The sequence below is a fragment of the Pseudomonas sp. SIMBA_068 genome, assembly GCF_046534705.1.
In the GTDB taxonomy this organism is placed as follows: Bacteria; Pseudomonadota; Gammaproteobacteria; order Pseudomonadales; family Pseudomonadaceae; genus Aquipseudomonas; species Aquipseudomonas putida.
This window is the reverse complement of the sequence record NZ_JAWRYI010000007.1, coordinates 115344-171811: the sequence shown is the minus strand read 5'-3', so window position 1 is coordinate 171811 and position 56468 is coordinate 115344. Positions and strand designations below refer to the sequence as shown.

The following is a 56468-nucleotide window of genomic DNA, read 5'->3' as shown; positions in this document are numbered from 1 at the left end:
AGCAACGCAGTCAGCCCAGCCAGCAGCAGGCGCTGCTGGCGTTGGCCGGCTGTGCTGCCACGGGCGAACCAGGGGCCCAGGCCATAGCCCAGGGCGATGACGCCGATCCATGGCAGCACCGGGTAAGACGTGCGCAGGCGCAGGTTTTCGGAGAATTCAAGCCAGCCACGGTCGTGCAGGATGGCCCATGGCACGTGCAGGGCGGACTCCACGCCAAAGTGCAGGCCGTCGAGCAGGTTGTGACCGGCAATGATGACTGCGCCCAGGGCGAGCAGGGCCGCACGTGGCAGCCATACCAGCAGCGACAGGGCGATCATGCTGACGCCGATGGCCCAGATGACTTGCAGGTAGATGACGCTGGGGGGCAGTTGGAAGGTCCAGGCGAAGTTGACCAAAGTGAATTCCAGCACCACCAGGAACAGCCCGCGCTTGAACAGAAACGCCGAGACATCGCCACGGCCCTGGTGTTTTTCGCCATACAGCCAGGCCGACAGGCCGGTCAGCAGGACGAACACTGGCGCGCACAGGTGGGCCAGGGTGCGGCTGAAGAACAGCGACGGCTCTGTGGCGTCGATGGTCATCGGGTCGCTGACCTGTCGGTGCAGGAAGAACGTTTCGCGGACATGGTCCAGAAGCATGAACAGAATCACCAGGCCGCGCAGGGCATCGATGCTCTGCAGGCGCTGGGTGATCAGGGAGGGCGTGGCGCTGGCGCTTGTCATGGAGGGTCGCTGATAGGAATGAATGTCATGTGAAACGTTATCTTATAACTAATTTATTAGAGGTTGGTAGAGTTTTTGTGTTGCCTGGGCCGGCCTCTTCGCAGCGCTAGGCTGCTCCTACCGGTCGGTGGTGACTTGTAGGAGCAGCCTTGTGCTGCGAAGAGACCGTTACAGGCAACTCAGTTCAGAAGGTGTAATCCACCGTCGCAAAGTACGACCGCGGCATCCCCATCAACCACTGCTGCCCACTGAAGGCCGACTGCACATACTCACGATCAAACAGGTTGTTCAACTGCAAGCCCAACTTCACATCCGGCAGCACCTGCCAGGCGATGTTGGCATCGACCACGGTGTACCCGGGGGCGCTCTGGGTATTGGCGGTATCGGCATAACGCTCATCTACGTAGCGCGCACCAATGCCGGCCTCTACCTGCTGGCCGAAGCCTTTGCTCAACCACAGGTTGGCGGTACGCCGTGGCACGTTGGCCGGCCGGTTGCCAGCACGGTCCTGCGCCACGCCGCCGACCATCTCGTCGAAGTCGTCATACCTGGCGCGCACCAGCGACGCGTTGGCCGACACCTGCCACTGATGCGCCAGGGCCAGTTCCAGGGTGGCCTCAAGTCCATCGGACGCCTGCTGCCCAGCCTGCTGCTTCTCGTGGGTGATCGGGTCGTCCACCAGCAGTTTCTTCTTGACGATGTGGTAGGCGGCAAGCGTCCATTCGCCACGGCCGTCCCAGAAGCGCTGCTTGAGGCCTACCTCGGTCTGCTTCGCCTCGGTCAGGTCATAGTGCATCTGGGTGGGGCTGAGGCTGATGAGGTTGTTGACCCCCTCCTGGCTAGTGGAGTACTGCCCGTACAGCGACAGGTCGTCGTTGATGGCGAACACGAGCCCGGCGCGCCAGTTGCCACCTTGCAGGCTGCGGTCGCTGCGGCTGTCGTTGGTCAGGTTGGTGCGGTCGATGTGGTTCTGGTCGCGGCGCACGCCGGTGACCAGCGACAGCCGGTCGCTCAGCTGCAGGCGGTTCTCGGCGAACAGGGCGAAGGTTTGGGTGCTGGACAAGGTTTGCGGGCGCAGCGGCGAGGCGCTGTGGAACCAGCCCGGTTCTGGTTGCCACGGGTCGATGTAGTCGCCGCCCACATCGTTGTAGGGCGCATTGCTGTCGACGTTGAAGCGGACCTTGTTGTATTCCGCGCCGATCACGGTCTTGCTGGCCAGGCCGAACACGCTGTGGTCAAAGGTGAAGGTCTGGCGGTCGCCGAACTGTTCCTGGTTGTGCTTGATTTCCAGGTAGCTGCCGCGCTGCAATTGCTGGCGCTCGGCGTCCCAGCCGTAGTCTTCGGCGTTGCGCCAGTGGCGGCGGCTCTTGATGTAGTACAGCTGGTTGCTCGCGCTGATGTGGTCGTTCAACGTCCAGTCGGTGGTCAGCCGGGTCCACTCATCGACGTAGTGCTGCACGTCGTTCTGCACGTTGTAGTTTTTCTTGCGCAGGCTGCTGCGGTAGTGCCCGTCGATCAGCGGGGTGCCATAGTAGTTGGCAGGCTTTGCATCGCCACGGTCGTGAGCAAGGGTGAAGCTGAGGTCGTCACTGGCATCGAAACGCAGCGCGGCACTCAGGGCCAGGCTGCGCGAAGTGGTGCGGTCGACCCAGCCGTTGCCGGCCTGCTGGTTGAGGGTGAGGCGATAGCTCAGGCGCTCGCTGAGGCTGCCGCCGCTGTCCAGGCCCAGCTGCTGGCGGTCCCACGAGCCGTAGCCCAGGCGCAGGTGGTTGCGCACCTCACCGGCAAACGGTTTTTTCGGGATCACGTTGATCACCGCGCCGGTGGCGCCTTCGCCATGCAGTACCGAAGCCGGGCCGCGAATCACATCGATGCGTTCGACCATCCACGGGTCGACAGGGAACGTCTGGGTGCCGGCACCGGTGTAGAGGCGGGCGCCGTCGAACAGGGTCATCACCGAGCTGTGGCCGGCAAAGCCGCGGGCGGACAGGCCGGTGCCGCCGTCGCCCGGTGAGCCGACGAAGGTGATGCCCGGCGACCGCGTTACCGCATCCTGCACGGTGAGGTTGTTGCGCTGCTGGATCTGCTCGGCGCTGATGCTGCTGGTGCTGGCCGGTGTTTCCAGGGCGCTGAGGCCAAGGCGCGAGCCTGCCGGGGTTGGCGTGGCCAGGTCGATCGCGCGGCTGTCGAGGGTGTCGGTGATGGCCGTGGAGGGCAAGGCCAGGGGCTGCGGGTCACGGTCATCGGCCAGGACCGGCAGGGCGACGGCCAGGCAGGCCGCCAGGGGGTGAAGCTTGAACATACGGGACATGTCGTTCCACTGCTGCAGGAATGAATGGATCCCGGTGGAAAACACGCAAAGGCGAACCATGCAGGCAGGCGCGCGCACGGATTCCGGCCTGCGCCCGCCCACCGCGGGTTGCCAAGTGACGCTCCAGGCCGGTCTCCGGGCTTGCGAGGGGCATGACACCTTCACCTTCCCATGCATGTGCACAGTGGTATCTCGAAGGGGTCGCTCGCTTACCGTTGCGGGGGCAGCGCCGGACTTGTCGTGGGTACCACGACGCACCGGCTTCCCGTTTCACCCTGCGCGCGGCGGCGAAGGGCACCTGAAACTGGCGCGCATATGACCACTGAAATGCTGGGGCGTCAAATGTTGGCGTGCCATGAATACTGCGATAAAACACGAGGTTGCGCGCTTTTAATGACTTTTTTTCGAACTTTTCAGCTGGCGTTTGTCTCGAACCGCACGTTCGTCTTTCGTTATCAAGTCATGGAGACTTTACGCATGCCTGCTCGTCATCTGTTGCGCCACACCTGCCTGCTCGCCCTGATCGCCGCACCGCTGGCCGCCACCGCCGCACCCAGCACTGACCCGCTGTTCACCATCGGGCTGCAGGGCGCCTACGACAAGTTCAAGTTCGAAGGTGGCAGTGAAAGCGACAAGGAACACATGGGCCAAGGCGGCGTGTTCGCCACCTTCGGCAACAAGCTGACAGCCGAATCCGGGTTCATCTACCAGCTCGGCGCCGAAGCCAAATTCGGCAAGAAGAACGACAACAAGCTCAAGGAGGCCCAGGCCGACCTTGACCTTGGCTGGCGTGCGGCGCTGGACGCTCGCAACTTTGTCGACGTGACCGTGGGCGGCGGTTACAGCTGGTCGCGCTTCGAGCCGGAAATCAACGACCTCGATACCAAGCTCACCGTGAAATCGCCCTTCGCCAAGGCGGCATTGGGCTACAACCATCAGTTCGACGCCTCGACCTTGCGCGTGGAAGTTGGGGCACGCCACACCCTGGACGGCCGCGCGCGGCTGAAGGTTGACGACTTTGGTAGCGACACGGTCGACCTGAAAGACCGCACCAACCCGTATGCCGAAGTGACGTTGCTGATGAACCAGCAGGGCGGTATGCCGGTGCAGGCGGGGGTTTATTACACCCGCACCGAATACAAGCTGGATGAAGACTCTCCAGCAGCAGACAACACCAAGCTCAAGCGTGACGAGTTTGGGGTGAAGGTGGGCCTGGCCTTCTGAAACTGAGCGTTTAGCATGCCCGACCTCTTCGCGGGTTCACCCGCGAAGAGGACTAACCTGCGAGAAAAGATCAGCGCCCGCGACGCCGTGACACCCGTGCCTCGATATTCTTGCGTCCGATCAGCAGTGGCGGCTTCTCCACCACCGGCTCATCCGCCAGCCACTTGTACATCACCAGGCAGTCCACCAGCCCCAGGCGGGCATGGCGATAAGCCTTGGGCAAGCGCCCGACCGTTTCGAAGCCCAGCTTGTGCCACAGTGCCACCGCGACTTCATTGCTGGCCACTACCGAGTTGAACTGCAAGGCCAGAAAGCCCTCTTGGCGTGCCAGCTTCTGCGAGTGCTCGCACATCAGGCGCGCCACGCCCCGGCCACGTGCCTGTTCGCACACCATGTAGCCGCAGTTGCCCACGTGCCCGCCAGGCCCGGCGGCATTGGCCTTCAGGTAATAAGAACCCAGCAGCTCGCCATCCTCTTCGGCCAGCAGCGTGTGCAATGGCAGCTCCAGCCACAGCTGGCGTGCCTGGTCGAAGCTCAGGGCTGGGTCGAATGCGTAGGTTTCACAGGCCTGGACGATGGCCTGGAAGGTGGGCCAGAAGCGCTCGAAGTCTTCGGCTGTCATGGGGCGAATGTGGATCATGCGGGTTCCTGCAAGGGCTGGGCCGCCAAGTCTGTGGGGCGCGGCGCCGTCGCGCAAGGGCGACGACGCCGTTTGTACCTAGCCGTTGGCTTTGCCCACCGCATCCATGGCCCGCGCCGAGTACACCAGCGCCGCACCGGCGTTCATCGCCACCGCCACGCCGAGGGCTTCGGCAATTTCCTCGCGGGTGGCACCGTGCTTGACCGCCTGCTGCGAATGCACGGCGATGCAGCCGTCGCAACGGGTGGTCACGGCCACGGCCAGTGAGATCAGCTCACGCGTCTTGGCGTCGAGGTGGTTGGTCTTGGCTCCCGCGCCACTGGCGGTCATGTACCCGGCCACGGTGTCGGGGGAGAGTTGCTTGAGATCGCCGATGCCGGCCATCAACTGCTTACGGTAGGCGTCCCAGTCCATCATGCTCATCGTCTTCACCTTGGGGTGGTTGCGAGTGGAGCTTTCAGGCTAGTCGAAGAGTGGCGAGAGCGAGGCTTGTACTTTGGTGGGTGTGCAGCAGTACTTGTGAGGGCAACTGTCTTGCACCATCACTCATGCTGCCGCAGCACCTTGTAGGAGCAGCCTTGCGCTGCGAAGAGGCCAGTAAGGCTAAAGATTTTCTTCAGCTGCAATGGCCTCTTCGCAGCGCAAGGCTGCTCCTACAGACGGGAGCGCGCTGAGCATTCAGATGTAGATGAACACCAGCACCAGCGCCGCAACCACTGCCCACTTTTCCAGGTAGTAGCGCATGCGGTTGCGCTTCTTCAGCGCCTTGCCGCGTTCACGAATCTTGTAGATGCGGGTGAACAAACGGTTGATACCGCCGGTCTTGTCGCCGTCACCGTTAGGCGCGGCGGCAGCGGCCATGACGTTGCGGCTGAACCAGCGGTTGAACGCAGTTGCCCAGCGGTACTTGAGCGGGCGCTCGACGTCACAGAACAGGATGATGCGGTTGTGCTCGGTGGTGTTTGCCGCATAGTGGATGTAGGTTTCGTCGAAGATCACACCCTCGCCATCGCGCCACGAATACTTCTCGCCATCCACGTCGATGTAACAACCGTCGTCGTTGGGCGTGTCCAGGCCCAGGTGATAGCGGTACGAGCCGGCATACGGGTCACGGTGGCGCACCAGCTTGGCGCCCGGTGGCAGGGTGGCGAACATGGCGGCCTTGACCGTGCCGATGCTTTGCAGCAGCTCGGTGGTGCGGGGGCACAGGGCCATCGCCGATGGGTGGCTTTCGCCATACCACTTCAGGTAGAAGCGCTTCCACCCGGTCTTGAAGAACGAATTGAAACCGACGTCATCGTAATTGTCGGACTTCTTGATTTCGCCCACGTGCAGCAACTGGCGGCCTTCCTCGCGGATTTCCTGCCAGTGGTCCTGCAGCGGCTTCAGTTCGGGGAAGGCTTCGACCGGCAAGTAAGGCTTGGCCGGGAGCTTGGAAAACAGGTACAGGAAACTGTTGACCGGGGCCAGGAAGCTGGAGTGGTCGCCCAGCTGGCGGGTCAACTTGTGGCGAACCCGACCGCGCAGGTGCACGTAGGCAATCGAGAGGGCGAAGATAAGTACGAGTGCAATTTTCATGGACGTTTACTTGTCGAAAAATGGCCATGCGCCATGGCATAAGCCCGCCAGCATAAACAATCATGGGGGTAGTTTGTACTTATTGTTACGAAACGCCGGGGCGACATTGGTGTAATGCCCTACAGTCTTGCGCAAACGTTTCACGTCATGGAGTTGGTATGGTTCAGGATATACGCCCCAGCGGTAGCCCGTTCAAACGGCTGTTTTTCGCCTTGCCGGTCAGCGATGCCCAGCGCCGGGCCTTGGCCCAGTGGCGGCGTGGGCTGGCCCTGCGCAGCGGCAAACCGGTGCCAGCGGCCAACTTCCACGTCACGCTGTTGTTCCTCGGCGATGTAGATACCGCGCAGGTGCCTGCGATCTGTGCGGCAATCGATCAACTGGCGCTGCCGGCCATGGCACCGCTGCTTTTGCTTGACCGCTTGCAGGTGTGGCAGCGGGCCGGCGCGCTGGTGCTGGAGCCACAGCAGACACCGCCAGCCCTGTTGCAACTGGTGTACGGCTTGCAGCAGGCACTGCTGCCGTTGGGGGTGGAGGTGGCCAACCGTGAGTATCGGCCACACTTGACCTTGTCCAGGGATTACCGCGGGCAACCACCCGAGGCCAGCTGCGCGCCGGAGTTCTACCTCGCGGCTCGCCATTTCACGCTCTACGAGTCGCGCAAGGGCGCTTACCGGCCCTTGGCGCAGTGGCCGCTGGCAGATTGACCCGCGGTCAGAGTTGCGGGGTGTACTTGACCGTCAGCATGAAGTTGCGTGGCTCGCCATAGTTGTTGCTGCCATTGAGCTGGTTGAAGCCTGCAACCCAGTACTTCTTGTCGAACAGGTTGTCGGCGTTGACGGCAAGGTTCAGGTCGGGGGTTAGCTGGTAGGCCAGGCGTGCGCTCCAGACGGTATAGCCAGGCACGGTGTAGGTACGCTCGTAGCCGAGGGTGTGGCTCTGGGTGGTGAAGCCCAGGCCGGTGCTCCAGCGCTGGCCGTCCAGTGGCAGGGTGTAATCGGCCCATGCACGCAGCATGTGCTTGGGTGTCCACTGGCTGAAGGTGCGGCCTTTGTCGTCAGGGTCATCGAGGAACTTGGTGGTGTTGTAGGTGTAGCCTGCGAACAGTTGCAGGCCACTCAGCACTTCGCCGCTGATTTCGGCTTCGACGCCTTGGCTGCGCACCTTGCCCGCTGCGGTGGAGCAGTACCAGTCATCGCAGGCGAAGCCGGATGCTACGTCGGTGACGGCGCGGTTTTCCTGGTCGTAGCGGAACAATGCGATCGAGGCGTTGACCCGGCCGTCGAGCAGTTCGCCCTTGAGTCCCGTTTCGTAGTTGCTGCCGATCACCGGTTTGAGCGGCGTATTGCCCACGGCGCGTTCGGTTTGCGGTACGAACACGTCGGTGTAGCTGGCGTACCATGCCCATTCGCGGGTCAAGTCGTAGATAAAGCCTGCATAAGGGGTGACTTGGCCCGTTTCGGTCATGCGGCTGGTCGGGTAGCGGGTACCGGGGTCGGTCAGGCTGTCGAAGTCGATCGAGTCCCAGCTGTAGTCGAACCAGCTAACGCGCGAGCCAAGGACCAACGTCAGGTCCTGGGTGGGTTTGACGCGCCAGGCGCCGTACAGGCCTTTCTGGCGGATGTCGTAGCTGGCCCTGTTGGCACGTGCCAGTTCGCCCTCGAAGACGCTGTCGCGGCTGGGTTCCGGGCGGTCATGGTCGATGTCGAAGATGTTGCCGCCGGCATCGAAATTGCGCCAGTAGGCGTCATCCGAAGTCAGCTTCGAGTAGTTGCCGCCCACGGTGATTTCATGGGCCAGTGGGCCGGTATCGAAGTGGCCCACCACGTTCATGTCCAGGCCCAGCTTGGTCGAGTGAAAATCGGTGAGCCAGTCGGCGTAGGTGATGCCGCTGCCGTCAGGCGCAACGCCCTGGCGGGTGCTCTGCACGCGCTGGTGGGTGGATGTGTTGGTTTCATCCATGCGCACGGCTGCGGCCTTGAAGGTCCAGTCATCGTTGAAGCGGTGTTCAAGGTCCAGGTAGTACGTGGTGACGTCGGTTTCTGCGCGGCTCCAGCGGGCGCCGGTGTAAGTCGAACGCGGCAGGTCGACCGGTTTGCCACTGGCGTAGCGTGGGAGGCCGCGCAGCATCGGCCGGGACTGCTGGCGGTTGTAGCTGATACCGCCGCCCACCGTGGTCGCGTCGTTCAGGTCGATGTCCAGGGCGCCATACAACGAATGGCTTTTGCTCCAGACATAGTCGATGAAGCTGTCGCTTTGGTCTTCGTCAGCGACAAGCCGCCCGCGCACACGGCCGTCGGTCGTCAGCGGGCCGCCGGCATCCAGCTGCAGGCCATAGTGGTCCCAGGAGCCAGCTTTGCCTGTCAGCGTAACGGTCGGCGCCGTTTGGCCACGCTTGCGCACCAGGTTGATTGCGCCACCTGGGCTGCCGGTGCCTTGCAACAGGCCTGAAGCACCGCGCAGCACTTCAACCCGGTCGAAGAACACCAGGTCCTGAGTGGCCCAGTTGCCCAGCGAATAGTTGTTTCGCGGGATGGGCACACCGTCGTATTGCCAGTCATCAATCTGAAAACCACGCGAGGTCACGACCACGCCAGGGCCAATGCCCTGCGCGCCGACAATGCCCGTGGTGTGGTTAAGCGCGTCCTGCAAGTCGGTGATGCCCTGGTCATCCAGTTGCTTGCGCGTGATGACGGTGACCGACTGGGGAATCTCCTTGAGGGTGTGCGTGCCTTTGCCCAGGGTCACCGCGCGGGCGGCATACGACCCGGTGCCTTCGCTGGTTGCGTCCACATAGTTGTCGGTGATGCTGGTGCTGCCCAGCTCCATGACGTCGCTGCCCAGGTTGCCGGGAGCCACACTGAAATGGCCCTCGGCGGAAACCCGCAACTGCAAGCCGCTACCGGCCAGCGCAGCTTGCATGGCCTGCTCGGCACTCATCTGGCCGACCACGGCAGGTGCCTGCTTGCCGCGCACCAGTGCTGGCTCCAGCGCGATGATGTGGCCGCTCTGGCTGGCGATGCGGTTGAGCGTGTGAGCCAGGCTGGCGGGTGGCAGGTCGAACACTTGGGTTTGCGTCTGGGCAAGCACGTTGAAGCTGGCCAGGGCAGCGACCAAGGGCAGGGCGCGGGGCAAGGGGTTGTACACGGATTACTCCCGAATGAAGTGGCTGTCAGGAGGTATGTGGGATGAGCAAAGAAAACTTGCCACGATTGCGAATGATTTTGATAAATATTTTTATCAAGCGGGTTTCAGGTCGATCAACATCAGCCACGGGCCATAGCGCTCCACGCTGATTGGCAGGGCCTCGGCCAACGCCTTGAACGCCTGCTGTGGCTGGTCCAGAGGAAATACGCCCTGCACCCGCAGGTCGCGTGCCGCGGGGGCGAGCCGGATGTAGCCGCGCTGGTAGGGGCGCAGCGCGTCGATCACCCCATGCAGTGGCGCGTCGAGGACTTCCAGGCGGCCCTCCAGCCATGCAGCGCGTTGCTGTTGCTCGCCTGTCAGCCGCTCGATGGTGTTGTTCCGTAGCAGGGCAGCCTGCCCTTGCTGCAGCTCCGCCCACTGCCCATCGGCGAGACTGGCGCGGACGCTGTGCTGCAGCACCACGACCCGTGTGGCGTCCTGCTCCTGGCTGACCAGAAACCGCGTCCCCAACGCCTGCACTTGCCCTTGCGCGGTGCGCACGCGCAAGGGGCGCAGCGGATCGCGCGCAACCTGGATCAGCAACTCGCCGTGACGCAGCACCAGAAGCCGCTGCCCGGCATCGAACTGCACGTCGACCGCACTGGCACTGTTCAGGCTCAGGCGGCTGCCGTCTGCCAAGGTAAAACTGCGCCGCTCGCCACTGCCCGTGTGCAAATCGGCCAGCCAGCCTTGGGTGGTGTCGCTACGCCATCCACCCCACAGCGCCGCGCCGAACAGCCCCAGACTGGCCATGGCGCCAAGTATGTCACGCCGTGAGCGAGTAGGCTGCATCAGCAATCGGCGTGCCTCTGCTGCTTGGCCAGGGGCACGTTGATCCAGGGCGAGCAGCGCGGCGAACGGATGGCCAAGGCGTTGCTCCAGGCGGTTCCAGGCTTGTTGGTGAGCGGGGTCTTGCTGCAGCCACAACCTGACTCGTTGCAGCAGCGCCGGGTCAGGCGTAGCGGCCCTGAGCTCGACCATCCAGTCGATGGCTTGCTCGCTGACCCGGTCCAGGGCAGGTCTGCTCATGCCTGCACCTCGCACAGGTAACATTGGCGCAGCGCCTGTTTCATGTAGCGGCTGACAGAGCGTTCGCTGATCTGCAGCTTTGCCGCGATGTCGGCGTAGTGCATGCCGTCGAGCTGGCTGTAGAGGAAGGTGGCTTTGACGACTGCCGGCAAGCCGTCCAGTGCCTCATCGATGCTCACCAGGGCCTCGATCAGCAGCAGTTGCTCCTCGGCCGATGGCGCTACGGCCTCAGGCAACCGCGCCAGGTGTTCCAGGTAGGCCTGCTCGAGCTGGCGACGGCGATGGCGGTCGAAGATCAGCCGACGGGCGATGACTGTGAGGTAGGCGCGAGGCTGCTGAATGCTGTCCGGGTCGACCCGTGCGCCGAGCATCTGGCAGAACGTTTCGGCGGCTGTGTCCTCTGCGTCGGCGTGGTTGCGCAGGCGTTTCTGGATGTGCTGGAGCAACCAGCGATGGTGGTCGCTGAAGAAAAAGCCCAGTTTACGGGTCGATGTGCTGTCCAACGCCTGGCTTCCGGTTGTTAGTGTGAATCGTTCTCAATGGTAGCCGGGTCGTCTGATTCCCTGCAATGGGCCGGTTACAGAACCGAGGTGCCGCTACTTGAATAGCGGCACTGCGCACAGTTCAGGCTGCGGCCTGGCAATCTGCAAACAGTTTTTGGCCCAAAGCGTGTGCGTGGTGCAAGTGGGGAAGCTGGTCAGGCCCTTCGCTGTCATCCAACAATGTGGAACTGAGTACTTCGGCGCCGCAATAGTCGAAGATGCCGTGCCCAATCTGCACGCGCATCGCCTCGCCATAGCCGTGCCGTTCGAAGGTGCCTGTATCGGCACCCGCGACGCCGATCAGGTGAACCTTCATGCCGCGCAGTTTCTTGATCGTGGTGCCTTCGTCATAGTCGAACGCCCAGCCGTTGCTGAATACCCGCTCGACCCAGCCCTTGAGCAAAGCCGGCAGTGACCACCAGTAGACCGGGTAGACCAGCACGAGGGCATCGGCGCGCTCGATGCGGGCCTGCTCCTTGAGTACATCGGCCGGCGGAGCTGCCTGCCGGCGGTGCACGGCATGGTCCGCAAGACCGAAGCGGGGGTCGAAACCCTCGCTGGCCAGGTCGGTGATCTCGCTGCTGTGGCCTTCGCTGGCCAGGCCGTCGGCAACCTGCCGGGCCAGCGCGTGGGTGAGGGATTGCGGGTCATGGTGACCTACGACGATCAGAGCGTGCATGGTGGCTCTCCATTCAACGATGCAGGGTAGCCTGAAGCGTTATATACTCCAGGTAAGTTACGTTTAGTAAGTTACTTTTGGTAGGTTATCAATGTCAAGCGATGATCAAGCACGTTCGCGCAAGCGCCTGAGCCGCGACGACCGACGCAGGCAGTTGCTGGATATGGCCTGGCAATTGGTGCGGGAGGAGGGTACCGATGCCTTGAGCCTGGGCCGCCTGGCTGAACAGGCGGGGGTGACCAAGCCGGTGGTCTATGACCATTTCGAGACCCGCAACGGGCTGCTGGTGGCGCTGTACCAGGAATACGATGCGCGACAGTCGCAGATGCTGTCGCAAGCCTTGGCCAGCTGTGAAGCCAGCCTGGCCAGCCGCGCCCGGGTGATTGCCGAGGCCTACGTGGACTGCGTGATGAGCCAGGGCCGGGAGATACCCGGGGTGTCGGCGGCGCTGGCCGGGTCGCCGGAAATGGAGGCGCTGAAGCGGGCGTACGAGCAGCCGTTCCTGGACAAGTGCCGCGAAGCCTTGGCCGGGTTCTCGCCCAGCGGCAATGTAGGGGTTGCCGGCATGCGCCTGCTGGTGGGGGCAGCGGATGCGCTGTCCCAGGCGGCTGCAGCGGGAGAGCTGGAAGCCGGGCAGGCCAAGGCTGAGCTCAAGGCCGCCATTATCGCCATGGTCGAACGGCAAACATGAAGCGCATGCGACCATTGTGGGAGCATGGCTTCGCTACACAGGCAAGCTCTGATAGGGCTGTTCATCCCCCGGGCTGCGCTCGAACTGGCGCTTGTACTCGCGGCTGAACTGCGAGGTGCTCTGGTAACCCACCCGGTGCGCGGCCTGCGCCACCCCCAGGCCTTCGCCGATCAGCATCTGCTGCGCCTTGAGCAGCCGCAAGCGCTTGAGGTACTGCATCGGTGCCATGTCGGTGCAGCGCTTGAAGTGTTCATGGAAGGTCGAAACGCTCATGTTGGCCCGCGCGGCCAGTGCCTCCACGCTCAGCGGCTCGGCGTAGTGCTGGCGCAGGTGGGCGAGGGCGGCGCCGATGCGCGCGAAGTGCCCCTGTTGCTCCACCAGTGCTCGCAAAACACCGGCCTGCGGGCCGCGCAGCGCGGTATACAGCACCTCGCGTACGCGCGCCGGGCCCAGTACCTTGGCGTCAAGCGGGTCCTGCAGGCAGTGCAGCAGCCGTTCCACACTTTCGCGCATTGGCGCATCCAGTGCTGCGGAGGTCATCGATTGCGGTGTTTGCGCCTGTACTGCAGCGTCCGGCACCAGGCCCATGCTCTGCACCAGTTCACCTAGCACGCCACGGTCGATGTCCACCGCCACGCCCAGCAATGGCGCGTCAGGGGTGGCGAAGGTTTCGCACATGAACGGCACCGACAACGCCTGCACCAGGTAATGCCCGGCGCCGTACTCCAGGGTGCGCGGCCCCAGGCGCGCCAGCTTGCTGCCCTGGGCCAGGATCATCAGGCTGGGTTCATAGATCTGCGGGCTGCTGGCCACATAGTGGTCCCAGCTCAGCACCTGCACCTGGGGCAGGTGCGTGGGCACAAAGCCTGGCCGCGTGGCGAGGCTGCGGATCAGTGCGCAAAGCGGCGCATTGGCGTCGACGTGACGGGTCAGTTGCATGGTGAACCAAGTGCAGAGAATCAGACAGCTTGATCATCGCAGATTGAAGGCGTGGCGCCAGGTGTTGGATGACACCTTCGGAGAATCAGGCATGCATGCCGGAGAATCAGCCGTGGGCGCGGCGAAGTTGGGCGCGCAGAATGTGCCGACTGAATCGTTTCACTTTACTGCGAGGCCCTGTATGTATACCGCCATCGGTTACGCCGCCCAAACTCCGACCAGCCCGCTGGCCCCCATGACCTTCGAGCGCCGCAGCCCGCGCCCGGATGACGTCGCCATCGAGATCCTGTACTGCGGCGTGTGCCACTCCGACATCCACCAGGCACGCAACGAATGGGGCATTGCCGTGTACCCGCTGATGCCTGGCCACGAGATCATCGGCCGTGTCACGGCAGTGGGCGCCAAGGTCACCGCGCACAAGGTCGGTGACCTGGTTGGCGTCGGCTGCATGGTCGACGCCTGCCGCCACTGTGAAGCCTGCGCCAAGGACCTGGAGCAATATTGCCTTGAAGGCCCGACCATGACCTACGCCACCCCGGATCGGGTCGACGGCAGCAACACCATGGGCGGTTACTCCAGCAGCATCGTGGTCAGCGAGCACTTCGTGCTGCGCATCCCGGCCGGCATGGACCTGCCCAGCGCCGCCCCTATCCTGTGCGCCGGCATTACCACCTATTCGCCGCTCAAGCACCACGGCGTGGGCCCGGGCCACAAGGTCGGCATCCTCGGCATGGGCGGCCTCGGCCACATGGGCATCAAGCTGGCCAAGGCCCTGGGCGCGGAAGTGACCCTGTTCACTCGCTCCCAGGCAAAGGCCGAGGAAGCCCGCCGCCAGGGCGCCGACCATGTGATCGTGTCCACCGATGCCGAGCAGATGCGCGCCGCTGCTGGCCGTTTCGATTTCCTGCTCGACACCATTCCGGTGCAGCACGACCTCAACCCCTACCTGGAAACGCTGACGTTCGATGGTGTGCACATCCTGGTCGGCCTGATCGAACCGATCGACCCGCCAGTGCATGCGGCCAACCTGGTGCTGAAGCGCCGGGTGCTGGCGGGGTCGTTGATCGGTGGCATCGCCGAGACCCAGGAAGTGCTGGACTTCTGCGCCGAGCACGACATCCGTTGCGATATCGAGATGCTGGATATCCGTAACATCAACCAGGCGTATGAGCGGATGATCGCAGGTGATGTGAAGTACCGGTTCGTGATCGACATGGCCACGTTGCAGGGCTGATTGATCGGCTGCCAGTACTGGCCTCATCGCGGGCAAGCCCGCGAAGGGGCCAGTACTGGCTGCAAAAAATCCTGGTTCTGTTACCAGCCCAATGCCTTGTCCCACCCCCGCCAGAACAACCACCGCCGCACCTCGCCATGTGCCCCGGTGCCGATCTGCCATTCAGGCCGCCCGCTATCCAGCGCAATCACCGACACCACCCCCGCGTGGCTAGCCGCCACCAGCGTTTGCCCGTCGGCGCTGATATCCATCGCACTGATGGTGGAGCCCAGGTAATGCTGCCAGTGCTCCGTACCGTCCTCGCCAAACGCCCGCAGGTAGCCATAGGCATCACCCACAATGTACTCGCCCTCGCGCGCCACCCCGGCGTATACCCGTGCGCCATCCTGCAGCAGTGGGGTACGTGGGTCCTGGCTGTAGTAGTCGGTCTCCAGCCCCGGCAAATCGGCGACGTTTACCCCCAGCGTGGCGCCGCTGTAGAAATGACAGGCATTGAGGGCCAGATGGTTACCGGTGCGGTTGAACAACGCAAAGTGCGGGTACTCGCTGCCAGGGCCGATGTCCGCCAGCGGCCTGAGTTGCGCGTCCAGTACCAGGTGCCGGCTGCCTTGCTCACCCACCACGATCAGCCGGCCATCCGCCGACACCGCGCCATGCTCCATGCTCAGCCCCAGGCTGATGTCGTCCGGGTCGGTGCCTTCGGCCAGCTCATCGAGCACGCGTGCCTGCTGCGGCAGCAGGCGAGTCGCACCCTGGGTGGACAGCACGAAGATACCTTCGGCACTCACCAGCAGCACGCGCTGGCCATCCGGGAAGGGGATCAGCGCGGTCGGGGTGGGCGGCAGGTCGAACGGCTCGAACGGGTAACCTGGCGGCAACCCCTCCAGCCCCGTGGGCCAGGCCAGGCGCTGAACGTGTGGGCCGCCCCAGCCATCGGTCACAGGCACGCCTTCGGCGTTGGCCAGGGCGAAGTAGCGACGGGCCGGGCAGCGGCCAAAGTGTTCGATACCGATGACCGGGGTTACCCCTTGGTGGCCGATACGCACCACCTGGCCCTTGTCGTACGGCATGCCGATGCGTGCCAGCAGGCTGCCATCCTCCAGCAGCAGGACATTGCTGATGCCTTGGCCGTGGTCTTCGAGCAACGGTACCAGAGGGTGGTGCGCAGGTGGCCAGGCCTCACGGAAGGCTCGACGCTGTTGTTCGTTGGCGCCAGGGTGATTGGCTGCCTGCAGGGCTGCCAGCCAGGCGTCCAGCAGGTGCCCGGTGGCGGGCGCCTGTGGCTCTTCAAGATTGTCCCAGCCTTGCGCACGGCCCTGCGCGACGTAGTCGTTGACGGCCTGGGCATAGGCAATGACTGCCTGCTGCCACTGCTGCTGGGGGTGCTGCTTGTCCATGAGCGGATCTGGCTCCTTGTTGCACGCGCGTTTCACACAAAGCGCGCATGGTACTCCTTCTGCCTGCCTTGCGGTTGTGAGGCCCCGGGTTGACGCGTACCATGCCGTGCATTCCTATCAATAACAGCGCGTACGTCGGCCCCCTGCAAGCGGGTGGCTGGCGTGCGAACTGTTGCCTTGTCTGCGGAGAAGCGTTTTCCACCCATGAACGGACCCATACCCACCCACACGCCGCCCACGGCGGGCAGCGGCAGTTGGCTGAGCGTCATTGCCCTGGCCCTGGCGGCCTTCATCTTCAACACCACCGAGTTTGTCCCGGTGGCGCTGCTCAGCGACATTGGCCGCAGCTTCGACATGAGCACCGCCCAGGTGGGGCTGATGCTGACCATCTATGCCTGGGTGGTGGCGCTGGCCTCGCTGCCGATGATGCTGCTGACCCGCAATATCGAACGGCGGCGCCTGCTGTTGTTCGTGTTCCTGGTGTTCATCGTCAGCCACGTGCTGTCGTGGCTGTCGCAGAGCTTTGCCATGTTGCTGGTCAGCCGTATCGGCATTGCGCTGTCGCATGCGGTGTTCTGGGCCATTACCGCCTCGCTGGCAGTGCGCGTGGCGCCACCTGGCCAGCAGGCCAAGGCGCTGGGCCTGCTGGCTACCGGCACCACCCTGGCAATGGTTTTGGGCATTCCGCTGGGGCGCGTGGTGGGTGAGGCGTTGGGTTGGCGCGTGACATTCCTCAGCATTGCCGGGGTCGCGCTGGCCACCATGCTGTGCCTGATGAAGTCGCTGCCGCTGCTGCCCAGCCAGAACTCGGGCTCGTTGCGCAGCCTGCCAATCCTGTTCAAGCGCCCGGCGCTGGTGATCACCTACCTGCTGGTGACGCTGGTGATAACCGCTCAGTTCACCGCCTATAGCTACATTGAACCTTTTGCACTGCACGTGGCGCAGATTGGCGGTGAGCGCACCACGCTGTTGTTGTTGCTGTTTGGCGGTGCCGGGGTATTCGGCTCGCTGCTGTTCAGCCGCTACAGCGACCGTTTCCCGCATGGTTTCCTGGTCGGCTCGATCGGCTTGCTCGCCGCGTGCCTGTTGCTGATGTTGCCGCTGTCGGGCAACTTCTATGCGTTTGCGGTGCTGAGCATGTTCTGGGGTGTGGCGATCCTCAGCTTCAGCCTGTCGCTGCAGTCCAAGACGTTGAAGCTGGCATCCGATGCCACCGATGTGGCCATGGCGCTGTTCTCGGGTATCTACAACATCGGGATTGGTGGCGGTGCACTGCTGGGCAGTATCGTCAGCAGCCAGATGGACGTGGCCGATATCGGCCTGGTGGGCGGTAGCGTGGCGTTGGTCGGGCTGGTACTGGCTGTTGCCAGCACGCGGCGCTTCCGCGAGGCGCTGACACACTGACCCAAGGCCGCTCCCCCCGTAGACGTGTGGGACACCTGCTTGGCGTTCAAGCCAGTACGGCAGCCCAGGCAGAAATCAACAGCACCGCCGCCAACACCTGGTTGAACAGCTGCAACCGGCGCGGTGCCTGCAACCAGCGGGCGCTGCCCACCCCCAGCACTGCCCACGCTGCCATGCACGGCAGGGCTATGAGTAAAAACACCAGTGCCAACTGCCACACCGGCAACGAAGGCGCGGCAAACACCCCGACCACCGCCACGGCCATCAACCATACCTTGGGGTTCACCACCTGCAACGCTGCGGCGCTCAAAGCACTGAACCCTTGCGCCGTGGCCGCTTGCAGCGGTGCGGCGGTACTGCGCAGCATCTTCCACGCCAGCCAGCTTAGCCACAACACTCCCGCCCAACTCATCACCTGTTGGGCCAAGGGGTGACGCAGCAGCAGTTCACCCAGCCCCAGACCCACCATCAACACGATCGCCGCCGCTGCGCCACAGGCCGCCACGATTGGCGCCAGGCTCGCGCGCAAACCCGCGCGCGCGCCATGGGCCAGGATCAACAGGTTGGTCGGCCCCGGGCTGATGCTGGACACCAGGGCGAACAGAATGAAGGGCAACAACGACTGCGACATGGTTCATGGCTCCGGAAATTCGAAGCACCATGCTCGCTGCCCGCAGGCGATCAGTCTGGAAGGTTTGAGCAGCGCCTGCGGTAGTCGGCAGGGGTCAGCCGGTAGGCCCGACGGAACCAGCGCCCCAGGTGGCTCTGGTCGGCGAAGCCCAAGGCTACGGCCACTTCGGCAGGCGTCTGGCCCAGGGCGAGCAGGCGCCGCGCCCGGGCCAGGCGCAGCTGGATCAGGTAGGCATGCGGTGCAATGCCGAATGCGGCCTTGAATGCACGGGTAAGGCGAAAGCGGTCGATGCCGCAGGCCTGGGCCAGGTCTTCCAGGCCGATGTCGCGCTCCAGGTTGGCGTGCAGGAAATCCCGTGCGCGCTGGGCGGTCAGCGGCAGGCGTGGGTCGGGGTTGATGCGTCGGCGCCAGTGCATGTGGCGGGTCAGGCAGGCAAGCAGGTCGTCCATGGCCGTTTGCCGGACGATGCGCAAGTCCTGGTCGTGCACGGACTGGAAGGCGAGGGCGGTGGCCCGGGCGAGGTGTTCGTCGTGGCACAGAGTGTCGGCGAAGCTGGGCAGGCTGTCGCCCGGTGCGTGCTCGAACAGCGCCCGCAGCTGTTGGTCGAGCCAATCGGGCGCCAGGTACAGCGTCGAATAGGTAAAGCCTTCTTCGGTGGGCGCCAGGCCATCGTGTATGTCGCCAGGTTCGAGCAAGAAAACTTGCCCCGGCGTGCTGCGGTGGCGCACCCGGCGGCAATTGAACTGCTGCACGCCCTGTTCGGTCACGCCGACCAGGAAGCTGTCGTGCCAGTGCGGGTCGTAGGCATGCCCGACAAAATGCGCACGGACCGACTCGATGCCGCTATCGGCGTCTTGCTTGAGGTCGATCCAGTTGCTCATGAACGTGTGCCGTTGGCTTAAATGGCTACCTTAGCGCAACCCCTCGGCTCAGTCTGGAACGATTGTGCAGCCGTTGGTCAGTGCCCGATCACGCAGGGCCTCGAAGCGCTCGCGCAGCCACAGGTGCAATTGCGAAACCGCAGGTGTGAGCTGCTTGCGATGCGGGCATACCAAGGTGACCGGGGTAGGTTCGCCGAGCAGTTCGGGCAGGACGATTTCCAGTTCACCGGCCGCAATGTTGGCGCTGACATCCAGCCACGACTTGTAGACGATGCCTTCGCCTTGAATGGCCAGGCGACGGATGACGTCGGCATCGTCACTGACCAGCGGCCCGCGCACCTGCACGGTACGGTTGCCCAGCTGCCACTTGTCGTATACCCGGTTGTGCTGCATGTACAGCAGGCAGGCATGTTGCTGAAGGGCGTCGGGGCTGAGCGGGCGGCCGTGGCGGGCCAGGTAGTCGGGCGATGCGACCAGCACTCTGCGGTTCCAGTCGGCCAATGGCAGAGCGATGTAGTTGGCATCCTGGTTCAGGCCATAGCGGATGGCCACATCCACCGGGTCGCGGTTGAGGTCGGCAATCTGGTCGGACAGGAAGAAGCGCAGTTGCAATGCCGGGTGCTCGCGGCGGAAGGCGCTGAGCCAGGGCAGCAACATGTTGCGGCCCATGTCGGAAGGTGCCGACACCTGCAGGGTGCCGCGCAGGGTATTGGGGTTGCCATGCAGGTCTTCATGGCCCTGGCGCAAGCTCTCCAGCACATTCAGCGCGGTGGGCAGGTAGCGCTCGCCCTCGGCGGTCAGGCGCAGGCTGCGAGTGGTGCGGGCGAACAGGCGTACATCCAGGTCGCGCTCCAGGCGCTTGATTGCTGCGGCCACCTGGCCCGGCAGCAGGCCGGCTTCATGGGCGGCGGCAGTGAAGCTGCCCAGCACGCTGCTGCGGGCAAACAGTTCGAGGTCGGCAATGCGCAGCATTTTCACTCCAGGGATGAAAGTGTTGCTGCATTGTGCCGGTTTTTCTTTTCTGCGGGAAAGATAAGATACGCGACAAATCCACTGTTCATTCACGGAGTCGTTGCATGGATACCGTCTCGCTGGCCAAGCGCCGCTACACCACCAAAGCCTACGATGCCTCGCGCCGCATTCCCCAGGCCACTGTCGATGCCCTGCTCGAACAATTGCGCCACAGCCCGTCTTCGGTCAACTCTCAGCCTTGGTACTTCATTGTCGCCGATACGGCCGAAGGCAAGGCCCGCCTGGCAAAAAGCACGACTGAGGGTTACGCCTACAACACGCCGAAGCTGCTCGATGCCTCGCACGTGATCGTGTTCTGCACCCGCACAGAAATGACCGAAGCGCACCTGAATGCGGTGCTTGATCAAGAGGCTGCCGATGGCCGTTTCCGTGACGAACAGGCGCGTGCCGGGCAGAACCAGAGCCGCCGTCACTACGTGAACCTGCATCGCTACGACCATAAAGACGCGCAGCACTGGATGGAAAAGCAGACTTACCTGGCGTTGGGCACGGCCTTGTTGGGGGCCGCGGCACATGGTCTGGATGCAACGCCGATCGAAGGCTTCGACAGCAAGATCCTCGATGCCGAGCTGGGCTTGCGTGAGCGTGGCTTTACCAGCGTGGTGATCCTCAGCCTGGGTTATCGCAGTGAATCGGACTTCAACGCCGGGCTGAACAAGTCACGGTTGCCGGCTTCGCAAGTGTTCACCTTCCTCTGAGATTGCCGGGGCCGCAAGCGGCCCCAATTTCGAAAGCCAGCCAGTCCGGCGATCAGTGAATGGCCACCGGGTTGATGTTCACCTGGGTCGAGCCCTTGTACAGCGGCTGCCCCAGCACGAACAGGAACTCGAACGCCTTGTCTTGCACCAGCGCGCGCGTGTCGATCAGTTCCAGGTTGTAGATACCCCGTTTGGCCAGCATGAACTGGTTGACCGGGAACTCTTCGCCGCTCGGGTTTGGGTACACCTCGGAAGCCCAGGTATCGCCACCAAAGGCGACGATGCCCTGGTCCGCCAGCCATTCGGCCGCCGGCAGGTCGATGCCTGGCTCGGTGGCGAGGAATTGCTGGTTGTCCTTGCCGATCAGCTCCAGCCAACCGGTATTGAACAGCACCACATCACCCTTGCGCAGGGTAATGCCTTGTTTCTTCAGCACGGCCTTGATGTCAGCGACGGTAAACGCAGTGCCGCCCGGGACGATGGCCTTGCCATAGTAGGCCGTCATGTCCAGCACCACACCACGAGTAACCATGGGCGGTACTTTCTCCACGCCCAGCTTGGTCACGCCTTCGACGGTGACGAAGTCGGCCGCCTTGTTGCCGTTGTAGTAGACGTTGTCGATGCCGATATGGCCGATGCCGTTGAGCTGGGTACCGACGCCGGTCCAGCCGTTGACCAGTTCATCGTTGAAGCTGAACTTGTTGCGGCCCAGGGTCTGGCCCGCCTGTTCGCCGGGCTGGATGTTGTAAAGGTGGAAGCTGCGGTGGCGGAATGCCGGCAAGTTCTTGCTCACGGGCACGGCCAGAGGGTAGGTCTTGCCGGTCTTGACCAGGCCGACAGCCTGCTTGACCACGTCCGGGGTGAGCAGGTTGGCCGCGCCGATTTCATCCTGTTTGCCGTAGGGCGAGGTCTGCCAGTCGGCGGCCAAAGTGGCCTGGGCAGTGGTCGCCAGGGCGACGGCCAGTAGCAAGGGCTTGAAGCATGTCATCGAGTGCTCCTGAAAGATGCGTTGTCAGGAGCGAATTCTGCGCAGGGCAGGCTTGGGGAAAAAGCGGCCCGCGGGACAATGACTTTTGCCTGCCGGTCAATAACTACCCTCGTGCAGCGCCAGGCTCTGGCGCAACTGTTCGAGCATGGCCACGCGCAGTGCCTGCGGGGCCTGGATGCGGATAGAACCTGCTTGGGACAGCAGCCAGCCCATCAGCGCCCGGTTATCGTCAACAGTGGCCACCAGCGTGGCGCCACCGCTCGCTTGCGGCGTCAGTTGCATGTCTGCTGACAGGGGGGATTGCTCCAGGCGCATGGCCAGCGCGTCATCAACCCAGGCATGCAGTTCAACCTGGGCCGGGGGCGTAAGCATGTCGGGTTGCAGCTGCTGCGCTTCGCCCAGGCTCAGGCCTGGTTGCCAGTACCAACCATACGGCATGCCTTTACTGTTGCACTGCAACGGGAACAACGCGGCGAGCTCGACCAGGTCGCGTTCGACGGTGCGTTTGCTGGTGGTATGGCCCACGATTGTCAGGGCGGCCTGCAACTGGGTAGAACTCATCCCGGGGTGGCGGCCGGGCAGCAACTTGAGCAGCTGCCACTGGCGGGCAATGGTGTGGCGGGTAGGGTGGCTGGGCAAAGGCTTCGTCCTTGAAGGCAGGCGTCAAACCTGCCTGGATAGTGGCGTATAGCTATTGCGCAGCATACCCTCTCATAGAATGGGATCCAAGTTTTCCCCGAATGCCTACAGTTGAATTCAGATAGCGAGGCTGTCGACCACGCCGCCGTCGACCCGCAGGGCTGAACCAAGAACGTAGGCTTGTTTACGTCCTATATATGGACCAAAATCTGGTCTTGATTCGAGGCGGAATAATGCAAAAAATCTTTGCAAGTGTGACCGTAAGCGTATCGGAACTGAAAAAGAACCCATCTGCTGTAATGGCCGGGGCCGCTGGCATGCCTGTTGCCGTGCTTAACCACAATCGTGTGATGGGTTACATGGTTCCGGCCAAACTGTACGAATCCATGATGAAGCGCCTGGAAGATCTCGAATTGAGTGAATTGGCCAAGACCAGGCTGGGTGAAAAAGGCGTACCGGTGTCTCTGGATGACCTATAAGCAAGCGCGAGCGCGCGAGGTCTATGGAGCCGCTCAGAAGCGCTAGGTTATGACACGCTGCAACGCCTCGATAAACACCTCTTCCGCCCGGCTGAACCGCTGTTCCCTGTTCCACAACAGGTGAATATCCACATCGGCAATCCCTTCCTGCGGCGGCAGCTTCCACAGCAACCCCGCTTCGACATCCGGTGCCACCACATGCTCCGGCAGGCAGCCGATGCCAAACCCGGCTATCACCAGCCGGCGTACCTCCTCAAGGCTTGGCGATGAGGCCACGATCCGCCCGGCAAACCCTTGCAGGTCACGGAAAATGGTCAGCGGCGACAACATGCCGCCAATCTGGTCGCTGGTGAAACTGACGAAATTCTCCCGTTGCAAGTCGCCTTCGGCCTGGCCGAACAGGGCATGGTGCTTGCCACAGAAAAACGCATAGCGCTGGCGCAGGAACAGCCGTTGCTCCAACCGTGGCTGTGCACGCCGGGTGAGGCTAAGGCCCGCCGTGGCGGTTTTTTCCTGCAGGGCGGCGACGATGTCGGAGCTGCGCATCACGTCGATTTCCAGTTCCACTCGCGGGCGCTGGCGGTGGAAGTCGGCGAGGAAGTTGTCGAAGCGTTCGCTGACGATGCGGCTGATCATCAGCAGGCGCACTTTGCCCACCACTTCGTCTGCCGGTTGCTCCAGCAATCCGCCGATCTGCGACATTTGCCCATACACCTCGCCGGCCAGCTGGAACAGCTGCTCGCCCATTTCTGTCAGCACGAAGCGCGGCCCACGGCGGGCAATGAGCTGGCGGCCGAGCTGCTCTTCAAGGCGCTTGAGCGCCTGGCTTACCGCCGGTTGAGTGAGGTGCAGGCGGGCGGCGGCGCGGCTGATGGACAGCTCCTGGCCGATGACCCGGAAGGTGCGCAGCAGGTTCCAGTCGAGGCGGTCGTTGAGCAGGCGGTCAGACATGGCGGGGACTCGATGATAAGCGTGGCTAATAGTTCGAATAATAAATAGAAAATTGACTAATCATAGCCCCGGGCCGATAAATCGCATGCATTGAAGCCTGGTGCGTCGGCGGCGGCTTCTTCGCGGGCTTGCCCCCTCCCACAGGTACTGCACTGTCGCAGACAGGGTGCGACCCCGCGAAGAAGCCAGCACCGAACCAGCAGGCCAAGCGCCATGAGAGCGCCACTGTGACCAGCAACTCCTGCCAGAACAACAAGCAAAGGAGCCCCCATGAACCCTACCGCTTCCGCCCAGCCGCGCCGTGCAGCCGCCGCCGCGTTCATCGGTACCATGATCGAGTGGTACGACTTCTACATCTACGCCACCGCCGCCGCCCTGGTGTTCGGTGCCTTGTTCTTCCCCTCTGACGACAGCCTGTTCAGCACCATGGCCGCGTTCGGCACCTTCGCCGTGGGCTTCTTCGCCCGGCCGCTGGGCGGCATCGTCTTCGGCCACGTGGGCGACCGAATCGGTCGCAAGAAGTCGCTGGTCATCACCCTGCTGATGATGGGTATCGTTACCGTGTGCATCGGCCTGCTGCCGACTTACGCGCAGATCGGCGCCACTGCGCCGGTGCTGTTGATCCTGCTGCGCATCGTTCAGGGCATTGCCGTGGGCGGCGAGTGGGGCGGGGCGGTATTGATGGCGGGTGAGCATGCGCCCAAGGGCCGGCGCAATTTTTTCGCCTCGTTCGCCCAGCTGGGCAGCCCGGCTGGCCTGATTCTGTCGCTGCTGGCCTTTGGCGCGGTTACCCGCCTGCCTGAAGACGAGCTGATGAGCTGGGGCTGGCGCGTGCCGTTCCTGGCCAGCGCGTTGTTGTTGCTGGTGGGCCTGGCGATTCGCCTGGGGGTGAATGAGTCGCCCGAGTTCATCGCCAGCCGCGAGCAGGCGCAAAAGGCCCGGCGCAAGGAGCAGGCGCCAGTGTTTGAAGTGCTGCGCACCGCCTGGCGCCCGCTGTTGCTGTGCATCGGCGCCAACACCCTGGGCATTGCCGGGGTCTATTTCACCAACACTTTCATGATCAGCTACACCACCCAGCAGTTGCACCTGGAGCGCTCGTTGATCCTTGAATGCCTGTTCTTTGTGGCGATCATCCAGCTCTGTGTGCAGCCGCTGGCAGCGTGGCTGTCGGAAAAGGTCGGCGCGACGCGCTTCCTGGCGCTGGTCGCGCTGCTGGCGATGGCCTCGCCCTACCCGATGTTCGTGCTGGTCAGCTCGGGCCAGGGCCCGTTGATCGTGTTAGGCATCGCACTGGCCGCAGCCTGCATGGCCTCCTTCTATGCGGTGATTGCCGGCTATGTCAGCGGCATGTTCGCAACCCGCGTGCGCTACACCGCCATTTCCCTGGCCTATCAGATCTGCGGCGCGATTGCTGGCGGCCTGACCCCGCTGATTGGCACCTGGCTGGCCCATACCTTCAGCGGCCAATGGTGGCCGATGGCAGCCTTCTACACCCTGATCGCCACCATTTCGCTGGTTTGCGTGCTCGCCTTGGCGCGCCAGTACGCCCGTAGCCAGCGCCTGGAACTGGCCTGATCGAACCCCAATTATCCTGGAGTACCCGCATATGTTGAAAAGCAATGGCGAACGCCTGTGGGCGAGCCTGATGGCCATGGCCGAAGTCGGCGCCACCGCCCGCGGCGGCAGCTGCCGACTGGCCCTCAGCGACGAGGACAAAGCCGGCCGTGAACTGTTCAGCCACTGGTGCCGCGAAGCGGGCCTTAGCCTGTCGGTAGATGCCATCGGCAACCTGTTCGCCCGCCGTGCCGGCAGTGATCCGCATGCCGCCCCGGTCATGATGGGCAGCCACCTCGACACCCAGCCCGAAGGGGGCCGTTTCGATGGCGTCTATGGCGTGCTGGCCGGCCTGGAGGTGGTGCGCCGCCTGAACGACCTGGACATCCACACCCGCAAGCCGCTGGAAATTGCCGTCTGGACCAACGAGGAGGGTGCGCGCTTCACCCCGGCCATGTTCGGCTCGGCGGTGTTCACCGGCAGCCTCCCACTGGCCGAGGCGCTGGCCATCCGCGATGCCGATGGCATCAGCGTCGCCGACGAACTGCACCGCACCGGGTACGCCGGCCAACGCCCGCTGGGCGGCGAGGTGGATGCCTATTTCGAGGCGCATATTGAACAAGGTCCGATCCTTGAAGACAACGCCAAGGCCATTGGCGTGGTCAGTGGTGGCCAGGCCATCCGCTGGCTGGACGTGACGGTAGAGGGCATGGCAGCACACGCCGGCACCACGCCGATGCCGCTGCGCAAGGATGCGCTGTATGGCACCGCGCGGATGATCCAGTCGGTCGAACAACTCGCAGCAGACTTTGCCCCCGAAGGCCTGACCACCGTAGGTGAGCTGTCTATTGCCAAGTCCTCGCGCAACACCATTCCCGGCCTGCTGCAGTTCACGGTCGACCTGCGCCACCCCCGCGACGACGCCATCGAAGCCATGGAGCGCGAGCTGACCCTGAAGCTGCAAGCCATCGCCAGCCAGCGCGGCCTGCAGGTCCGTATCGAGCGCCACTGGGTGAGCCCGGCGACCCCGTTCGATGCCGACTGCGTGGCTGCCGTGCAGCAAGCGGTGGACGGCCTTGGTTATGCGCAGCAATCGATTGTCAGCGGGGCGGGTCACGATGCCATCCTGTTGGCGCGATACTGCCCGACGGCGATGGTGTTCATCCCCTGCGTCGGTGGACTGAGCCACAACGAGGCTGAGGACGTGCTGCCTGATGATGCCCGACAGGGCGCTGATGTACTGCTGAACGCTGTGCTGGCACGGGCGGGGTGTCTCAAACAGGGAGATGACTGATGTGTGCAGCTTTAGGGGCGGCAGCTGTGGTGTAGCTGCCGCCCCTGAACTGCGGTTTTCGAGTTTTTGGTAGGGGCAATGAGCAAATGTATTTGTGAATAAGTCCGCAACGCTAGAATTCGACTTAGGCTGTCAACTTTGATTAAAAGTGTACTTATTCTCGAGCATGAATTTTGGTGCACTCCATTTTGGACCTTTCACATATCCGCCGGCTTTTTGTTCAATCAAGCCGTCGCTCGTCATTTTTCTGGTCAGTTCGATGAGGGCCATGCAGTCACCTAGGTGAATCCAATTGTTCTGGGTATAAAGCCTGTCTATGTGCGGGTGGGATATGCCAGTACCTCTGGTGAGAAATAAAATCACATCCGTAGGGGATTCGTTTTTAACTACGTCGTGGATCGTGTTCATGGATTTTCCCGCTCAAGTTGGATTGCATCTGCTTCTAGAGCTTCCGTTGTATACAATAGCGCGGCATCTGATCCAAGCTGATAGTCTTCTAAAGTGGCCGCGTGAGTATTGTTCCAAGCCTCGCCACGATCAGTTGGTAAAATTTTATCAGCAATGCCAAGGGCGCGGAAGCGCTCAAGCTCCCTTATTTCATGTGTGAAAAATCGCTTGTCGATGTCGGTTGTTTGTAGGGTGCCCTGTAGGATTTTCTCAAGTCTATCGATCATGACTTTGTTTGCATCCGAAGGTAGAAAGCGACTCACGTGTAGTTTGACTAACTCGACGCCGTCTGCTGTGATCCGGGCCTCTCTCCAATCCAGTCGTTCGATTGCTCCCCCGGCTTTTTCCGAGTTATAGGGACGTCCGCTGTAAATCCCTATGGTTGTAGCGCCGGGATAGGGTGAATTGAAAACTACGTACAGTGGCGGTAGGCCAGACTCTGGCGGGAAGCAGTAGATGCAGTCTTTGTAATTTGGTGGCTCATGGGCAGGGAGTGGTGTCGCTTCTGTCCATGCTCGTCTGAGATTAACACCTTCATAGGGATCAGAGGGTATCGGGATACTGGGGGTTGTAGTTGATGATCCACTTTCGGTGTGAATGGGAAAACTAAGCCTGATTGGGAAGTCACTCGATGGGATCGATGTGTAGCTATTGCTTTCTTTGTCCATTATCAGAGGGCGTACGGGTACCTCTTTTTCCGCATGGGTAGCATTTGCTTTATCCGTAAGTGTATACGTGTCGAGATTGGCATGAATCCGGAACGGGGATTCGAAAGTCCCATGTTTAAGCGCGATGTCATGAATGTTGTCAGGTAGCTCAGGAATGAGTAGTTCAGCAGGCATGCTCAGGGCTGATTCATGGTACAAATCTGCGTTGCCTAGTTCTGCTGAATAAAAAAATACCCCAATACCCAGTCTGAAAACTGGGGTGGCAGTAAGGCCAAGCCTTTTGAGGGTCTGTATTCCGCCCAGGAGGGCGCTTTGCAGGCTTTCGGTTGTTGATAGTGGGGTTAGTGTTGAGCTCAGTTGAATTGTGGTGTTAAGGCTTAAGGTGATGGATTTGCTGCTGGTGTCTCTGGAATGGTTTTCTCGTAATGTTTTTATTGCTTCAGGGTGGAACTCTTCGAATTCATTTCGGATTTTCTCAAGGCAGCGTCTTAGCACTATTTCAATTTGCGCGGCGGTAGCGGCACTCATTAAATAATACAGTTCTTCCTCAAGCCAATAGAAATTCTGTCCGTCCTCGACTAATTCGTTTGCAATGTTTTCAACATTCAGGGCTATGTCATCGATGCTTGTGGTATAGAGGTGTGTTGCCATATATCTATTGAGCGAGTGAGGTATTTTTTTGTCGATTCATTATAAAGAAAGAGGAGGAATTTCTTTTTGGCATAGTCATGGTTTGTCAGGTCTGGGTGTAAATGCTTTATGCTTAAATAGTTTTTGGTTAAATACGTTTCCAGTCCAGGGGTGTCGGCTGGGCGGGTGGCCTCGATTTCCTTTATTAGATTCATTGCAATGCGTGCTGCGTTGATACGAAGCGCTTCTGTCGATAGCGAGGCTATGTTGGGCGGTACTATAGGAAGTGTGCATGGGCTGTCCCATGAAAGGATATTTTCTAAGTCATAGCTGAAAGGTTCGGCTGAGTATATTTTTTGCAGTTCAGCGCTCGTTAACGTTTTTCGAGAGGTCACGTCTATTTCCAGTGAGGCGGATTTGAGACGGGAAGTATTGGAGAGCTTGTAGTAGAGGCTGCAGATGGAATTGATTCAGGGCTGCCGGGCGCGTTAGAGCCTGTAGCTACGAGGCGCAGGTACAGGAAAGTGACTGGGGCAAGAGCGGGTTTGAACTGTGTGATCAACAAAATTAAGAAGAAGTGTTATGCCAGAGCGCCAAGTGCCAGGGATACTTAGGCTCTGTACGAAATCCCGAGAAACCAAATCGTCGCTCCTCTAGCGCTGAGATTTTGTAGAGTCACGCGCCATTAACGGAAAGGAATTCTGTGATGGTAAGGCGCTACGAACTCACGGACGAGGCCTGGGATGTGGTCTCCGATCTCTTCATCGAAACCCATGGCCGAGGCCGGCCCCGACTGAGCGACCGGCTGATGCTCGATGGCGTGCTGTGGGTGCTCTGCTCAGGTGCTGCATGGCGAGATATGCCAGAGCGCTTCGGCCCATGGTCAACGGTGTATCAACGGTTTCGGGGCTGGCGAAACCAAGACTTTCGAGCAGATGCTCAAACGTCTGCACCTGCGACTGAATGAGCAGGGCTTGATCGATCTGCAAACCTGGATGATCGACTCAACCGCAGTACGCGCAACCCGAGCCTCATCTGGCGCCGGGAAAAAAGGGGGCCTGACGAGCCTGCCGATCATGCTCTAGGCCGCAGTCGCGGTGGTCTGACAACCAAAATCCACATGCTCTGCGACGCCAACGGAACACCGCTGCGCTTTCTCCTCTCCGGCGGTCAAGCCAGTGACATCAGCTACGCACAACCACTATTGGACAAGGTCAGCATTGCATCGAGCCAACGTGGCCGCCCGCGCAAGCGCTGCAAATGGCTGCTCGCCGACAAGGGCTACGACGCCGAAGCGCTACGCCGCTACTGCGACCAATATCGAATGCAACCCGTCATCCAGCTGCGCTCGATGAAGCGCAAGCCCAAGCCTGGCTTACCAAGACTGTTTGACCGGCCAAAATACCGACAGCGCAACATCATCGAGCGCATGTTCAGCTGGCTGAAAGAGAACCGCCGGATCGTGACCCGCTTCGACAAGCTCGCGAAAAGTTATGCCGCCATGGTCTCACTGGCTTGCTCCATGCGGTGTTTGCGGTACAGAGCCTAGGGGCGAGAGGAGCAAGCGTGAAGAGGGTGATGGAGCTTATAAGTGCATGCCACGACGTCTTCAGGGTCTGTGAGATCGAGCGCCGCGCGGGCGGCGCTCGATCTCACAGACCCTGAAAATGTCGTGGCGAACTACATCCCACCCCGTCGCACATGCTTGACGAACACCTTCTCCAGCAACTCCCACATCGCCGGGTCCGTGCTGAACGCCACATTGAAGCGCATCCACCCGGTCGCTTTGGCATCGACCATGAACAACTGCCCAGGCCCAAGCATGATGCCTTTCTCCAGCGCATCATCCAGCAACGCAGCGCTGTCCGGAATCGCCGGGTGGCGGGTCCAGATGTACATGCCTTCATCCGATTCGGTGAACAGCTCGAAGCCCAATCGATGCAGATGCCGGCCAACTTCCTGATGCGCTTCGGCCAGCCGCTGGCGCAGGCGCTTGAGGTGCTTGCGCCAGCGGCCGTCGATGATCGCGGCGTACACCACACGCTCCATCACCTGCGAGGTGGTCAGGCCTGAGCGCATTTTCAGGTGCAGCAGTTTCTGCATCAGCTCCGGGTTGGCCAGCATGTAGCCGACCCGCACATTGGGCGAGATGCTCTTGGAGTAGCTGCCCACGTACACCACCTGCTGCAGGTGGTCGAGGCTGGCCAGGCATGGCTGCGGCTCAGCGACCATGTCGGCGTACAGGTTGTTCTCCACCAGGCGGAAGCCGTGCTGGCTGGCCAGCTGCAGCAGGCGATGCAACTGCGGCAGCGGTGTGCGTGAGCAGGTGGGGCTGTGCAGGTGCGGCTGGGTGAAGAACGCCGTCGGGCGGTGGTGGGTGAGCAACTGTTCCAGCTGGTTCAGGTCGTAGCCGGCCGGGGTGCGTGGCACGCCGACCAGCGTCGCACCCTGGGTACGCAGGATGCTCATCAGGTTGGGGTAGCCGGGGTCGTCCACCAGCACCACATCGCCTGGGCGCACCAGGGTGCGTGCGGCCAGATCCAGGGCCTGGCTGGCGCCGTGGGTGAGCATCAGCTGCGCCGGGTTGGCGACGATGGAAAGCTCTTGCTGCAGATTCTGCGCAGTCAGCGAACGCAGCTCCATCAGGCCCATGGGGTCGCCGTAGCCCGACAGTTCCAGCGGGCTACCCGCCACCTGGCGCAGCCCCCGACGCAGGCCTTCTTCGTACATCCAGTCGTTAGGCAGCCAGCCGCACCCCGGTTTGTAGGGCAACTGGCGGATCTCGAAGATCTGCTGCAGGTACCACTCGGAGTTGAACGTTGGTCGACTGGCGTCGGCCTCGGTATTGTGCCGTTCCAGTAGTTCGCCCGCCGCACGGTTGACGAAGAACCCCGCATTGCCACGGCTCACCAGCAGCCCCTGGGCGACCAGGCGATCATAGGCCTCGACCACGGTGAAAGTACTCACCGAATAGCTCGCGGCAAAGGCGCGGATAGACGGCACCTTGGCGCCCGGCTTCAGGGTCTGGTTGTCGATCAACTCGCGCAACCCGTCGATGATCTGGTTGACCAGCGGGGTGGAGGAGTCTGGATGTAATTCGAACATTCGGGGCCTTCAGGGTGCGTATCGCCTGGCGTCTGCAGGGTGTACTGCAAGGGCGACCTGTACAGTGCAGTGCGAGATTCATGCCACTGTGCATGGCTCTCTGCGTCGGACATTTTTACATTAGGTGTCGGATATCGCCACATAAAGCATGTTCAGTTCGCTCCAGGCAGTCGTCCTGGGGCGCGTCAGCAGGCCGCCATGGAGGGCCTGCGTGTGTTCGTTCACACCATCCTGCCCGCATTAGCACTGATGTACAGGTGAAGCCGCCAGCCATCGGGGTTTCACGGTTTTCCTTGGATAAAAAGAAGCACGGGGTACACAACTGATGGACGCAACATCCACAACCACCACCGCGAAAAGCGGGCACGAGAGCAAGCTCAGTGCCTCGCTGAAGTCGCGCCACCTGACGATGATGTCGATCGCCGGGGTAATTGGCGGCGCCTTGTTCGTCGGTTCCGGCAGCGTGATCCACAGCGCAGGCCCAGCCGCTGTCCTGGCCTACCTGGCGGGCGGCATCCTGGTGGTGCTGATCATGCGCATGCTGGGTGAAATGGCGACTTCCTCGCCAGACACCGGCTCGTTCTCCACCTACGCCGACCGCGCCATTGGCCGCTGGGCCGGTTTCACCATCGGCTGGCTGTACTGGTGGTACTGGGTCATCCTCATGGCCTGGGAAGCCTATGTGGCGGGCAAGATCCTGCATGGCTTCTTCCCCGACGTTAGCGTCAATGTGTTCGTGCTGGCCACGACCCTGCTGCTGATCACCGTCAACTTCTTCAACGTCAAGCACTACGGTGAGTTCGAGTTCTGGTTCGCCTTGATCAAGGTGATCGCGATCGTCTGCTTCCTGATCGTGTGTACCGCTGCCGTGATGAACGTGTGGCAGTTCGGTGAAGTGCGTGGCATCAGCCACCTCACCGCCGAAGGCTTCATGCCCAATGGCATCACCACCGTGATCGGTGCGCTGCTAGGGGTGATGTTTGCCTTCCTGGGCGCCGAAATCGTCACCATCGCAGCTTCCGAAGCCAAAGACCCGGCCGCGCAGATCGTCAAGGCCACCAACTCGGTGGTATGGCGTGTGTGCCTGTTCTACGTCGGTTCGATCTTCCTGATCGTCTGCCTGGTACCGTGGAACGACCCGCACCTGGGCGTTTCCGGCTATGGCGCCTATCGCCGTACCCTGGAACTGCTGGGCGTGCCGTATGCCGAGCTGCTGATGAACTTCGTGGTGCTGACTTCGGTGAGCAGCTGCCTGATCTCGGGCCACTACACCGCTTCGCGCATGCTGTTCTCCCTGGCTCAGCGCGGCGATGCGCCGTCGTTCTTCAAGATCACCCGTGCCGGCACCGGAGTACCGGTGTACGCGATCATGGGCTCGTGCGCCGTGGCCGTGGTGTGTGCGCTGATCAACTTCAGCGAGACCCTGCGCCCGAAAGACGTGCTGGATACCTTGATGAACACCACGGGCATGATCGCCCTGCTGGTGTACCTGGTGATTGCCTTCTCGCAACTGCGCATGCGCCGCAAGCTGATTGCCGAAGGCAAGGAAGTGCGCCTGAAGATGTGGCTGTTCCCGTGGCTGACCTACCTGGTGATCGCGTTCATCGTGGCCGCCCTGGTAACCATGGCCTTCATGCCTGACTACCAGATCCTGGTGATCTCCACCGGTATCGCGGCGGCAGTCGTGGTGGCAATGGGTGTGGTGCATCAGATCCGCTCTGGCAGCAGCAAGCAGCACTAAGCGTCACTCGTGTCTGGAAACGGCCGGCTCCTTTGGGGACCCGGCCGTTTCGCGTTGTTGGGCCTGGGCTTTTTCTGCGGGCATGTGGAAGCGCTGGTTCATCCACGGCGAGCCGAGCAGGGCGGCGGCGGCGATCAAGGCCAGGATGGCGAGGGCGATGTAGGTCTTCATGGGCATGCGCATAAATGGACTGACTTCACGTATAGGTGGTCAGTTCCGGCGATGAGGCCATGGAGACAAACACAGGTTTATGCCCCTACAATGCGAAGCATTATCACTTGGCGCCGGCCCTCCATGTCTAACACACCGCCCAACCAGGAACTGCTCGACGCGCTGGCGTTGCACTATGACGACCTGGTTCGCTACATCCGCCAGCGCTTTCGCGACCGCCATTTTGCCCGCGACCTGGTGCACGACGTCTACCTGCAGATTCTCGACAAGCCACCCCGCCACCGCATTTCGCTGCCGCTGGCATTTCTGCGCAAGGTCACCTTCAACCGGGCCATCGACCGGGTGCGCGCCGAATCGCTGCGTGCGGCTCACCTGGCTGCCGCGAGCCATGACGAACCCGCCCTGGACAGCTGGGACGGTGCCCGCGAGCTGGATTTCGAGCAACAGCTGCATGCCCTGCTGGCGATTATCGAAGCCCTGCCGGCACGTCAGCGCCAGGTGTTCCTGCTGCACCGCATCCATGGCATGGCTCAGCGTGACATTGCCGCCGAGCTGGAGATTTCGGTCAACATGGTCACCCAGCACTTCAATCGTGCATTGCGTACCATCGCCAGCCGCTGGGAACCGGCCCGGCGCCTGCATGGCGAGGCGCGGGCATGAGCCAGGGCAAGCCTGAAAGCAAGGCCCAGGCCGACCCGTTGGAGGCGTTCAGCGAAGCCCTGCGTGAGCGGGTGGCGTCCCGCGAGGCGTTGCTCGCCGAAGGTAAAGCCATGACCGCACGCCGGCGCAAGGCCGGCAAGGCGGCCAAGGCCAGCCTGCTGTCGTTGCTGCTGGCGGGCAGCCTGTGGTGGCTAGACCCTGCCTGGCATACCGAGCAGGTGCGGGTGGCGGTGGGCGCGCAGCGCGAGCTGGTGCTGGCGGACGGCAGCCAGGTGCTGCTGGATTCGGGTAGCCGGCTGCAGATTGAACGGCACCTGCGCAGCCGGCAGCTGGAACTGTTCGAAGGGCTGGCGCGGTTTACCGTAGTGCATGCCGATGCGCCGTTCATTGTGCGCAGCCAGGGCGTGCGGGTGCGTGATATCGGTACGGTGTTCGACGTGCGCAGCGATGTGCGTGGCGTGCGGGTAGGGGTGCTCGAGGGGGCGGTCGAGGTCGGCATTGGGCACGGCGCTGTGCAGCCACTGCGGGCCGGGCAGCAACTGTTTGCTGCTGCTGGCGAGTTGGGCGAGGTGCAGGCCGTGGCGTCAGGTGCGATGGAGGCCTGGCGCAGCTCGGTGTTGCGTTTTGACGGCACACCGTTGCGCGATGCGATTGTGGATTTGCAGCGCTACAGCGAGGTGCCATTGCGGCTGGCGGATGAACGTACCGGTGGTTTGCGCTTGTCGGGTGAGTTCGACAGCCGGCAGGTGCGGGCACTGCTGGAGCAGTTGCCAGCGGTGTTGCCTGTGACGGTGGTGCGCGCGGCTGATGGGGGCTTGGTCATTGGCCGGGTTGATTGATCGCCTGCACCGGCGTTTTCGCGGGCAAGCCCGCGAAAGGGCCATAACAGGCAACCAATAATTATTTTCATTGGCACATCAACATTCACCCAGGGCCAGCCGCCATCCCCATGAAGTCACTTGAATCGTATGGGGAACACATGGGTTACCACCTTTCACCGCTGACGCTGCTGGCTGCCAGCCTGCTGACCTGCGCCACCGTCCAGGCGCAGGATGCCACCTTCAGCCTGGACATCCCGGCCCAACGCCTGGACCGCTCGCTAAACGCCCTGGCCCAGCAGACCGGCACCCGCATCCTGTTTTCCACGGATGCTGCCGAGGGCCGTCAGGCGGCGGCCGTGCAAGGGCGCATGAGCGTTGCCCAGGCCTTGCAACAGCTGCTCGCCGGCTCTGGTCTGCAGCTGCAGCGGGCGGGGGAGGGTTACCTGATCGGCGCGCCGGCCAGCGGCATGGCGCTGGAACTGGGCGCTATCACCATCGACAGCCAGCGTTATGGCAACACCACCGACGGCACCGGTGCCTACACCTTGGGCACTACGCGCGCCGGTACAGGGCTTGACCTGTCGCCACGGGAAACGCCGCAGTCGATCAGCGTGGTCACCCGCCAGCGCATGGACGACCAGGGCCTGAATGACCTCACCGAAGTGCTGCAGCAAACCCCGGGCCTGTCGGTCCAAAGCCTGGGCAGTGAGCGGTTCAACATCTACTCGCGTGGCTATTCGGTAGACAACTACCAGTTCGACGGCATTCCCACCACCCTCGATATCGTCAGCCAGGTGTCGGCGCAAAGCCTCGCCGACATGGCCATCTATGACCATGTGGAGGTGCTGCGCGGTGCCACCGGCCTGCTGACTGGCGCAGGTGACCCTTCTGCCACCATCAACCTGGTGCGCAAGCGGCCAACTGCCGAGTTCAAGGGGCATGTCAGCGCTGGGTTGGGGTCGTGGAACAAGTACCGCACCGAGGTCGACCTGTCCGGGCCGTTGACCCCCACCGGCAATGTGCGCGGGCGCATGGTTGCCGCCTACCAGCAGAACGACAGCTTCGTCGACCACTACCACCAGGAAAAGCAGGTGTTGTACGGCATCCTTGAGGCCGACCTGAGCGACACCACCTTGCTCACCGTGGGCGCCGACTATCAGCGCAACCGGCCAGAGGGCTCGTCCTCGGTGGCGTTCCCGCTGTTCTACAGCAATGGAGAGCAAACCGACTTTTCCCGCTCCACCAATAGCGCCGCGCGCTGGAGCAGCAACCCCCAGGACGCACTGAACACGTTCGCCAGCCTCGAACAGAAACTGGGCCACGACTGGAGCCTACGGCTGGCAGTGAACCAGATGTACATCAACCGCGACGACTACCGCCTGGCCACCGCCAGCTGGGGCTTCCCCGACAAGCAGACCGGCGAAGGCGTGCGCCTGTACGGCGGCGCCGGCAGTACATGGCAGAAGCAGGTGGGTGTGGATGCGCAGCTCAAGGGGCCATTCGAGGCATTCGGCCGCCAGCATGACCTGGTGCTGGGCTACAATTTCTCCCGTTACCAGAACCACCACGACCCGTTGCGCGGCACCGCGATCGAAGGCACCCGGGTCAACTTCTACGACTGGGACAACTACACCACCAAGCCCAACACCGGTAATGGCAAGCTGTACGACGGTGACACCAGCATCTACCAGAGCGGTACCTACCTGGCCACACGCCTGCGGCCTACCGATGAACTCTCGATCATTCTGGGCGCCCGGGTCAGTAACTACCGCTACCGCTACGACCTCAGCACGCAGCCGAACAAGATCCCGGGTAACCGTGAAAGCGGCGTCGTCACGCCCTATGCCGGTGTGGTCTACGCCCTGAACGACATTCATTCGGTCTATGCCAGCTACACCAGTATCTTCAAGCCGCAGACGGTCCGTGATGCCAGCGGCGCGACGCTGGCGCCACGCGAAGGCGACAACTACGAAGTCGGCCTGAAAAGCGAGTATTTTGACGGGCGCCTGCAAACCAGCATCGCTGCGTTCGAGATCAAGCAGGACAACCTGGCGGTGGTCGACCCAGGCAGAGTTGTACCGGGTACCACCACGGCGGCCTATGAAGCGATTTCCGGTGCGACTACGCGCGGCTTCGAAGTGGAAGCCAGCGGTGAGTTGCAGCCGGGCTGGAACCTCAGCGCCAGCTACAACCACAGCATCATCAAGGATGCCGACGGCGAGCGCATCAACACGGTGTTTCCGGCCAACATGGTCAAGCTGTGGACCACCTACCGCCTGCCGGGCGAGCTGGACCGCCTGACCGTGGGTGGTGGCATGAACTGGCAGAGCGGCACGCACTTCACTGCCGCGCCTGCCGAGCTTGGCACCGTCAAGGCCAAGCAAGGGCAGTTCGCCGTGTACAACCTGATGGGCCGTTATCAGATCACTGACCAGCTTTCCACCACGCTGAACGTCAACAACCTGTTCGACAAGAAGTACCTCAGTGCGCTGGATACCACGTTCTACAGTGGCTATTACGGCGAGCCACGCAACGTCATGGTGACCACCCGCTGGGATTTCTGAGAACGGGTCACGGCCTCATCGCCGGCAAGCCAGCTCCCACAAGGGCCTCATCGCCTTCAAGTGTTGCACTGTCCCTGTGGGAGCTGGCTTGCCGGCGATAGGGCCCTCACAGTCGACAGATGGCATATGCTAGGCACATTGCCCGCCTAAAAGGAGCCCCACATGGCCTGGTCCGCCAACCAGTATTCCCTGTTCGAAGACGAACGCACCCGCGCGGTGCGCGACCTGCTCGCCGCCATCCCGCCACGCCCGGTGCGCCATGCCACCGACCTGGGCTGCGGTCCGGGCAACTCCACCGAGGTGCTGCTGCAGCGCTACCCCGATGCCCAGGTGACGGCACTGGACAGCGACCCGGACATGATCGACAAGGCCCGCGAACGCAAGCGGCTGTGCATCCCACGGGTACGCACGGCCATTGCCGACATTGCCGGCTGGTCCGCCCCAGAGCCGCAGGACCTGATCCTGGCCAATGCCTCGCTGCAATGGGTACCTGACCACGCGGTGCTGTACCCGCACCTGGTGCGCCAGTTGAGTGAAGGCGCGAGCCTGGCCGTGCAGACCCCCGACAACCTTGACGAACCGGCCCATCGGCAGTTGCGCGAGATTGCCAGCCAAGGCCCTTGGGCGGCGAAATTCGCCGATTTCCAGTTGCCGCCACGGCACGGTGCGGCGTTCTACTACGACCTGCTCAGCCCGCTATGTGCGCGGGTGGATGTGTGGCGCACCACCTATCACCACCCTTTGGTGGGCGGTGCCGAAGCGGTGGTGGAATGGTTCAAGGGTTCAGCGTTGCGGCCTTACCTGGCCAGGCTTGGCGAGCAGGAGAAGGCCGACTTCCTGCAGATGTACCTGCAGGCCATGCAGCGCGACTACCCGCCGGCCACCGATGGCAAGGTGCTGTTACCGTTCCCGCGGTTGTTCGTGATCGCTACCCGCTAGGCCGGCGCCAGCGCCAGGCCACGTAGCTGTAGATGCCCAGGTTGAGCAGCAGCACGATGCTGCCCAACAGCAATTGAGTGTGCGCTGTCAGCCCGGCGGGGTAGATCAGTGGCCAGATGTAGTGCTCGACAAAGCCGCCCTGGTAGCCTGCGCCCCCGGCTGCGCTGCGCATGCGGTTTTCCCAGGTGGTGAGCGGGCAGCCCAGGTGCAGGCACTCCACCGCCAGGCCCCAGGCCAGGGCCGGCAAGTGGATGAACAGGGCAGGGCGCCACTTGAGCACCAGCAGGCCGCCGAACAGCACCAGCAGGATGAAGGCCAGGTGCAGCAGGACCAGGGTGTCGGCGGCAAAGCGGTAGAGCATGGATGGTATGCCGGGGGGTGAGGTTATCCCAGCATAGCCGGGTTACCTGCACTGGCCTCTTCGCAGCACAAGGCTGCTCCTACAGCTAATCGCATTCCTCTGTAGGAGCAGCCTTGTGCTGCGAAAGGGCCGGTACCGGCTTACAACCCTTCCTCGACCACCTGCAAAAAGGTCGCTACGACACGCCGCGTACGCTGCTCGCTCAGGCAGACCAGCGTCTCGGTCAAATGCCGCTGACAATCCACGATCGGCAACGCACACACCCGCGCATCGGCGCCAAACTCCGCCGCTGACACCACGCCCACGCCAATCCCCACCACCACCGCTTCCCGCGCCGCCTCGCGGCCTTCCACCTGGATCGCCGGGCGAATCCGCAAACCCGCGCGTTGCATCTCTTCTTCCAGCGTCTGTCGCGTCACCGAGCCGGGCTCGCGCAGCACCAGTGGCATGTCATCAAGGTCTGCCAGGCTGATCGAGCCACGGCTGGCCCAGGGGTGATGGTGGGACACAAACGCCACCATCGGGTCGCGGCGCAGCCGCAGGCAATGCAGGCGTTCATCGTCGACATCCCGCCCGAGCAGGGCCAGGTCGGCCTGATAGCTGAACAGCCGCGCAAGCGATTCGTCGGTATTGCCCGTTTCGATCTTCACCTGGATGCCAGGGTAGCGCTGGCAGAAGCGGGCAACCTGCGGCAGCACGTGCACCGGGGCATCCACTGCCAGCACCAGGCTGCCAGTGTGCAGCGCGCGTGAATCGTGCAGCAGCTCCTGCGCCTCGGCCTCGCAGGCGAACAGGCGCTGGCTAATGCCCAGCAGGCGCTCGCCAAGGTCGGTGAGCTGCACCGAACGCTTGTTGCGGTGGAACAGCAATACGCCGAAGCGCTCCTCCAGTTTGCGCACCTGGTCCGACACCGCTGGCTGGGTCAGGAACAGCTTTTGCGCAGCGCGGGTAAAGCTGCCGTGCACGGCCACCGCATGGAAGGCTTTGAGTTGTGCGTGGGAAACCGACATGGCTGACCTCATTAACAAGCTTGGCTTATGTGTGTAATACGATAAATCGATTTTATTTATCTTAGCGCAACTGTTTCCATAGATGTCAGCCCGGTGCCGGCATCACGAATGCCGCCAGGGCCCTGGTGCCCACACGGCGCCACCTGACCCGATGACAGCCTCGTCATCGCTGTGCGTAACACAAGAACAAGACAGGCGTTTCTTCACATTCTGCCGGCACACTTGAGCAAGAGGTCAGACACACATGAATCAATCCCTAGCCGCGTTCAAACGCTGGCGCATCCAGATTTTCGCCATCACCTGGCTGGCCTACGCCGCCTTCTACTTCACCCGCAAAGCCTTCTCGGTCGCCAAGCTGGGCATCGCTGAAGACCCAAGCTTCATGCTCGACAAGGCCGCCATGGCCAACCTCGACGCCATCTACCTGGCCGCCTACGCCGTGGGCCAGTTCACCTGGGGCATGCTCGCCGACCGCTTCGGCCCGCGGGTGGTGGTGCTTGGCGGGTTGCTGATTTCTGCTGTGGCAGCGGTGGTGATGGGCAGCTACGCCACCTTCCCGATCTTTGCCACCTGCATGCTGGTGCAGGGCCTGGCGCAGTCCACCGGCTGGGCCGGTTTGTGCAAGAACATCGGCAGCTTCTTCCCGGCCTCGCAGCGTGGGCGGGTACTGGGCCTGTGGAGTTCCTGCTATGCCTTCGGCGGCCTGGTGGCCTCACCGTTCGCGGGGTGGTGGGCCTATACCCTGGTGGGTACCTGGCACGCAGCGTTCTTCTCCAGTGCCGCCGTGGTGGCTTTGGTGGCCGTGCTGTTCTTCTTCCTGCAGCGCAACAAGCCTGAGGATGTCGGCCTGCCGGCGGTGGAGCCCGAGCCGCAGAGCATGGCCCCGGCCGACAACCTGTGCAGCGTGTGGGCGCCGCTGAGGGAGATCCTGCGCAACCGCACGGTGCTGACTTTGGGGCTTGCGTACTTCCTGTTGAAGCCGGCGCGCTACGCCATCCTGCTGTGGGGGCCGGTGATCGTGTTCGAGCAGATGCCTTCAGTAGGCAAGGTCGGCGCGGCAATCATCCCGACCGCCTTCGAGCTGGCGGGGTTGCTTGGTCCGATCATGATCGGCCTGGCCTCCGACAAACTGTTCGGCGCCCGGCGCATGCCGGCCTGCGTGATCAGCCTGGTGCTGCTGACCATGACCCTGGCGGCGTTCATGGCGGCCATGCACACCGGTAGCGTGATGCTGGTGGTGGCCTTGCTGTTCGTCATGGGCCTGACCCTGTACGGGCCTGACTCAATGATCAGCGGCGCCGCTGCCATCGACTTCGGTACCGCCAAGGCCGGTGCCACTGCCGCCGGCTTCGTCAATGGTTGCGGCTCGGTGGGGGCGGTGCTGGGTGGGCTGCTACCGGGGTACTTCGACGGCGTCACGGTGTTCATCGTGTTCGCTGGCTGCGCGCTGTTCTCGGCGCTGGTGCTGCTGCCGCACTGGAACAGCCGCCCGGCCAGCAGTGTGCAAAGCAACGACGTGGCACCGAATACCAGCATGGCAATCAAGCCACTGCGTACCTGAAAGGAAAGCGAGCGAATGAGACCCTTCTGGCTGCAACAGGCCCTGGATTCCACGCAGGAGGCGGTGTGCCCGCCGCTGCAAGGCGATGCCCGCTGCGATGTGTGCATTGTCGGCGGCGGCTACACCGGCCTGTGGACCGCATTGATGCTCAAGGAGGCGGTGCCGGCACTGGATGTGTTGCTGATCGAAGCCGACATCTGCGGCGCCGGTGCCAGTGGCCGCAATGGTGGCTGCGCGTTGTCCTGGTCGGCCAAGTACTTCACCCTGGAGCGCCTGTTCGGCATGGCCGAGGCGGTGCGCCTGGTACGCGAGTCGGAGCGCAGCATCGGGGACATCGGGGCGTTCTGCGGGGCCAACGGCATCGACTGTGACTACCGCCTGGACGGCACGCTGTACACCGCCACCAACGCTGCCCAGGTCGGCGCCACGGACGGGGTGATCGCTGCGCTGGAGCAGAAGGGCATCAATTCGTTCCGCCGCCTGCCCTTGGAACAGGTGCAGCGTCTGGCGGGTTCGGCGCGGCATCTGGAGGGCTGGTTCTCGCCGGCGGCAGCCACGGTGCAGCCGGGCAAGCTGGTGCGCGGCCTGCGTCGGGTGGCCTTGCAGCGCGGTGTGCGCATTCATGAAGGTACCGCCATGACCGGCCTGGAGCACGGCGCCCCGGTGCAGGTGCGCACCGCTCGTGGAACCGTTCGTGCTGATCGCGTGGTGCTGGGCCTCAATGCCTGGATGGCGCGGGCTTTTCCGCAGTTCGAGCGCAGCGTGGCGATCGTTTCCAGCGACATGGTCATTACCGAACCGTGCCCCGAACTGCTAAGCCAGATCGGTCTGGACAGCGGCATCAGCGTGCTCGACTCGCGTATTTTCGTGCACTACTACCACAACACCTCTGATGGCCGGCTGATGCTCGGCAAGGGCGGCAACACCTTTGCCTATGGCGGGCGCATGCTGCCGGTATTCGACCAGCCGTCGCCGTACCGGCCATTGCTGGGCGAAACCGTTGGCGAGTTTTTCCCGACCTTGGCCGAGGTGCCACTGGCGGCCAGCTGGAACGGGCCGTCGGACCGCTCGGTGACCGGCTTGCCGTTCTTTGGTCGCCTGGACGGGCAGGGCAATGTGTTCTATGGCTTTGGATACTCCGGCAGCGGCGTTGGCCCGTGTCATATGGGGGGGCAGATTCTTTCGTCGCTGGCGCTGGGGCTGGATAACCCGTGGACCCGTTCGCCGCTGGTCAAGGGGCCGCTGGGGCTGTTCCCGCCCGAACCGATCCGCTACCTGGGCTCGCTGATGGTACGCAATGCCATCCGCCGCAAGGAGCGTGCAGAGGACCACGGTTTGCGACCGCGTCGGCTGGACGTGCGCCTGGCACGGTTTGCGGCGGCGGCGGGCAAAGCCGATAAAGGCTGATGAGATTTCTTGTCGATCCCATGCTTGAGGGCGTATAAAATGCACCCACTTTTGGCCGGTCGCTTCCTGAACCGGCCGCTGAAACAAGAGAGTCGACATGGGCGCACAGTGGAAAGCCAAACATAGAGAAACAGCGGCCAATGCCAAAGGCAAGGTCATGGGCAAGCTGTCCAAGGAAATCCAGATCGCTGCCAAATCGGGCGCCGATCCCGACATGAACCCGCGCCTGCGCCTGGCGATCGTGCAGGCCAAGAAGGCTTCGATGACCCGTGAAACGCTGGAACGGGCGATTCGCAAGGGCGCTGGTCTGGACGGTGATACCGTGCAGTACTCGGCAGTCAGCTACGAAGGTTTCGCGCCGCATCAGGTACCGTTGATCGTCGAGTGCCTGACCGACAACGTGAACCGCACCGTCGCGCAAATCCGCGTGCTGTTCCGCAAGGGCCAGCTGGGCGCCAGCGGCTCGGTGGCCTGGGACTTCAACCACGTCGGCCTGATCGAAGCTACCCCGGAAGGTGACGCCGACCCGGAAATGGCCGCCATCGAAGCCGGCGCCCAGGACTTTGAAGAAGGTGAAGAAGAGGGCTCGACCCTGTTCATCACCGACACCACTGACCTGGATGCCGTGCAAAAGGCGTTGCCGGAGCATGGCTTTACCGTGACCTCGGCGAAGATCGGCTACACCCCGAAGAACCCGGTGAGCGCAGCCAGCCTGAGTGCTGAAGCACTGGCTGAGGTTGAAGCGTTCCTCGAAGCGATCGACGAGAACGATGACGTGCAAAACGTCTACGTCGGTCTGACCGCCTAAAAAAGCCGGGGCCGCGTTGCGGCCCATTCGCGACGCAAGGCCGCTCCCACAGGGGTTATGCACTCCTCTGTATGAGCGGCCTTGTGCCGCGAAACGAGGGCAAAGCCCTCGCCTGCGGTCTGGAGCCGAACCCTTGATGAACCCCGCCTTCGCCTCCCTCAGCCTCGCCCACCTGCGCACCCTCGACCACCTGCTGCAGCTGAAAAACCTCAGCCACGCCGCTGAGCGCCTGGGCGTCAGCCAGTCGGCCTTGAGCCGCCAGCTGGCCCACCTGCGCGAAGCTTTCGACGACCCGTTGCTGGTTCGCCAAGGCCGCGGCTACGTACTCAGCGAATACGCTGAAGCGCTGGTCGAACCGCTACGCCAGGTTCTCGAAGAACTGCACGCCCTGCGCCAGCCCGCCGTATTCGACCCAGCCCGCTGTGAGCGCCGTTTCTGCCTGGCCGCTTCGGACTACGTGGCCGAGCACATGCTGCCGCTGCTGGTGGCCGCGCTGGAACATGAAGCCCCGGGCGTATCGCTGGAGTACCGTACCTGGCAGGCCGGCCAGTACGCGTTGCTGGCCAGCGGCGAAATCGACCTGGCAACCACCTTGTTCGACGAGTCGCCTCCCAACCTGCACGGGCGCTTGCTGGGTGAGGACCGTGCGGTGTGCCTGATGCGCCACGACCACCCGCTGGCCGCCCACTCCGCGCTCAGCCAGGCCGATTACCTGGCGCACAAGCATGTGCGCATTTCCGGTGGTGGCGACAAGGACAGTTTCATCGACCGCCACCTGCGCGCCCAGGGCCTGCAGCGGCGGGTCAGCCTGGAAGTGCCGTTTTTTTCCGCCACCGTAAAGGTCATTGCCAACAGCCAGGCCGTGGCCACCGTACCCGAGCACATCGCCCGGCAATTGTGCCGCTTGCATGACCTGGCATGGCGGCCGTTGGGCTTTATCGACCACAGCCAGCGCTATTGGGTGGTGTGGCACCAGCGGCTGCAGGCTTCGGCGGAGCACCGCTGGCTGCGCAACCGGGTGTTCGAGCTGTGGCGTCAGTCGCAGTTCGGCGTGCAGGGTGGGCATGCGGGTTTGCCATAGCAGGTATGCGCGATGCGGGGTTATTCGCCGGGGGATAGGTGCCTAGACTGGGGGCATTGTGTTGTCTGTTCCGGCCTCTTCGCGGGTTTACCCGCGAAGAGGCCAGTACAGGCAGTGGATTACCCACAGGAGAGCCCTCGTGACCCCCGAGCAATTCCGCCAGTACGGCCACCAACTGATCGACCTGATTGCCGACTACCGCCAGACCGTCGGCGAACGCCCGGTCATGGCCCAGGTCGAGCCTGGCTACCTCAAGGCTGCCTTGCCAGGCACCGCTCCCCAGCAAGGTGAGCCCTTCGAAGCCATCCTCGACGACGTCAACCAGCTGGTCATGCCCGGCCTGTCCCATTGGCAGCACCCGGACTTCTACGGCTACTTCCCCTCCAACGGTACGCTGTCTTCGGTACTTGGCGACTTCCTCAGCACCGGCCTGGGCGTGCTGGGCCTGTCGTGGCAGTCCAGCCCGGCCCTGAGCGAGCTGGAAGAAACCACCCTCGACTGGCTGCGCCAGTTGCTCGGCCTGTCGGGCCAATGGAGCGGGGTGATCCAGGACACGGCCTCTACCAGCACCCTGGTGGCACTGATCAGCGCCCGCGAGCGCGCCAGCGACTACGCACTGGTGCGCGGTGGCTTGCAAGCCCAGGCCAAACCCCTGATCGTCTACGTTAGCGCCCACGCCCACAGCTCGGTGGACAAGGCCGCGTTGCTGGCCGGTTTTGGACGCGACAACATCCGCCTGATCCCCACTGACGAACACTACGCCCTGCGTCCGGAGGCGCTGCAGGCAGCCATCGAGCAGGACCTGGCGGCGGGCAACCAGCCATGCGCCGTGGTGGCCACCACCGGCACCACGACCACCACGGCGCTAGACCCGTTGCGCCCGATCGGCGAGATCGCCCAGGCCCATGGCCTGTGGCTGCATGTGGATTCGGCCATGGCCGGTTCGGCGATGATCCTGCCCGAGTGCCGCTGGATGTGGGACGGCATCGAGCTGGCCGATTCGGTAGTGGTCAATGCGCACAAGTGGCTGGGTGTGGCCTTCGACTGCTCGATCTACTACGTGCGAGATCCGCAGCACCTGATCCGGGTAATGAGCACCAACCCCAGCTACCTGCAATCGGCGGTGGATAGCGAGGTAAAGAACCTGCGTGACTGGGGCATCCCGCTGGGCCGTCGGTTCCGCGCGTTGAAGCTGTGGTTCATGTTGCGCAGCGAGGGTGTCGAAGCGTTGCAGGCGCGGCTGCGGCGTGACCTGGACAATGCCCGGTGGTTGGCGGAACAGGTCGGGGCCGCGGCGCAGTGGGAGGTGCTGGCACCGGTGCAATTGCAGACCTTGTGCATTCGCCATCGGCCGGCGGGGGTGGAAGGGGAGGCGCTGGATGCGCATACCAAGGGGTGGGCCGAGCGGCTGAATGCGTCCGGGGATGCGTATGTGACGCCAGCGACGCTGGACGGGCGGTGGATGGTGCGGGTGTCGGTGGGGGCGCTGCCGACTGAGCGGGAGCATGTCGAGAAGCTTTGGGAGAGGTTGCAGGAAGTGGTTGCAGGCTGAGACTGCCGGGGCCGCGTTGCGGCCCGTTCGCGGCACAAGGCCGCTCCTACAGGGCAACGCGCAAGCCTGGGCTCATGCGATCCACCTGTAGTAGCGGCCTTGTGCCGCGAAAGGGCTGCAAAGCAGCCCCCTGCAATCTATCAGTGGCTCACAGCCTGAAAGCTACCTTTACGGCTAGCTTCATACGCTGCCTTTTCCATCGGCTTGGCCTCCGGGTTACCCAGGTCTTCCATCGCCAGGCGGTGGGTTTCCGGGGCGATGTAGGCTGCCAGGGCGCACACGCAGGTGATGAAGAACGCCAGGCTACCCACTACCAGCGGGATGTTGTCCGAGCCAGGTGGTGCAACCAGGGCGAACAGCGCCGGCAGCATGGCGGTCAGCATGGTGCCGATGTTCTGTGCGATGGCCATGGCCGAAACGCGGTAGCGGGTGTGGAACAGCTCTGGGTAGAAGCTTGGGAACACCGCGTTGTAACCCTGGTAGACCATGCCCCACATCACGATCGAGGCGGCGAACGCCATTGGCACGTTCTGGATGCTGATTGCATACAGGTAGACGAATGCCAGCAGGCCAGAGCCCAGGCAACCGGCGATCATGGTCGGTCGACGGCCAATCTTGTCCGACAGGTTGCCGATAAACGGGATCACCAGCACAGCGACGATGTTGCCGACCACCGGGATCCACAGGTACACGCTCTTGTCGAAGCCGATGCCATAGGCCGGCTGTACCGCGTAGGCCGCACCGAAGATGGTGGCTACCACCGGGATCACGTTCATCAGGGCCATGAACATCACCAGCACCATGTGCTTCCAGCTGTGACGGAAGGCTTCGCTGATGGGCGACTTGGCAACCTTGTCCTGCTTCTCTTCCTTCACGAATGCCGGGGTTTCATGCACTTCCTTGCGGATGATGAAGCCTGCGATCAGCACGATGGCGCTCATCAGGAACGGAATGCGCCAGCCCCATTCGGTGAAGGCTTCGCTAGGCATGAAGTAGGCCAGTGGCAGGAACACTGCCGCCGCCAGTACCTGGCCGGCCTGCACGCCTTGCAGGGTGAAACTGGCGTAGTAGCCTCTTCGACCGAACGGCGCGTGCTCCATGATCATGGAGCTGGCCCCGGAGATTTCCCCGGCCACGGCAAAGCCCTGGATCAGGCGCAGTACCACCAGCAAGGCCGGCGCGAGGTAGCCGATGTCGTGGTAGGTGGGCAGCAGGCCTACCGCCATGGTCGACAGGCCCATCAGGAACATGCACAGCAGCAGTACGTTCTTGCGACCGCGGGTGTCACCCCAGTGGCCCAGCACGAAAGCACCGACCGGACGCGCCAGGTAGCCCACGCCGTAGGTGGCCAACGAAGCGATGATGGCCATTTTCGGGTCGGTATTGGGGAAGAAGATCTGCGGGAAAATCAGTGCAGCGGCCTGGGCGTAGATGAAGAAGTCGTAGTACTCGAGTGCCGAGCCTATCCATCCACTGGCGGTCGCTTTTTTGGCTTGCGAGCTGGAGTGAGCCATCGTTGTCTCCGTTGTTATTGTTGTTTGCGCAGGTTCCGCCGTTGGTTCGCCAAGGCAGGAGGCAGTGGTCGGTGTGCCTGCGTCTGTGGTTCATGTTGACCACGGGCCAGCGGTCTAGCAATTCGTTAAAACGGGTTTTGTGCGATAATCGAACGCAAAACTAACCATTCCGTACAAAGAGATTGAAGCGACGACTTTACCTGCGAATAATCGATCGTGCCATAAACTGTGACAGTGGTTTTTTCCTGACTGGCACCGTCATTTTCTAACAACAAGGAACTCCCGCCATGCAGCGTTCGATCGCTACCGTGTCCTTGAGCGGCACCCTGCCGGAAAAGCTCGAAGCCATCGCCGCCGCCGGTTTTGACGGCGTCGAGATCTTTGAAAACGATCTGCTGTATTACGCCGGCAGCCCGCGCCAGGTGCGCCAGATGTGCGCCGACCTAGGGATAGCCATTACCCTGTTCCAGCCGTTCCGCGACTTTGAAGGCTGCCGCCGCGACCGCCTGCAGAAAAACCTCGACCGCGCCGAGCGCAAGTTCGACCTGATGCAAGAGCTGGGCACCGACCTGGTGCTGGTGTGCAGCAACGTTCAGGCCGATGCCCTGGGCGATGAACAGCTGCTGGTCGACGACCTGCGCCTGTTGGGCGAGCATGCCGGCAAACGTGGCCTGCGCATTGGCTATGAAGCCCTGGCCTGGGGCCGCCACGTCAACACCTACCAGCAAGTCTGGAATTTGGTGCGCCAGGCCGACCACCCGGCCCTCGGGGTGATTCTCGACAGCTTCCACACCTTGTCGCTGAAGGGCGACCCAAGCGCGATCCGCGACATCCCCGGCGACAAGATCTTCTTCGTGCAGATGGCTGACGCGCCGATCCTGGCCATGGATGTGCTGGAGTGGAGCCGCCACTTCCGCTGCTTCCCGGGGCAGGGCGAAATGGACATGGCCGGTTTCCTGGCGCCGATTCTTGCCACTGGCTACCGTGGCCCGCTGTCGCTGGAAATCTTCAACGACGGCTTCCGCGCCGCGCCCACCCGGCAGAATGCCGCCGACGGCCTGCGTTCGCTGCTGTATCTCGAAGAACAGACACGCTTGCGCCTGGAGCAGGAAAACACGCCGATCGAACCTGGCGTACTGTTCACCCCGCCAGCGGCCAGCGCCTATGACGGCGTGGAGTTCCTTGAATTTGCGGTCGACGAAGCCGTCGGCGCGCGCCTGGGCAGCTGGCTGAAGCGCCTGGGCTTTGCCGAAGCCGGCAAGCACCGCAGCAAGGACGTACAACTGCTGCGCCAGGGCGATATCAACATTGTCCTGAACGCCGAACCGTACTCCTTCGGCCACAACTTCTTCGAGGCCCACGGCCCGTCGCTGTGCGCCACCGCACTGCGGGTCAAGGACCCGCAAGCCGCCCTGAAGCGTGCCACCGCCTTCCGTGGCCAGCCGTTCCGCGGCCTGGTCGGCCCCAACGAGTGCGAAGTACCGGCGGTACGCGCACCGGACGGCAGCTTGCTGTACCTGGTGGAGCAGGGCACCGCTGGCCACACGCTGTACGACACCGATTTCAGCCTGGACAAGAGCGCCACTGCCACTGGCGGCCTGCGTCGCATCGACCACATGGCCCTGGCCCTCCCAGCCGAGTCACTGGACAGCTGGGTGCTGTTCTACAAGAGCCTGTTCGACTTCGCTGCCGACGACGAAGTAGTGCTGCCCGACCCTTATGGCCTGGTCAAGAGCCGCGCCCTGCGTAGCCAATGCGGCACCTTGCGCCTGCCGCTGAACATCTCGGAAAACCGCAACACCGCCATTGCCCATGCACTCTCCAGCTACCGCGGTTCGGGGGTGCATCACATTGCCTTCGATTGTGACGACATCTTCCGTGAAGTGGCGCGTGCCAAGCTGGCTGGAGTACCGCTGCTGGAAATTCCGCTGAACTATTACGACGACCTGGCGGCGCGCTTCGATTTCGACGACGAGTTCCTCAGCGAACTGGCGTACTACAACGTGCTGTACGACCGCGACGCCCAGGGCGGCGAGCTGTTCCACGTGTACACCGAACCGTTTGAAGAGCGCTTCTTCTTCGAAATCATCCAGCGCAAGGGGGGCTATACCGGTTACGGCGCGGCCAACGTCGCGGTGCGCCTGGCAGCGATGGCCAAGGCCCGCAGCGGCGCGGCGCGCAAGCCCGTCCTCTGACCCCGACGCGGTCGGTGTAGGAGCGGCCTTGCGCCGCGAATGGGCCGCGAAGCGGCCCCAGTTTCTGTGTCGCGGCATCCATTTCTGGGGCCGCTTCGCGGCCCATTCGCGGCGCAAGGCCGCTCCTACACCGAGGGTGTATGACTCAGGGGCGCTCAGCCACCATCAACAGCGACTGCGGCACCGCACTTTGCGGGTGCTGTGGTTCCTGCAAACTGAGCAGGCGCAACCCGGCCATGTCCAGTGCATTCAGCCAGCTGGCCAACGTACGGAAGTACCACGGCATCGGTTGCCAGTCCCCGGCAAACCCGGCAAACGACTCCTCCCGCCAGCCATCCTGATACTCCCCGTTGGCAACGCTCCAGGGGTGCAACGTCTGGATCACCAGTGCGCCACCCGGCACCAGCAAACCTTTCATGGCCGCCAGCAACGGGATGATGTCCTGGTGCAACAGCGCAAAGTTGGCACAGACCAGGTCATACCCTGTGCCCACATAAACCTGCGCATCGGCCAACTGCGCATAGCTGGCCAGGTGCACCTCGGCCGAGCCCGCCGCGCGCGCGGCCTCTACCAGCGCCCTGTCACCATCCACGCCCACGGTTTCGATACCGCGGTCATCCAGTGCACGCAGCAACCAGCCCTCACCACAGCCCAGGTCCAGCACTCGCCCGGGCTGGCGGCCGAGGATGGCGAGCAGGATGGCCTGGTCAGTGACCTGGCGACGGCTCTCGATGGCGCCGCTGCGCACGGCGTCGATCCAGGCGTGGGCGTTGTGCTGCCAACTGTCGAGCAAAGTGCTTTCAGGGTCAGGCATGGTGGTGTCCCGGTGGTTGAACTTGTGCTGTGTTGAAACGCTACCTTAATATTGAAAACAATCCTCACTTGCGGGAACAGAATCGCCCCCGAGTGCCGCAGGGGTATCGTTACCCGGTCGCCGTGTGTTTTCGCTTGACCCGGTACATATCCCCATCGGCATGACGCAGCAGCATGTCGGCATCGTTGCCATCCTCAGGGAAGCGCGCCACGCCGATGCTGCAGGACGGCGTGTCGATGCCGGACAACTCCATACCGAGTGGCTCGGCCATGACCGCCAGGATGCGGGCTACCTGCTCGGCAATGGCCACTGGCGAGGGGCAATCGTTCAACAGCACGGTGAACTCGTCACCGCCCATGCGCGCCACCGTGTCGGTTGCGCGTACGCAGCCTTCCAGCCGCCGCGCAAGCGAGCACAGCACCCGGTCACCCACAGCATGCCCGTGCACATCGTTGATTTCCTTGAAGTCATTGATATCCAGAAACAGCAACCCCAGCGTGCCATCGTGCTGCCGCGCTGTGGCAAGGGCACTGTCCAGCCGTTCATTGAACATGGCCCGGTTGGCCAGCCGGGTAAGCGGGTCGTGATGGGCAAGGAAGCGCAGCTCCTCTTCAGCCTGGCGCAGGGCCGTCACATCCCGCGCCACACCGATACGCGCTTGAGCCTCTTCGGACCAGCTGGCTGCCCACAGGATGTGCACGATACCGCCATCCTTGCGCACATAGCGGTTACGGAAATCGTAATGGGGCTGGCCGTTCATCACCCGCACAATCGACGCGCGCGTGGCCGCCAGGTCGTCGGGGTGCATATAGTCGGTGATCGGCGTGCCGATCATTTCGCAGGGCTTGTAACCCAGCAGGGCCTCGCAGGCATCGCTGACGAAGGCGATCTGGTTGTCCCTGTCTACCACGAACACGGTGTCCAGCATCAGGTGGATCAACCTGGGGTACAAGGCTTGAAGGTCTACGGGCATGGGCAGGACGTCCGCGGCAGGGTGACCGATCATAGCGCGAAGAAATGCGTCGCATCTATCGTAGACTTGTGGTCCTGGCACTGATGATCGCGCCCACCTCGGTACTCTGCAGGAGCATGCGTTCAGGTATTCATCAGTTGCTCACCATCAGTTCCGGCCCCAGGTAATCGTTGACCTGCTGGATATCATCATCCCCCAGGCTACCCACCGACGAGGCCAGGCGCAGCCGAGACATCAGGTAGTTCAGCTTCGCCTCGAACAGGTCGTGGCGGGCGTCGTACAGCAGTTCCTCGGCATTGAGCACGTCCGAGTTGGTGCTGGTGCCGCCTTCCTTGAAGCCTTTGCGGGTCGAGGTCAGCGAACGCTCGTTGGAGGCCACGGCCTTTTCCAGCGCTTGAATGCGCAAGGCGCCGCTTTGCACGCCGCGGTACTCGCGGGTGGTGCCGGAAATTACCTCCTGACGGGTAGCATCCAGCTCATCCAGGGCCTTGGAACTGTTGGCACTGGCCTGGCGGGTCAGGGCGCTTGTGCTGCCACCGCTGTACAGCGGAATGTTCAGCTCCAGGCCGATCGAGCTGTAGTGGTTGCGCTGGTTGAGCTCGGAAATCGACTGACTGCTGCCGGCGTTATAGCCCGCCACGAAATCCAGGGTGGGGTAGTGCCCGGCGCGGGCACGTTTCACTTCTTCTTCGGCCAGCTCGTAGCTGTGCCGGCGCGCGTGAATCAGCGGGCTGTCGGCCTGGGCTTTGACCAGCCAGTCCTGCAGGTTGCCCGGCATCAGCGGTGGCGTACTGAAGCCCGGCTGCAAGGTGGTCAGCGACTCTGGGGTTTCACCGATGTATTCCTCCAGCTTGCGGCGGGCGTTGACCAGGTTGTCCTGGGCCTCAATCAGATCGGCCTCGGCCAGGTCGCGCCGGGCCACCGACTCATCGACGTCGGTGATGGTACCGGCGCCCAGCTCCTTGCGCCGTTTCGCCGAAGCCTGCTGCTCTTCGAAGGCGTTCAGCTTGGCCTTGGCCAAGGTGATGGTTTCGCTGGCCAGCAGCACGTCGAAGTAGGCGTCGGCCAGGCGTACCGCAGCGTCCTGGCTCTTGGCGTCGAACACTGCCACGCTGTAGTCGGCCCGCTGCTGGCCCTGGCGGTACTCGGCCATCCTCTGTTTGTTGAACAGCGGTTGGCGCAGGCGCACATTAGCGCCCTTGGAGTCATAGTCCAGATCGTTGTCCAGGCCGTTCTGCCGCTGGCTGCCATTGACCCTGTTGAAGTAGGCCGACGCGTTGATCTGCGGCAGCAGGCCGGCCTCGCCGATGGCGCGGTTTTCGCTGCCGGCTTCTTTTTCGTGCACCGCCGCGCGGTAGATCGGGCCTTGGTATTGCAGCAAGTCCCAGGCTTGCTTCAGGTCCATGGCACTGGCCTGTACGGCCACCCCCAGCAGGCACAACATCAGGCACGAGCGTTTCATGTCATTGCTCCTTGAACGCAGCGTCGACGCGTTCGAGCATGGGTTTGAGCAGGTAGCTGAGCAGGTTGCGCTCGCCGGTCTTGATGGTGACGGTGGCGGGCATGCCGGGGCGGATGTGGTTGCTGCCCAGCAGGCCCATGCCGGCCGGCGTCACTTCTACCTGGGCCAGGTAGAAAGGCTGTTTGCTTTCTTCGTCGAGCAGGCGGTCGGCGGAAATGGTCTTCACCCGCCCCGGAATGTTTGGCGTCTGCGCGTGGTTGAAGGCCGGGAAGGCGATGTCCACGGCCAGGCCCGGGACCATCTTGTCGATGGCCTGCACCGGGATCATCGCGTCCACCTGCAGCGGTTGGTCGAGCGGCACCACCTCCATGATCTTGGCGCCGGGCTGGATGATGCCGCCGACTGTGGCGATGCTCAGGCCCTGGACCATGCCGTCGATCGGCGAGCGGATCACCGTGTGGGTCACTTCGTAGTCCAGCGCACGCAAACGGTCGGCCAGGGTGGTGTTTTCCTTTGCGGTGTCGGTCAGCTGCGATTCCACTTCCTTCAGGTAGTCGTGCTGGCGCTGCAGCATGCGCAGCTTGATTTCGGTAGCCTGGCTGCGTGCGCGGGCAATGTTGTTGAGGTTTTCGGCCTGGCCGGCGGACAGGTCGGCATTGCTGCGCTCCAGTTCAAGCAAGCGGTTGCGCGGTACATAGCCCTCGGCGGCCAGCACCCGGGTGCCTTGCAGCTCCTGGCTGAGGAAGCCGATCTGCGAGGCGCGGGCGCCGTACACCTGCTGCAGGCCCTTGAGCTGCACTGCCGAGGCCGCGAGGTTTTCTTCAAGGATGCTCAATTCACCGGCAAGGCCGGCGCGGCGGGTGTCGAGCAGGCGCTGTTGCAGGTCCATGGCCGCCAGCAGCCTTGGGTCATTGTCGTAGTGCTTGAGCAGGGCAGGGTCGAAGGTGACCGTATCGCGGCCATCGCGTTCGGCTTCCAGGCGGTTTTCCACGGTCTTGCTGACGATGTACTGGGCACTGAGTGCACCTTGCTCGGCCGCGGCGCGCAATGCGTCGAGGCGTACTACCTCCTGGCCTTTTTTAACCAAATCGCCTTCGCGCACCAGGATCGCCTCGACCGTGCCGCCGCTCAGGTGCTGCACCGCCTTACGGTTGCTGGTGACCTTGACCGTGCCGGTGGCAACCACGCCCGCGTCCAGTGGCGCCAGGCAAGACCACAGCAGGAAACCGCCAAAACCGGCGATTACCATCCATACGCCCCAGCGTGCCGGCCGGGCGGCGTCCAGGTCGATCAGGTCTTTGGCTTCGGCGGCAATCAGTTCGGAGTTTTGAGCCATTTGCATGAAGGGTTACTCCCGTACTTTTACCGAAGCCAGCGGGGCCGTATTGGCCGCTGGAATCACGCTGGCCTTGCGCAGCGCCGCGAACACTTCGTCACGGCTGCCGAGCATGTGCACGGTGCCGTCGCGCAGCATCAGTATCTTGTCTACGGCGCACAGCACATTGGGCCGGTGGGAAATCAGGATCACCGTGGCACCGCGCGTTTTCAACTCGGCCAGCGCATCGACCAAAGCCTTCTCGCCGACGTCATCGAGGTTGGCGTTAGGCTCGTCCAGTACCACCAGGTTGGGCTCGCCGTACAGCGCGCGGGCCAGTGCTATGCGTTGCTTCTGGCCGCCGGACAGCGGGGTGCCGTCGGCTGCCAGGCGGGTGTCGTAGCCCTGCGGGAAGCGCAGGATCATGTCGTGCACGCCGCTGCTGCGGGCGGCGCGGATCACTGCATCGCTGTCCACTTCGGCAAAGCGCGCGATGTTTTCGGCGATAGTGCCCTCGAACAGTTCCACGTCCTGCGGCAGGTAGCCCAACCACGGGCCCAGTTCGGCCTTGTTCCAGGTAAAGATGTCGGCCCCGTCCAGGCGCACCTTGCCCGCCTGGGCCGGCCACACACCCACCAGCAGGCGGGCGAGGGTGGACTTGCCCGAGGCCGAAGGGCCGATGATGCCCAGGCTCTCACCGGGGACCAGGCTGAAGCTCACCCCGCGCACGATGCTGGTATTGGTGCCGGGTGCGCCGGCAATCACGTTTTCCACCGCCAGCATGCCCATCGGCCGTTGCAGCGACATGCTCGGTGGCCGTTGTGGGTAGTCCTGCAGCAGGTCGTTGAGCCGGCCCCAGGCCAGACGGCAGCCCAGCAGTTGTTTCCATGAGGCGATCACTTGTTCCACCGGGCCCAGGGCCCGGCCGGTCAGGATCGAGCAGGCGATCATCATGCCGGGAGTGATCTTGCCTTCGATCGCCAGCAGTGCGCCGGTCCCCAGGATCACCGACTGCAAGGTTATGCGCACGAAGCGCCCGGTGCTGCTGATCAGCGCCGCGCGGTCGGAGGCCAGGGTCTGCATCTGCAGAATGCGCAAGTGGCCCTGGTACCAGCGCTTGCCGATTGACGGCAGCATGCCCATGGCCTCGATCACTTCGGCGTTGCGCAGGTTGTTGTTGGCGTAGCTGGCCGACGACATTGACGCCTGGTTGGCTTCGGCCAGTGGCTTTTGCGTGGCCTTTTCAGTGAGGTAGGCCAGGCCCACCAGGATCAACGAGCCGATTGTCGTGACCAGCCCGAGCCAGGGGTGGATCAGGTAGCAGACCACCAGATAGATGGGTGTCCAGGGGGCATCGAAGAAGGCGAACAGGCCGTTGCCGGTCAGAAACTGCCGCACCTGCGCCAGGTCTTGCAGGGCTTGGGCCGGGTTGCCGCCTGCGCGGCTCAGGTTGCGCTCGAAGGCGGCGCTGAATATGCGTCGGTTGAGCGCCATGTCCAGGTAGTTGCCTACCCGGATCAGCACGCGGGTACGGGTCATCTCCAGCGCCGACATCAGCAGGAACAACCCGACCACCAGCAGGGTGAGCATGCCCAGGGTGGTGACATTACGGCTGACCAGGGCGCGGTCATACACCTGCAGCATATAAATAGCTGGCGTCAACATCATGACGTTTATCACGCCGCTGAAGGCGGCCAGGGCGTAGAAGCTGCGGCGCAGGCGAAACAACACGTCGGCCAGCTCGGAGCGGGTGCGTGGTGGCTTGGGCATCGGAGGCCTCCCTTTATTACAAATCGGGAAGCCCTTGCGGCGCCCCGTACAACGGTAGTTGTGGCTTCTTGGTTGGCTCGCAGGCGGGTCGCTCTTATGGCGAATAGTCCAAAAACGCTGCGTTGCTCCCACAAGCTGGAGCGTAGGTTGCAACGAAACAATCGGTAATATCATTTTGC

The 56468-nt window shown here is 62.8% G+C and carries 50 protein-coding genes, 1 pseudogene and 1 riboswitch (1 of these 52 only partly in view); of the genes and pseudogenes, 21 read left to right on the top strand and 30 right to left on the bottom strand.

The features are described from left to right. Together SB756_RS17560 and SB756_RS17555 are read right to left on the bottom strand one after the other, a co-directional pair. On the bottom strand, positions 1 to 722 hold the 5' portion of the coding sequence (locus SB756_RS17560; protein WP_341798220.1) for a DUF1624 domain-containing protein. Its footprint begins 445 nt before the window's first position; only the first 722 of its 1167 coding nucleotides appear in the window; it begins with the start codon at positions 720 to 722; its stop codon lies off the left edge, out of view. Between the two features lie 184 nt (positions 723 to 906). After that, positions 907 to 3033, bottom strand: coding sequence for a TonB-dependent receptor (locus tag SB756_RS17555; RefSeq protein ID WP_410911244.1), 2127 nt, complete (start codon positions 3031 to 3033; stop codon positions 907 to 909). Between the two features lie 108 nt (positions 3034 to 3141). Further along, positions 3142 to 3350: riboswitch (cobalamin riboswitch) on the bottom strand. Between the two features lie 160 nt (positions 3351 to 3510). Between SB756_RS17555 and SB756_RS17550 the strand changes: the two genes are divergently transcribed. Then, positions 3511 to 4257: an outer membrane beta-barrel protein gene (locus SB756_RS17550; protein WP_341798222.1), complete on the top strand. Its 747-nt coding sequence runs from the start codon at positions 3511 to 3513 to the stop codon at positions 4255 to 4257. Positions 4258 to 4327: 70 nt separating this feature from the next. On the opposite strand, the gene SB756_RS17545 is transcribed toward SB756_RS17550, so the two are convergent. The 3 genes from SB756_RS17545 to lpxO all read right to left on the bottom strand — a co-directional run bounded on the left by SB756_RS17545 (position 4328) and on the right by lpxO (position 6475). Continuing rightward, entirely contained in the window at positions 4328 to 4897 is a 570-nt protein-coding gene (locus SB756_RS17545; RefSeq protein WP_138736766.1) for a GNAT family N-acetyltransferase, read from the bottom strand. 78 nt (positions 4898 to 4975) lie between these two features. Next, positions 4976 to 5320, bottom strand: a complete 345-nt coding sequence (locus SB756_RS17540; protein WP_027919898.1) for a carboxymuconolactone decarboxylase family protein — start codon at positions 5318 to 5320, stop codon at positions 4976 to 4978. Positions 5321 to 5575: 255 nt separating this feature from the next. Then, the gene (gene lpxO, locus SB756_RS17535; RefSeq protein ID WP_049275535.1) at positions 5576 to 6475 is read right to left on the bottom strand and encodes a lipid A hydroxylase LpxO; all 900 of its coding nucleotides are present in this window, start codon (positions 6473 to 6475) and stop codon (positions 5576 to 5578) included. A 158-nt stretch (positions 6476 to 6633) separates the two neighbouring features. On the opposite strand from lpxO, the gene thpR reads away from it, so the two are divergent. Beyond that, positions 6634 to 7179: an RNA 2',3'-cyclic phosphodiesterase gene (thpR, locus tag SB756_RS17530; protein ID WP_341798223.1), complete on the top strand. Its 546-nt coding sequence runs from the start codon at positions 6634 to 6636 to the stop codon at positions 7177 to 7179. A gap of 7 nt (positions 7180 to 7186) precedes the next feature. Here thpR and SB756_RS17525 read toward each other — a convergent pair whose 3' ends face one another. From SB756_RS17525 to SB756_RS17510, 4 genes are all read right to left on the bottom strand, one after another. Beyond that, a complete protein-coding gene (locus SB756_RS17525; protein WP_410911243.1) occupies positions 7187 to 9619 on the bottom strand; it encodes a TonB-dependent siderophore receptor in 2433 nt (810 codons plus the stop codon). A gap of 93 nt (positions 9620 to 9712) precedes the next feature. Further along, a complete protein-coding gene (locus SB756_RS17520) occupies positions 9713 to 10687 on the bottom strand; it encodes a FecR family protein (RefSeq protein ID WP_410911242.1) in 975 nt (324 codons plus the stop codon). Then, positions 10684 to 11190 carry a sigma-70 family RNA polymerase sigma factor gene (locus SB756_RS17515; protein ID WP_016500433.1) on the bottom strand — a complete coding sequence of 169 codons (507 nt, stop codon included), beginning with the start codon at positions 11188 to 11190 and terminating at the stop codon, positions 10684 to 10686. Before SB756_RS17515 ends, SB756_RS17520 begins: the two co-directional genes overlap by 4 nt. Before the next feature lie 121 nt (positions 11191 to 11311). Next, entirely contained in the window at positions 11312 to 11908 is a 597-nt protein-coding gene (locus tag SB756_RS17510) for an NAD(P)H-dependent oxidoreductase (protein WP_410911241.1), read from the bottom strand. Positions 11909 to 11999: 91 nt separating this feature from the next. Here SB756_RS17510 and SB756_RS17505 point away from each other — a divergent pair, with 91 nt between their 5' ends. Beyond that, entirely contained in the window at positions 12000 to 12599 is a 600-nt protein-coding gene (locus SB756_RS17505) for a TetR/AcrR family transcriptional regulator (protein WP_410911240.1), read from the top strand. Positions 12600 to 12632: 33 nt separating this feature from the next. Here SB756_RS17505 and SB756_RS17500 read toward each other — a convergent pair whose 3' ends face one another. After that, positions 12633 to 13538 carry an AraC family transcriptional regulator gene (locus SB756_RS17500; protein WP_049275529.1) on the bottom strand — a complete coding sequence of 302 codons (906 nt, stop codon included), beginning with the start codon at positions 13536 to 13538 and terminating at the stop codon, positions 12633 to 12635. 181 nt (positions 13539 to 13719) lie between these two features. Here SB756_RS17500 and calA point away from each other — a divergent pair, with 181 nt between their 5' ends. Then, positions 13720 to 14772: a vanillin reductase gene (calA, locus tag SB756_RS17495; RefSeq protein WP_341798228.1), complete on the top strand. Its 1053-nt coding sequence runs from the start codon at positions 13720 to 13722 to the stop codon at positions 14770 to 14772. Positions 14773 to 14852: 80 nt separating this feature from the next. Here calA and SB756_RS17490 read toward each other — a convergent pair whose 3' ends face one another. After that, positions 14853 to 16169 (bottom strand): hypothetical protein, encoded by a 1317-nt coding sequence (locus tag SB756_RS17490; RefSeq protein WP_410911239.1) that lies wholly within the window; start codon positions 16167 to 16169, stop codon positions 14853 to 14855. A gap of 204 nt (positions 16170 to 16373) precedes the next feature. On the opposite strand from SB756_RS17490, the gene SB756_RS17485 reads away from it, so the two are divergent. Beyond that, positions 16374 to 17573: a sugar transporter gene (locus SB756_RS17485; protein ID WP_410911238.1), complete on the top strand. Its 1200-nt coding sequence runs from the start codon at positions 16374 to 16376 to the stop codon at positions 17571 to 17573. A gap of 46 nt (positions 17574 to 17619) precedes the next feature. Here the strand turns inward: SB756_RS17485 and SB756_RS17480 are convergent, their stop codons facing one another. Genes SB756_RS17480 through SB756_RS17470 form a run of 3 tightly spaced genes read right to left on the bottom strand, consistent with a single transcriptional unit; the run spans position 17620 to position 20057 of the window. Further along, positions 17620 to 18204 (bottom strand): LysE family translocator, encoded by a 585-nt coding sequence (locus SB756_RS17480; RefSeq protein ID WP_410911237.1) that lies wholly within the window; start codon positions 18202 to 18204, stop codon positions 17620 to 17622. A gap of 50 nt (positions 18205 to 18254) precedes the next feature. After that, the gene (locus tag SB756_RS17475; RefSeq protein WP_410911236.1) at positions 18255 to 19085 is read right to left on the bottom strand and encodes an AraC family ligand binding domain-containing protein; all 831 of its coding nucleotides are present in this window, start codon (positions 19083 to 19085) and stop codon (positions 18255 to 18257) included. 48 nt (positions 19086 to 19133) lie between these two features. Next, positions 19134 to 20057, bottom strand: a complete 924-nt coding sequence (locus SB756_RS17470; RefSeq protein ID WP_016486010.1) for a LysR family transcriptional regulator — start codon at positions 20055 to 20057, stop codon at positions 19134 to 19136. 104 nt (positions 20058 to 20161) lie between these two features. On the opposite strand from SB756_RS17470, the gene nfsB reads away from it, so the two are divergent. Then, positions 20162 to 20815 (top strand): oxygen-insensitive NAD(P)H nitroreductase, encoded by a 654-nt coding sequence (nfsB, locus tag SB756_RS17465; RefSeq protein ID WP_410911235.1) that lies wholly within the window; start codon positions 20162 to 20164, stop codon positions 20813 to 20815. A 52-nt stretch (positions 20816 to 20867) separates the two neighbouring features. Here nfsB and SB756_RS17460 read toward each other — a convergent pair whose 3' ends face one another. Beyond that, the gene (locus SB756_RS17460; protein WP_410911234.1) at positions 20868 to 21803 is read right to left on the bottom strand and encodes a cyclase family protein; all 936 of its coding nucleotides are present in this window, start codon (positions 21801 to 21803) and stop codon (positions 20868 to 20870) included. A 96-nt stretch (positions 21804 to 21899) separates the two neighbouring features. Then, a complete protein-coding gene (locus SB756_RS17455; protein WP_341798236.1) occupies positions 21900 to 22442 on the bottom strand; it encodes a WYL domain-containing protein in 543 nt (180 codons plus the stop codon). Between the two features lie 233 nt (positions 22443 to 22675). On the opposite strand from SB756_RS17455, the gene SB756_RS17450 reads away from it, so the two are divergent. Further along, complete coding sequence (locus tag SB756_RS17450) at positions 22676 to 22921, top strand: type II toxin-antitoxin system Phd/YefM family antitoxin (RefSeq protein WP_341798237.1); 246 nt, start codon at positions 22676 to 22678, stop codon at positions 22919 to 22921. A 42-nt stretch (positions 22922 to 22963) separates the two neighbouring features. Here SB756_RS17450 and SB756_RS17445 read toward each other — a convergent pair whose 3' ends face one another. Further along, complete coding sequence (locus SB756_RS17445; protein WP_341798238.1) at positions 22964 to 23872, bottom strand: LysR family transcriptional regulator; 909 nt, start codon at positions 23870 to 23872, stop codon at positions 22964 to 22966. A 270-nt stretch (positions 23873 to 24142) separates the two neighbouring features. Between SB756_RS17445 and SB756_RS17440 the strand changes: the two genes are divergently transcribed. Both SB756_RS17440 and SB756_RS17435 read left to right on the top strand, forming a co-directional pair. Beyond that, positions 24143 to 25447 (top strand): MFS transporter, encoded by a 1305-nt coding sequence (locus tag SB756_RS17440; RefSeq protein ID WP_049275511.1) that lies wholly within the window; start codon positions 24143 to 24145, stop codon positions 25445 to 25447. 31 nt (positions 25448 to 25478) lie between these two features. Beyond that, the gene (locus SB756_RS17435; RefSeq protein WP_410911233.1) at positions 25479 to 26720 is read left to right on the top strand and encodes a Zn-dependent hydrolase; all 1242 of its coding nucleotides are present in this window, start codon (positions 25479 to 25481) and stop codon (positions 26718 to 26720) included. A gap of 132 nt (positions 26721 to 26852) precedes the next feature. Here the strand turns inward: SB756_RS17435 and SB756_RS17430 are convergent, their stop codons facing one another. Genes SB756_RS17430 through SB756_RS17420 form a run of 3 tightly spaced genes read right to left on the bottom strand, consistent with a single transcriptional unit; the run spans position 26853 to position 28860 of the window. Beyond that, positions 26853 to 27128 carry a hypothetical protein gene (locus tag SB756_RS17430; RefSeq protein WP_063427003.1) on the bottom strand — a complete coding sequence of 92 codons (276 nt, stop codon included), beginning with the start codon at positions 27126 to 27128 and terminating at the stop codon, positions 26853 to 26855. Beyond that, complete coding sequence (locus tag SB756_RS17425) at positions 27125 to 28486, bottom strand: S-type pyocin domain-containing protein (RefSeq protein ID WP_410911232.1); 1362 nt, start codon at positions 28484 to 28486, stop codon at positions 27125 to 27127. Before SB756_RS17425 ends, SB756_RS17430 begins: the two co-directional genes overlap by 4 nt. Next, entirely contained in the window at positions 28447 to 28860 is a 414-nt protein-coding gene (locus SB756_RS17420) for a hypothetical protein (protein WP_410911231.1), read from the bottom strand. Before SB756_RS17420 ends, SB756_RS17425 begins: the two co-directional genes overlap by 40 nt. 311 nt (positions 28861 to 29171) lie before the next feature. Between SB756_RS17420 and SB756_RS17415 the strand changes: the two are divergent. Further along, a pseudogene (locus tag SB756_RS17415) lies at positions 29172 to 30014 on the top strand (IS5 family transposase). Positions 30015 to 30145: 131 nt separating this feature from the next. On the opposite strand, the gene SB756_RS17410 reads toward SB756_RS17415, so the two are convergent. Continuing rightward, positions 30146 to 31570, bottom strand: coding sequence for a PLP-dependent aminotransferase family protein (locus SB756_RS17410; protein WP_341798242.1), 1425 nt, complete (start codon positions 31568 to 31570; stop codon positions 30146 to 30148). 325 nt (positions 31571 to 31895) lie between these two features. On the opposite strand from SB756_RS17410, the gene SB756_RS17405 reads away from it, so the two are divergent. Continuing rightward, positions 31896 to 33311: an amino acid permease gene (locus SB756_RS17405; protein ID WP_016500412.1), complete on the top strand. Its 1416-nt coding sequence runs from the start codon at positions 31896 to 31898 to the stop codon at positions 33309 to 33311. Positions 33312 to 33314: 3 nt separating this feature from the next. Here SB756_RS17405 and SB756_RS17400 read toward each other — a convergent pair whose 3' ends face one another. Further along, entirely contained in the window at positions 33315 to 33494 is a 180-nt protein-coding gene (locus tag SB756_RS17400; protein ID WP_341798243.1) for a hypothetical protein, read from the bottom strand. A gap of 111 nt (positions 33495 to 33605) precedes the next feature. Here SB756_RS17400 and SB756_RS17395 point away from each other — a divergent pair, with 111 nt between their 5' ends. The 4 genes from SB756_RS17395 (at position 33606) to tam (ending at position 38466) form a co-directional block, all read left to right on the top strand. After that, positions 33606 to 34142: an RNA polymerase sigma factor gene (locus SB756_RS17395; protein ID WP_341798244.1), complete on the top strand. Its 537-nt coding sequence runs from the start codon at positions 33606 to 33608 to the stop codon at positions 34140 to 34142. Then, positions 34139 to 34981, top strand: a complete 843-nt coding sequence (locus tag SB756_RS17390; RefSeq protein WP_410911230.1) for a FecR family protein — start codon at positions 34139 to 34141, stop codon at positions 34979 to 34981. Before SB756_RS17395 ends, SB756_RS17390 begins: the two co-directional genes overlap by 4 nt. Before the next feature lie 140 nt (positions 34982 to 35121). After that, positions 35122 to 37527, top strand: a complete 2406-nt coding sequence (locus SB756_RS17385; RefSeq protein WP_410911229.1) for a TonB-dependent siderophore receptor — start codon at positions 35122 to 35124, stop codon at positions 37525 to 37527. Positions 37528 to 37689: 162 nt separating this feature from the next. Further along, complete coding sequence (gene tam / locus SB756_RS17380; protein ID WP_341798247.1) at positions 37690 to 38466, top strand: trans-aconitate 2-methyltransferase; 777 nt, start codon at positions 37690 to 37692, stop codon at positions 38464 to 38466. Here the strand turns inward: tam and SB756_RS17375 are convergent. Beyond that, positions 38456 to 38827, bottom strand: coding sequence for a DUF2784 domain-containing protein (locus tag SB756_RS17375; protein WP_341798248.1), 372 nt, complete (start codon positions 38825 to 38827; stop codon positions 38456 to 38458). The genes tam and SB756_RS17375 overlap by 11 nt on opposite strands. 140 nt (positions 38828 to 38967) lie before the next feature. After that, entirely contained in the window at positions 38968 to 39837 is an 870-nt protein-coding gene (locus SB756_RS17370; RefSeq protein ID WP_410911228.1) for a LysR substrate-binding domain-containing protein, read from the bottom strand. 244 nt (positions 39838 to 40081) lie between these two features. Here SB756_RS17370 and SB756_RS17365 point away from each other — a divergent pair, with 244 nt between their 5' ends. The 5 genes from SB756_RS17365 to SB756_RS17345 all read left to right on the top strand — a co-directional run bounded on the left by SB756_RS17365 (position 40082) and on the right by SB756_RS17345 (position 46246). Then, a complete protein-coding gene (locus SB756_RS17365; RefSeq protein ID WP_016500404.1) occupies positions 40082 to 41398 on the top strand; it encodes an MFS transporter in 1317 nt (438 codons plus the stop codon). 15 nt (positions 41399 to 41413) lie between these two features. After that, complete coding sequence (locus SB756_RS17360; protein ID WP_410911227.1) at positions 41414 to 42805, top strand: FAD-dependent oxidoreductase; 1392 nt, start codon at positions 41414 to 41416, stop codon at positions 42803 to 42805. A gap of 97 nt (positions 42806 to 42902) precedes the next feature. After that, positions 42903 to 43613 (top strand): YebC/PmpR family DNA-binding transcriptional regulator, encoded by a 711-nt coding sequence (locus tag SB756_RS17355; protein ID WP_016500402.1) that lies wholly within the window; start codon positions 42903 to 42905, stop codon positions 43611 to 43613. A 136-nt stretch (positions 43614 to 43749) separates the two neighbouring features. Further along, positions 43750 to 44694: a LysR family transcriptional regulator gene (locus tag SB756_RS17350; RefSeq protein WP_341798251.1), complete on the top strand. Its 945-nt coding sequence runs from the start codon at positions 43750 to 43752 to the stop codon at positions 44692 to 44694. Positions 44695 to 44833: 139 nt separating this feature from the next. Next, positions 44834 to 46246, top strand: coding sequence for a DOPA decarboxylase (locus SB756_RS17345; protein ID WP_410911226.1), 1413 nt, complete (start codon positions 44834 to 44836; stop codon positions 46244 to 46246). Between the two features lie 140 nt (positions 46247 to 46386). On the opposite strand, the gene SB756_RS17340 is transcribed toward SB756_RS17345, so the two are convergent. Further along, positions 46387 to 47760: an MFS transporter gene (locus SB756_RS17340; RefSeq protein WP_341798253.1), complete on the bottom strand. Its 1374-nt coding sequence runs from the start codon at positions 47758 to 47760 to the stop codon at positions 46387 to 46389. Positions 47761 to 48047: 287 nt separating this feature from the next. Between SB756_RS17340 and quiC the strand changes: the two genes are divergently transcribed. Further along, positions 48048 to 49955 (top strand): 3-dehydroshikimate dehydratase QuiC, encoded by a 1908-nt coding sequence (gene quiC / locus SB756_RS17335; protein WP_016500398.1) that lies wholly within the window; start codon positions 48048 to 48050, stop codon positions 49953 to 49955. 145 nt (positions 49956 to 50100) lie between these two features. Here quiC and SB756_RS17330 read toward each other — a convergent pair whose 3' ends face one another. From SB756_RS17330 to SB756_RS17310, 5 genes are all read right to left on the bottom strand, one after another. Further along, the gene (locus SB756_RS17330; protein WP_341798254.1) at positions 50101 to 50769 is read right to left on the bottom strand and encodes a class I SAM-dependent methyltransferase; all 669 of its coding nucleotides are present in this window, start codon (positions 50767 to 50769) and stop codon (positions 50101 to 50103) included. A 109-nt stretch (positions 50770 to 50878) separates the two neighbouring features. Beyond that, on the bottom strand, positions 50879 to 51742 hold the full coding sequence (locus SB756_RS17325) for a sensor domain-containing diguanylate cyclase (RefSeq protein WP_341798255.1): 864 nt from the start codon (positions 51740 to 51742) through the stop codon (positions 50879 to 50881). A 133-nt stretch (positions 51743 to 51875) separates the two neighbouring features. Further along, on the bottom strand, positions 51876 to 53204 hold the full coding sequence (locus SB756_RS17320; protein ID WP_410911225.1) for a TolC family outer membrane protein: 1329 nt from the start codon (positions 53202 to 53204) through the stop codon (positions 51876 to 51878). A 1-nt stretch (position 53205) separates the two neighbouring features. Next, entirely contained in the window at positions 53206 to 54546 is a 1341-nt protein-coding gene (locus tag SB756_RS17315) for an HlyD family type I secretion periplasmic adaptor subunit (protein ID WP_410911224.1), read from the bottom strand. Between the two features lie 6 nt (positions 54547 to 54552). Continuing rightward, positions 54553 to 56289, bottom strand: a complete 1737-nt coding sequence (locus SB756_RS17310) for a type I secretion system permease/ATPase (protein WP_341798258.1) — start codon at positions 56287 to 56289, stop codon at positions 54553 to 54555. Positions 56290 to 56468: the final 179 nt, after the last annotated feature.

Bases quoted from the DNA above. Each gene is read 5' to 3' on its own strand.
- nfsB (WP_410911235.1), top strand. From the start codon at position 20,162: ATGGATACCGTCTCGCTGGCCAAGCGCCGCTACACCACCAAAGCCTAC.
- SB756_RS17355 (WP_016500402.1), top strand. From the start codon at position 42,903: ATGGGCGCACAGTGGAAAGCCAAACATAGAGAAACAGCGGCCAATGCC.
- SB756_RS17485 (WP_410911238.1), top strand. From the start codon at position 16,374: ATGAACGGACCCATACCCACCCACACGCCGCCCACGGCGGGCAGCGGC.
- SB756_RS17360 (WP_410911227.1), top strand. From the start codon at position 41,414: ATGAGACCCTTCTGGCTGCAACAGGCCCTGGATTCCACGCAGGAGGCG.
- SB756_RS17385 (WP_410911229.1), top strand. From the start codon at position 35,122: ATGGGTTACCACCTTTCACCGCTGACGCTGCTGGCTGCCAGCCTGCTG.
- SB756_RS17430 (WP_063427003.1), bottom strand. From the start codon at position 27,128: ATGAACACGATCCACGACGTAGTTAAAAACGAATCCCCTACGGATGTG.
- SB756_RS17500 (WP_049275529.1), bottom strand. From the start codon at position 13,538: ATGCAACTGACCCGTCACGTCGACGCCAATGCGCCGCTTTGCGCACTG.
- thpR (WP_341798223.1), top strand. From the start codon at position 6,634: ATGGTTCAGGATATACGCCCCAGCGGTAGCCCGTTCAAACGGCTGTTT.
- SB756_RS17470 (WP_016486010.1), bottom strand. From the start codon at position 20,057: ATGCTGCGCATTGCCGACCTCGAACTGTTTGCCCGCAGCAGCGTGCTG.
- SB756_RS17475 (WP_410911236.1), bottom strand. From the start codon at position 19,085: ATGAGCAACTGGATCGACCTCAAGCAAGACGCCGATAGCGGCATCGAG.
- SB756_RS17365 (WP_016500404.1), top strand. From the start codon at position 40,082: ATGAATCAATCCCTAGCCGCGTTCAAACGCTGGCGCATCCAGATTTTC.
- SB756_RS17510 (WP_410911241.1), bottom strand. From the start codon at position 11,908: ATGCACGCTCTGATCGTCGTAGGTCACCATGACCCGCAATCCCTCACC.
- SB756_RS17450 (WP_341798237.1), top strand. From the start codon at position 22,676: ATGCAAAAAATCTTTGCAAGTGTGACCGTAAGCGTATCGGAACTGAAA.
- SB756_RS17520 (WP_410911242.1), bottom strand. From the start codon at position 10,687: ATGAGCAGACCTGCCCTGGACCGGGTCAGCGAGCAAGCCATCGACTGG.
- SB756_RS17490 (WP_410911239.1), bottom strand. From the start codon at position 16,169: ATGGACAAGCAGCACCCCCAGCAGCAGTGGCAGCAGGCAGTCATTGCC.
- SB756_RS17390 (WP_410911230.1), top strand. From the start codon at position 34,139: ATGAGCCAGGGCAAGCCTGAAAGCAAGGCCCAGGCCGACCCGTTGGAG.
- SB756_RS17435 (WP_410911233.1), top strand. From the start codon at position 25,479: ATGTTGAAAAGCAATGGCGAACGCCTGTGGGCGAGCCTGATGGCCATG.
- SB756_RS17340 (WP_341798253.1), bottom strand. From the start codon at position 47,760: ATGGCTCACTCCAGCTCGCAAGCCAAAAAAGCGACCGCCAGTGGATGG.
- SB756_RS17350 (WP_341798251.1), top strand. From the start codon at position 43,750: ATGAACCCCGCCTTCGCCTCCCTCAGCCTCGCCCACCTGCGCACCCTC.
- SB756_RS17325 (WP_341798255.1), bottom strand. From the start codon at position 51,742: ATGCCCGTAGACCTTCAAGCCTTGTACCCCAGGTTGATCCACCTGATG.
- quiC (WP_016500398.1), top strand. From the start codon at position 48,048: ATGCAGCGTTCGATCGCTACCGTGTCCTTGAGCGGCACCCTGCCGGAA.
- SB756_RS17395 (WP_341798244.1), top strand. From the start codon at position 33,606: ATGTCTAACACACCGCCCAACCAGGAACTGCTCGACGCGCTGGCGTTG.
- SB756_RS17445 (WP_341798238.1), bottom strand. From the start codon at position 23,872: ATGTCTGACCGCCTGCTCAACGACCGCCTCGACTGGAACCTGCTGCGC.
- SB756_RS17505 (WP_410911240.1), top strand. From the start codon at position 12,000: ATGTCAAGCGATGATCAAGCACGTTCGCGCAAGCGCCTGAGCCGCGAC.
- SB756_RS17550 (WP_341798222.1), top strand. From the start codon at position 3,511: ATGCCTGCTCGTCATCTGTTGCGCCACACCTGCCTGCTCGCCCTGATC.
- SB756_RS17480 (WP_410911237.1), bottom strand. From the start codon at position 18,204: ATGTCGCAGTCGTTGTTGCCCTTCATTCTGTTCGCCCTGGTGTCCAGC.
- calA (WP_341798228.1), top strand. From the start codon at position 13,720: ATGTATACCGCCATCGGTTACGCCGCCCAAACTCCGACCAGCCCGCTG.
- SB756_RS17545 (WP_138736766.1), bottom strand. From the start codon at position 4,897: ATGATCCACATTCGCCCCATGACAGCCGAAGACTTCGAGCGCTTCTGG.
- SB756_RS17440 (WP_049275511.1), top strand. From the start codon at position 24,143: ATGAACCCTACCGCTTCCGCCCAGCCGCGCCGTGCAGCCGCCGCCGCG.
- SB756_RS17410 (WP_341798242.1), bottom strand. From the start codon at position 31,570: ATGTTCGAATTACATCCAGACTCCTCCACCCCGCTGGTCAACCAGATC.
- SB756_RS17315 (WP_410911224.1), bottom strand. From the start codon at position 54,546: ATGCAAATGGCTCAAAACTCCGAACTGATTGCCGCCGAAGCCAAAGAC.
- SB756_RS17425 (WP_410911232.1), bottom strand. From the start codon at position 28,486: ATGGCAACACACCTCTATACCACAAGCATCGATGACATAGCCCTGAAT.
- SB756_RS17310 (WP_341798258.1), bottom strand. From the start codon at position 56,289: ATGCCCAAGCCACCACGCACCCGCTCCGAGCTGGCCGACGTGTTGTTT.
- SB756_RS17320 (WP_410911225.1), bottom strand. From the start codon at position 53,204: ATGAAACGCTCGTGCCTGATGTTGTGCCTGCTGGGGGTGGCCGTACAG.
- tam (WP_341798247.1), top strand. From the start codon at position 37,690: ATGGCCTGGTCCGCCAACCAGTATTCCCTGTTCGAAGACGAACGCACC.
- SB756_RS17330 (WP_341798254.1), bottom strand. From the start codon at position 50,769: ATGCCTGACCCTGAAAGCACTTTGCTCGACAGTTGGCAGCACAACGCC.
- SB756_RS17375 (WP_341798248.1), bottom strand. From the start codon at position 38,827: ATGCTCTACCGCTTTGCCGCCGACACCCTGGTCCTGCTGCACCTGGCC.
- SB756_RS17400 (WP_341798243.1), bottom strand. From the start codon at position 33,494: ATGCGCATGCCCATGAAGACCTACATCGCCCTCGCCATCCTGGCCTTG.
- SB756_RS17555 (WP_410911244.1), bottom strand. From the start codon at position 3,033: ATGTCCCGTATGTTCAAGCTTCACCCCCTGGCGGCCTGCCTGGCCGTC.
- SB756_RS17405 (WP_016500412.1), top strand. From the start codon at position 31,896: ATGGACGCAACATCCACAACCACCACCGCGAAAAGCGGGCACGAGAGC.
- SB756_RS17540 (WP_027919898.1), bottom strand. From the start codon at position 5,320: ATGAGCATGATGGACTGGGACGCCTACCGTAAGCAGTTGATGGCCGGC.
- lpxO (WP_049275535.1), bottom strand. From the start codon at position 6,475: ATGAAAATTGCACTCGTACTTATCTTCGCCCTCTCGATTGCCTACGTG.
- SB756_RS17460 (WP_410911234.1), bottom strand. From the start codon at position 21,803: ATGACATGCTTCAAGCCCTTGCTACTGGCCGTCGCCCTGGCGACCACT.
- SB756_RS17370 (WP_410911228.1), bottom strand. From the start codon at position 39,837: ATGTCGGTTTCCCACGCACAACTCAAAGCCTTCCATGCGGTGGCCGTG.